Genomic DNA, 42,917 nt, shown 5'->3' with positions numbered 1-42,917 from the left:
CTGGAAGTGCATCGCGACGCGGTTACGCCTGCGTTGCCATCAAGTGTCTCACCCCCAATTATCCTCGCCGCGACCATTACTCGGTGGCCACGGTAGGTTCCTTCTCATGCGGGTTCATCTCTTCATGACCACGCGCGGATCGGGTGGCCGCGTTCGCCCCAGAACACGTACCACCGGCCTGCGGCGCGAACGATCGCGAGTTGCTTGTCGAGCGGCAATGGCTCCCGCGCCGGCCGTGCCAGTCCGAGGCGGGCAAGAAGTCCGCGCTTCGGCGGTTGCCGGACCGGACCATGCCCGGCCGCCGCGGCATCGGCGGCCTCCAGCAGGGCCTTGCCGTAACCGATCGCCGCGTCCGGCAGCTTGTGGTCCCAGGCGCCATCGATCAGGTCCTTGGCAAGGACGTCGCCGCACAGGCGCAGGAATTCGCCCCGGAAACTGGTTTCGTTCAATTCGTCATTGAGCGCGGCGTTGCTGTACGTGGGCAAGCCGTCCGACGTCAGCAGGTCGAGGACATGGTATCCGTGAAATTCGCGCAGGACGGCCGCAACCTCTTCCGGGGTGCGCGCGTTCTTCTCGGCGACGATCCAGTCGTCCGCTGCGGTGTCATGGCCGACGCGGGGGGCGCCAAGCCGCTCGTAGGGAGGAATGCTGATCTCGGCAAACCGCTCGATCTCCGCCTCGTTCAACCGATCGCCCCTGAACGCGCGATCGACCATCCGCCGCCATTCGGCCTCATGCCCGTCCCTGGCACAGCCCTCGACCACAAGATCCAGACCCACGGCAGATTCTCCTCTCGCTCCGCGTGCAGTATAACCAGCGGCGCATCTGCGGAGTCCAGCCGTGTCGTGACCGCAAACGGGCCCCGTGCGCGACGACGGCGCCGCGCGAGGGGGCGGGGCGCACCGGGGAACCGACGCTGCGACATATAAGCCCTGCCGGGCCAATAGACTGGAGTCGCTCGCCGGCTTGGGCAATGATCATGTCGTCAGACTTCCGCCGCAGCCGTCCGGGACGAGCCCGAACGTTGCCGGAAACCGGTGCATCTACAGTGTGCGCTGCAGCATGACGCAAGACAAACCTGCCCCTTTACTTAAGATGTGGACCGATGACATGGCGCGTAACATCCTGATCCTCGGAGCTTCCTACGGATCTCTGCTGGGCACCAAATTGCTGATGGCAGGTCACAACGTGACGCTCGTCTGCCGGCAGAAGACCGCGGATCTCATCAACAGCTCCGGAACCGAGGTCCGGATCAAGTTGCGCGACGAGGCCGAACACCGTTCGATCTTCTCGCGCGACCTGCCGGGCAAGCTCGACGCCGCGGCGCCGGAGGACATCGACGTCTCGCGCTACGATCTGGTCGGGCTGGCGATGCAGGAGCCGCAATACGCCAATCACACGATCCGGGTTCTGCTGATCAAGATCGCCGAGGCGAAGCTGCCCTGCGTGTCGATCATGAACATGCCGCCGCTGCCCTATCTGCGCCGCATCCCGGCGTTGAAGGACATGGCGCTCGACGAGGCCTATACCAATGCACAGGTGTGGGAGCGGTTCGAGCCCGGCCTGATGTCGCTGTGCTCGCCGGATCCGCAGGCCTTCCGCCCCGCCGACGAGCCGGCCAACGTGCTGCATGTCGGCTTGCCGACCAACTTCAAGGCGGCGGTGTTCGCGGACGAGGCGCACAACCGTCTGCTGCGCGAGCTCGAGGCCGACATCGACGCCGTGAAGCTCGACGGCAAGGATGTGCCGGTCAAGCTCAAGGTGTTCGACTCGCTGTTCGTGCCCCTGGCGAAGTGGTCGATGCTCCTGACCGGCAACTATCGCTGCATCACCGCCGGCGAGCCGAAGTCGATCCGCGATGCGGTGTGGGGGGATATCGAGGCCTCGCGCTCGGTCTACGAGCATGTGGACGCCATCGCGCGCCGTCTGGGCGCCGACCCGGAAGACCAGGTGCCCTTCGAGAAATATGCCAAGCAGCCGAAAGCCTGCTGAAGCCCTCGTCGGCGGCGCGCGCGGTGGCGAGCGGGGCCCCGTTCATCGAACGGGTGGACCTGATGGTCAAGCTGGTGGCCCATCAGCTCGGCATGCCCAATGCCGAGATCGACCGCACGGTCCAGACCGTCGACGGCCGGCTGAACGACACGATCCTCAGCGGCGGCTCGTTCGCGGCGTGACCATCCGGACGAGGCGGGTCGGGTCGCGCTCCTGCGTCCGGCCCGCGTCCGGGTTGGTGGACCTGCCTGCGGCGTGACATCCGCGCCGGTTCCAGAATTCGAGCATGTCCGAGCCGGCCAGGTTGTTTCGATCTGGCCGGCTCATGCGTTGAATCCGGTGTACCGGCGCAAGATCATCGGCCCGAAACACCGGCACCCCGGCCGCGCCATGCCGTCCTCCACCTTGGCCGGGACAAAAATCGCCGTTCCAGCGTCACGGCGTGAAACAACAAGCCGCGCCGATTGTTTACCTCCTCGACAGGGAGGTGCGCGTGAAGAAGCTGTTTGTTCTGTTGCTGGTCCTTATCGTGCTGGGCGCCGCCGGCGCCTTCGGCGTCGTCTACCTGTCGCGCCATGAAGCGACGGTGCCGATCGCCGAGACCTACGGACCGAACCCGACGCTGGCCGAGCCGCGTCCCGAATGGGTGCCGTCGGTGAATGTCGCCGAAGCGACGCCGTGGCCCGAAGGCACCATGCCGACGGCCGCCGAAGGCTTCGTCGTCAACGAATTTGCCGCCGGCCTCGATCATCCGCGCTGGCTGCACGTGCTGCCGAACGGCGACATTCTGGTGGCCGAAAGCAACGCGCCGCCCAAGCCGGAAGAAGGCTTCTCGATCCGCGGTTTCTTCATGAGCCTGTTCCAGAGCGAGGCGGGCGCCAGGACTGAAAGCGCCAATCGCATCTCGCTGCTGCGCGACGAGGACGGCGACGGCATCGCGGAAACGAAGACGGCCTTTCTCGCCGGCCTCAATTCGCCCTTCGGCATGGCCTATCTTGATGGCCGGCTCTATGTCGCCAACGCCGACGCCATCGTCGCCTTTCCCTACGAGGAGGGCGTGACCGAGATTTCCGCCGCGCCGCAGAAGATCGTCGACCTGCCCGCCGGCCGCAATCACCACTGGACCAAGGACGTGATTGCCAGCCCCGACGGCACGAAGCTCTACGCCACCGTCGGCTCGAACTCCAACGTCGCCGAAAACGGCATGGAGGAGGAAGAGGGCCGGGCCGCCGTGCACGAGATCGATCTTGCCACCGGCCAGATGCGTCTGTTTGCCTCCGGCCTGCGCAATCCCAACGGCCTCTCGTGGCAGCCGGACAGCGGCGAACTGTGGGTGGTCGTCAACGAGCGCGACGAGATCGGCCCCGACCTCGTGCCCGACTACATGACCTCGGTGCAGGACGGCGGCTTCTACGGCTGGCCCTACAGCTGGTACGGCCAGAATGTGGATGTGCGGGTCGATCCGCAGAATCCCGATCTGGTGGCGCGTGCCATCAAGCCGGACTATGCGCTCGGGCCCCACACCGCCTCGCTCGGCCTGACCTTCAACACCGGCGACCTGTTCGGCGCCGACATGAAGAACGGCGCCTTCGTCGGCCAGCATGGCTCGTGGAACCGGATTCCGCGCAGCGGCTACAAGGTGATCTTCGTGCCGTTCGCCAATGGCGAGCCCGCGGGACCCCCGCGCGACATCCTGACCGGCTTCCTGAGCCAGGACGAGAAGGCCCTGGGCCGCCCCGTGGGCGTGGCGGTCGACCGCAACGGCGCCCTGCTGGTCGCCGACGATGTGGGCAACAGAATCTGGCGCGTGGTGCCCTCGCGGTGACGCGTGCCTGATACATCGCATGAGTTGTGCGACTTTCAATCAAACAAAGGGAGGACCTGCCTCATGAAGACGACCATTGCCACGCTGGCCCTGTGCGCCGCCCTGCTCGCCGGTTGCGGCGAGAGCGACAACGACGACGCGTCGACGCCGACGGCCGGTGACGCGGCGCCCGAGACCACGACCGCTCCGGCGACGGACACGGCCCCGACCCCGCCGGCCGCCGATCCCGCACCGACGATGCCGGCCCCGACCTCGCCCACGCCCGAGACGGGCACCGGCGGCGACCTTCAGGAGAACCCGCCGGCCGGAACGACCCCGTCGCCGAGCACCCCGGCCCCCACCACGCCGTAAGTCGGTCGGGAGCGGTGCCGACAGGCCCGGTCAATCGGTCATGCAAATCATGCCGGCGCTACCCGATCGGGTGGCGCCGGCATTGTTCTGGGATCGGGGCGGGACGGACAAATCGCGGAAGGGGGAGGGTGCTTCTGGTCGTAACGCAGATGAATGGGTGCGCCCGGCCTCGTCCTTCGAGACAGCCCTGCGGGCGTCCTCAGGATGAGGCCTCCGCGATTTCAGCGTTCTGACTGCGGCGCTGCTCTTTGCCCTCATCCTGAGGAAGGCGCCAAGCGCCTGTCTCGAAGGACGAGGGCAAAGCCGCAGCATCTCCAGGTGAACAGGTCCGTGCCCTTCGACGTCAGATCTGGCGGAGGACCCTCACCGCGACGCATACCACGCCGCCGCCGCGGCGATCTCTTCGTCCGACAGCCGGCCGGCGATGGTTTCCATGAGGTGGGCGTAGGCCGTGCCGCCACGCCCGCCCTCATGAAGCTGCTTCAACTGCGCGACGAGGTAGCTCTCCGGCTGGCCGGCGAGGCGGGGAAACAGCGGATTGCGGCCGGTGTCGCCGTGGCAGCTGTCGCAGGCGGGCACACCCTTGGACGAGATCCCCTCGCGGACGATTGTCGCGCCATCGGGCGCGTCCTGCGATGAGGCTGATGCCGAGGGAACTGGCGTCGAAGGCGCGGAGGACGTTGAAGCCGGCACCTGCGCGGCATAATGGGCGGCGAGGCCGCGCAGCACCTCCTCGTCGAGCCCGGCTGTTGCGAACTGCATCGGCCCGCTCTCGCGCTTGCCCTCGGCAAAGGCCTTCAGGCTTGCGGCAAGATAGGCCTCGCTCTGGCCGGCAAGGCGCGGGAAGCGCCGCCGTCATCATCCCCGTTCCGGCCATGGCAGCGGGCGCAGTTGATCAGCGCGGCCTCCACGCTGCCCGCCATCGACAGGTCGGCCGGGATCGGCGCGACGTCGCCGAAGGCGAGCGCCTCGTAGCGCTCCGGCTCCATGCCGGGCAGTGCCTTGAGGAAGGCGACCATCGCCCAGACCTCGTCGTCGCGCGTCTGAGAGATCCACGCCGCATCGCCGTGTACTTGATGCCGTGCTTGACGATCCAGAACAGCGCTTCGTCCGACCAGATCTCGGCGGCCCGGTCGAGCTTGGGCACGGGCGGCGTCATCCGGCTCGGCAGGCGCCGCTCGGGGCGCAGCGGCGAGCCATGGCAGAAGGCGCAGCTTTGCTCGTAGTGGCCGGCGGCCTGGCGGACGAGGGCGGGGTCGTCGAGGTTGACCTGCGGCGGCTCGACGAAGCGCGCGCGCAGTTCCACCGAATTCCCCATCACCCAGTGCAGGGCCCAGTTGGTGATGGCCCAGTGTCCCGAGGAGGCGGCGACGTTGAAGAGGCCGGACCACGCATAGAGGGCGCCGAGAACAAGGAGGCCGGCAAGGCCGATCAGCCCGCGTTTCAGGGTGATCCTCATCGGGCGTCTCCGGTTGTCGTTTCGGGGAGGCGCAGGATGCGCGCCATCAGCACGAGGCCACCGGTCAGGTAGGAGGCGCCGCCGACGAGCAGCATGATGATGCCGCCCGCCTGCTGGTCGGCGAGCACCGTCGCGGGATCGGCGCCGTGGCCCCCATGATCGTAGAGCGACCGTCCGGCGAAGGAGAGCAGGGCGCCGAGCAGGGTCATGTGGATCGAGGTGACGAGCAGACCGATGGTGCCCTGCAGGCTGCGCCCCTCGCGGTCGCGGGCGGCATGGCCGAGGCAGGCGGTCCAGACGAGCAGGCCGGAGGCGAAGAAGGTCGCCTGTTCGGCGGCAAAGGCGGGACCGCCGCCGCGCGCAAGCTCGTGGAGGGCCGGCACGTGCCAGCCCCAGACGACGACGAGTTCGACAAAGGAGGCGAGCAGCGGCCCGAGCAGCACCGGATGGCGCGGCGTCGGATCGAAGCGTGAGCCGGCAATGCCGATGGCGATCAGCGGCGCGGCGACCGCGACGACCCCCATGTGCAGCGTCATGTGCGCGGCGAAGGCGTGGCCCGCATGGCCCGTCAGCGGTCCGGCCCACAGGAAGGCAAGCAGGAGAAAGCCGGCGGCGGGGCAGGCGAGGCGTGCCATCACCGGCAGTCCGCGATGAACAGCGCTGGCAGCGCCACGAAGATCACGCCGATCGCGCTGACGCCGCAGATCAGCAGCGTCGCAAATCCGAGAAAATGCTGGCGGTCCTCGTCGGTCGGTTCGTTGTGGGGCGGCATGTCGTCGCCGAATCCCCAGTGGCGGTGCGCCTGCACCGCAGCGGCGGCGATCAGTCCGAGGGCGACGGCCGTCGCTCCGGCGATGATCCAGCGGACAGAGTCGAGGTCGGCGGTGTTGCCGGTCTTGGCGCAGACCACGGCGGCGAGCACGTAGGCAACCATGAAATGCATCGCCCACACCGTCGGCGGCGTGATCAGGGTCCAGAGATTGGCCGTCTCCCGGCGGAACAGCATGACCGTCTCCTCACGTTGCAAGCGGGAAGAGGGCGATCACCAGCATGGTGACCGCCATGGAGAGTGCGGCGAAGTGCCAGTAGAGCACGACATTCTGCAGGTCGATGTCGTGAACGGCGGTCAGCTTGCGGGCAAGGCTGCGGGCAAGGCAGTAGAGCTGCATGATGACGCCGACGCCGTTGTGCACGGCCACCCAGAGCGCCAGCACCCAGACGGTGGCGTCGTAGACGTCACGCGTCGGCTCCAGTCCCGTCGCCCAGGGCGCGGCGATCGCGGCCGCGCCGCCAGCGGCGGCGAGCATGGTGGAGACCCCGAGCGAGAGACGGGACGCAGAGAGCTTGTCGGCGCTGTTGAACCGGCGTGCGAGCAGCATCAGCAGCCAGGCGACCAGGGTCGCGCCGAGCGCCAGCATGGGCCAGAGCAGCCCGGGACCGGGGGCGTCGGGACGGGGAAAATCGCTCTGGATCGTCCAGTAGAAGAAGTAGCTGAAGATGAGGCTGGCGAAGGCGGTGCTGTCGCCCATCATGGTGATGAACATCGCCCACCAGCCCACCGACTTCGACCCCGAGGCGTAGAGCGGAAGGGTCACGCCCATGCCGGCATCCTTCTCCGGCTTTTCCGGGATCACCGCCGTGCCGGTCCACAGCCAGTAGAGGATCGCGGCAAGGCCCAGCACGCCGGAGACGATCGCCGTGATCCAGAAGTGGAAGGTGGTGGCAATGAAGGCACCGCCGACGAAGATCGCCGCGATCATCGGGACGAAGGAGTTGGATGGCACCCGCAGCACCTGGATCGCGTCGCATCGAGAACGCCGGTCACCAGCGTCTCGCGCTTGCCCTCCTTGGCATCGGGCAGGAAGTAGCGGCCCTCGTCGATGTTCCTGAGGATGTCCTTCTGGTCCCACAGCGGATAGCGGCCGGTGATCGGCGGCACGGAGCGGATGCCCCAGGCTCCTCCGGATCGCCGGCCACCCATTCGAGCGTGCCGGCGTTCCACGGGTTGCGGCCGGCCCGCTCGTGCGCCTTCTTGGGGCGGAAGATGTCGAAGCAGAGCACCAGGACGCCGGCGGCCATGATGTAGGCGCCGATCGTCGAGACGAGATTGAGCCAGTCCCAGCCGAGATTGTCCGGATAGGTGAACACCCGGCGCGGCATGCCGCGCAGGCCTGTAAAGTGCATCGGCAGGAAGGCGATGTTGAAGCCGGAGAACATCAGCCAGAAGGCCCATTTCCCGAGCCGGGCCGACAGCATGTAGCCCCTGACGAAGGGGTAGAAGTAGTAGAGGCCGGCGATCAGCGGGAAGAACATGCCGCCGATCAGCGTGTAGTGGAGATGGGCGACGACGAAATGGCTGTCGTGGACCTGCCAGTCGAAGGGCGCGATCGCCACCATCACCCCGGTGAGGCCGCCGAAGACGAAGATCGCCAGCGCGCCGGTGGCGTAGAGCATCGGCACCGAGAAGATCACCCGGCCGGCGAGCAGGGTGGCGATGAAGACGAAGATCTGCACCCCGGTGGGGATCGCGACCGCCTCGGATGCCGCCGAGAAGAAGCCGAGCGAGATCGCCGGCAGCCCGGTCGTGAACATGTGGTGGGCCCAGAGCCCGAAGGACAGGAAGCCCGTGCCGACCGCGGCGAGCACGATCCAGCCGTAGCCGACGATCGGGCGCTGGGCGAAGGTCGGCACGATCATCGCCAGCAGCGCGATCGCCGGCAGGAACACGATGTAGACCTCGGGATGGCCGAAGATCCAGAACAGGTGCTGCCACAGGATCGGATCACCGCCGCGCGCCGGATCGAAGAACGGCCAGTCGAGCAGGCGTTCCATCTCGAACAGGATGTCGCCGGCGATCAGCGGCGGAAAGGCGAACAGGATCATGCCGGCGACGATCAGCATGTACCAGCAGTAGAGCGGCATCAGGTTGATGCGCATCCCGGGCGGCCGGCATTTCAGCACGCCGACGATCAGTTCCACCGCCGCGGCGATCGAGGCCACCTCGATGAACGACAGGCCGAGCATCCAGATGTCGGCGCCGATGCCGGACAGCTCCGGATCGGTGGTGAGTGGCGGATACATGAACCAGCCGCCGTCGGGCGCGGCATTGAAGAAGATCGAGCCGCCGACGAAGACGCCGCCGATGAGAAAGCACCAGTAGCCGAAGGCGGACAGGCGTGGGAAGGGCAGGTCGCGTGCGCCCAGCATCTGCGGCAGGATCAGGATCGCCACCGCCTCGAAGATCGGCACGGCGAACAGGAACATCATCATCGTGCCGTGCAGCGTGAACAGCTGGTTGTAGAGCCCGGCCGAGACGAAATCGTTGTCGGGAACGGCGAGCTGCGTGCGTACAAGCAGCGCCAGCACCCCGGCAAACAGGAAGAACACGAAGGCGGTGACCGTGTACCAGACGCCGATCTCGGTGTTGTTGACCGCCGACCAGTAGCGCCAGCCGCGCGGGGTTTCCCACGCCTTGCGCAGCCGGTCGGCTTCGGCGTCCATGCGGGCCCGGTCGCGCGGATCGTCCGGCATGTCGGAGGGATTGGTCATTCGAGGCCTCCGAGCCAGGCGGCAAGTGCGGCGAGATCGTCTTCGGGGAGCATCGGGAAGGCCGGCATGCGCGCGCCCGGCTTGATCCTGTCCGTCTCGGCGACAAAGCGGGCGATGGCGTCGGGCTGGTTCGGCAGGATGCCGGCGCCGAGGCTTTCCCGCCCGCCGAGATGGGTGAGATCCGGCCCGATGCGGCCTGCCGCCTCGGTCCCGCGCACGGTGTGGCAGGCGCTGCAGCCGCTGGCCATGAACACCTCGCGGCCACGGGCATTGCCGGACGGAACGGCATCAGCCGCCTCGCGCTCGATCCAGGCCGCGAAGGCCTCCGGCTCCATCACCACGGCCGTCATCGCCATCAGCGAGTGGCTGGAGCCGCAGAACTCTGCGCAGGCACCCCGGTAGATGCCGGGCCGTTCCGGCTTCAGCATCTGCCGGGTCGTGCGGCCCGGGATCATGTCGGTCTTGCCGGCAAGCGCCGGGATCCAGAAGGAGTGGATGACGTCGGCGGTGCCGAGCACCACTTCGACGGTGGCGCCGGCCGGCATGCGCAACTCGTTGGCGGAGGGAACGACGCGCCCGTCGGGCAGGCGGTACTCGACGCGCCACCAGAACTGCTCGCCGGTGACGGCGATGGTGAGGTCGCCGTCGCTCGTCCGCAATTCCGGCATCAGGCGCAGGCCGTAGACGAGAAGGGCCGTGAGCACCACCGTGGGAAACACCACGCCGGCGCCGATGATCAGCCGCAGGGCGGTGCGTTCGCTGACCGGCGTTTTCTTGAGGCGGCTGGCATAGACCGCGAGGCTGATGACGAGACACCAGATCACGGCCGCGCCGATCAGCATCACCCAGAACAGATCGGCGATGCGGGTGGCGGCGATGCCGGCGGGATCGAGCATTGACTGCATGCCGGAGCAGCCGCCGAGAAGGACGGCAAGACACGGCGCGCGCGCGGGGATGCGGCGCGGACGGCGGGCCTCACGGCGGTTGGTTGCAACGGTAGCCCCCGCCATTCCGGCTCCAGGAATTCGTGGTCGGCCATGCAACCATGGCCCTCGACGCGGATCATGTCCGGTGGATGTCCGCCAGCCCGACGGACAGGACGCAAACTCGGCCGAAAGGGAATTGTTCCGGCATCGGCGCTGCCTCGGCAAATACGTCCGCCGGAAACCGTCTGTGGCGGAACAATGGCCGCCCCCGAGGATTGGGAATGCGCGTGGCGGGTTCCCTCCGGACCCGGGGGCAGGGCTTGGGCAAAGCCGAGCGTGCGCCATGGCCGGGTTCGTCCCGCGTCATGCGTTGAGGCGGGCCACCGCTTCCGCCGGTTCTCCCGCCGGCCACGCACAGGGCATCCCGGCCCGCATTCCTGTTCCGGTCGCCCTTTTGAGGCGGCCGACATTTCAGTTCGGAAGGACGACGATGATCATCGCCGCAACATCCCTGCTTCTGGGGCTTCTGGGCCTTGCGCTCGCCGTCGGCGGCGCCTGGTTGATGGTGCTGGGAGGGAGCCTGTTCTACCTCTTCGCCGGCATCATGTTCCTCGCCACCGCCGTGCTGCTGTGGCGGCGCAGTTCGGCCGCCCTGCTGCTCTACGGGGTGTTCGTGAACATCGCGCTGGTCTGGGCGCTCTGGGAGGTGGGGCTCGACTGGTGGCAGCTTGGTCCGCGCGGCGGCCTGATCATCGTCGTGGGCCTGTGGCTGCTGATGCCCTGGATCCGTTCGGGGCTCGAGCGGGAGGAATTCCGGCGGGCCAATCCCTGGCCGCTGGTCATTCCGCTCGTGATCGCGATTGCCGTCGCCGTCGGCTCGATGGTCAACGATCCGCACGACACGGCCGGCGAGCTTCCGACCGATCGCCTTGCCTCCGCCCCGTTCGGCGGCGACGTTCCGGACGGCGAATGGCACCAGTATGGCCGCACGACCTATGGCCAGCGCTTCTCGCCGCTCGATCAGGTGACGCCGGAGAATGTGGCGACCCTCGAGGTCGCCTGGCAGTACCAGACCGGCGACGTGAAGCTGCCGCAGGACGTGACCGAGACCACCTATCAGGTGACGCCGCTCAAGGTCGGCGACTCGCTCTTCATCTGCACCCCGCACAACTGGGCGATCGCGATCGATCCGGCGACCGGCGAGGAGAAATGGAAGTTCGATCCGAACGCCGGCCTCAATCCCGACCGCCAGCACCAGACCTGCCGCGGCGTGACCTACTGGGCCGATCCGGACGCCGAGGCCGGCAGTGCCTGTGCCACCCGCGTCTACCTGCCGACCTCCGACGCGCGGCTGATCGCGCTTGATGCCGCCAGCGGCGAGATCTGCCCGAGCTTTGCCGAGGGCGGCACGCTGCAGCTGGAGCGGGGCATGGAATACAACCCGGCCGGCTACTACTATTCGACGTCGCCGCCGGTCGCGATCGACGGCAAGCTGATCATCGGCGGCGCGGTCAACGACAACTTCTCGGTCCAGTCCCAGTCGGGCGTGATCCGCGCCTTCGACATCCGCACCGGCGAACTGGTGTGGAACTGGGATTCGGGCAATCCGGACGAGACGGCGCCTATCGGTCCGGACGAGACCTACACCACCAACTCGCCCAACAGCTGGTCGGTGTTCAGCGCCGATCCGGCGCTCGGCCTCGTCTACATTCCGCTCGGCAACCAGGTGCCCGACCAGCTCGGCATGGGCCGCAGCGAGGCGGTGGAGCGCTTCTCCTCGTCGATCGTGGCGCTCGATGTCGCGACGGGCGAGGTGCGCTGGGTGCGCCAGACCGTGCACCACGACCTGTGGGACATGGACGTGCCGGCCCAGCCGGTGCTGTTCGACATGACCCGCGAGGACGGCACCGTGGTGCCGGCGCTGGTCGGCCCGACCAAGCAGGGCGACATCTACGTGCTCGACCGGCGCAGCGGCGAGCCGATCATCCCGGTTCGCGAGGAGCCCGCTCCCACCGGCGCGATCCCCGAGGACTTCACGGCGCCGACCCAGCCGGTCTCCGACCTCACCTTCTCGCCGCCGCCGCTGGAAGAAAGCGACATGTGGGGCATCACGCTCATCGACCAGATGATGTGCCGCATCCAGTTCCACCAGCTGCGCTACGAGGGCCGCTACACGCCGCCGTCGCTGGAAGGCACCCTCGTCTATCCCGGCAACTTCGGCACCTTCAACTGGGGCAGCGTCGCGGTCGATCCGGAACGCCAGGTGATGTTCGGCATGCCGACCTATCTCGCCTTCACCTCGCGTCTGGTGCCGCGCGCCGACATCCCGCCGAAGGGCGCGGACGAGACGGCGAGCGAGCAGGGCCTGAACCGCAACGAGGGCGCGCCCTACGGCGTGTTCATGGGCCCGTTCCTCGGCCCGCTCGGCGTGCCCTGCCAGGCCCCGCCGTGGGGCTACGTCGCGGGTGTCGACCTGACGTCCGGCGAGATTGCCTACCGCCACAAGAACGGCACCGTCTACGACATGACGCCGCTGCCGCTGCCCTTCGAGCTCGGCGTGCCGGGCATCGGCGGACCGCTGCTGACCCGCGGCGGCGTCGCCTTCCTCGGTGCGGCGGTGGACAACTACCTGCGCGCCTATGACGTGACCACCGGCGAACAGCTCTGGGAGGCCCGCCTCCCGGCCGGCGGCCAGTCGACGCCGATGACCTACACGCAGGATGGCGAGCAGTATGTGGTGATGGTCGCCGGCGGCCACGGCTCGGTCGGCACCAAGCCGGGCGACTACGTGATCGCTTACAAGGTGCCCTGACCGGGTTGTCCGGCGAAACGTCCGCCGCCTTGCAGGCGGCGGACATGACCGACAGTCCGGACGCCGCAAGGTTGTCATCGGCAACTCAGCCTGTCAGGTTACACCACCATGCGTAGAGCCGGCGCGGCGAGAAGCGTCTCCCCGGCCGTCAGGGAAGGCATTCAAATGGCGACGATCACCATCACCGGGACCGGAACATCGCCGGTCGGATTCACTCAGGACAGGTTCTTCAGCTTCTTCATCAACCCTGAGGACAAGGGCGACATTTCGGCAAGCCCGACGCTGATCGTCGCGGAGCATAGCCCGACGCCCTCGACGCATCCGGCCTCTCCGCAAAGCGCGGAATTCGTAGGCACCGGCATGGACAACGAGGTAACCAGCGTCTGGGGGCGTGGGGTTGACGAGCTGCCGTGGCCGAGTTCCGGCACCGTGACCAGCATCACCGTGAACTTCCTCAACGGCAGCATCGTCTGGGAGGGCAGCTATTCCGGCGCCGGAATTGACCAGCGGGCGGCGGCCTACGAGTTCAACAACGACGACGACCTTGCCGATTTCAAGGCGTTCATGTTCGACGCGACCAACACGTTGATCATCGACGCCAATATCGGCTCCGTGAGCGGATTTGACGGGGACGACACGTTCCTGTTCACCGCGGCTTCGAACAACAGCGTCAATATATTCGGAGGGGCCGGCTACGACACCGCCACCTTCCAGCAGCTCGGGCGCGGCTTCGAAGCCGTCTGGCACAGCACCGGCGTTGAGATGCTGGTCGGATCGTCCCGCGACGACATCCTCTATGCCTTGCCCGAGCGCTTCGACGAGGATCTTTCGGCCTATGTCTTCGTGTCCGGCCAGTCGGCCGTCTACGGCGGCAGCGGCGACGACGTCATCCATGGCAGTCTCGTCGGCGACGAGCTGTTCGGCAGCAAGGGCAACGACATCATCTACGGCGACTCCGATCGCAGTGGCGATACCGCCGGCGAGGGATCGACGGCGGACGACATCCGCGGCGGCAGCGGCGATGACATCATCCACGGCGGCGGCGGCAACGACGACATCCGTGGCGGCAGCGGGGATGACGTGATCGCGGGCGGGCTCGGCGCCGATGGGCTCAATGGCGGCAGCGGTGCGGACCGCTTCGTCTTCCGCACGCTGGCCGACAGCCCGGCGGCCGGACGCGACCGGATCCTCGAGTTCGACATCGACGGCGGCGACGTCATCGATCTCTCGCAGATTGACGCCAACAGCAACCTTGATGGCAACCAGGCCTTCACCTTCCTCGGCACCGGCAGCTACACCGGCGCGGGCGGTGAATTGCGCGTCAGCTACCGCGACACCGGCGATGCCGTCGTCACGGTCGACGTGGACGGCGACGGGTCCGGCGATCTCAACATCCTGCTGCGCGGCATCACCGACGCCAACCAGCTGACGGCCGGCGACTTCGTCCTGTAAGCGGGCGCGGGACACCCCGCGCCCGGGCATCATGCGTTGGCATCATGCCTTACTCTTCCGGCACATAGGCCCGCCAGTCATGCTCCTCGACGAAACCGAGCATGCGGCGGGCCTTCGCGTTCGAGATCGGCGCCTCGCGCGCGCCCATCGGCCGGGTGATCGGGGTGCCGGGCGCCCAACGCTTCAGGAAGTCCTCGGTCGGCTCGCGGGCGGTGATGGTGTCGTTGACCGCGTTGAACACCTGGAAGCCGAGACCGTCGGTTTCCAGCGCGCGGTGGACGATCTGGCCGAGGTCGCGGGCGTCGATGTAGCTCCAGGCATTGCGCTTGCGCGAGAGCGGATCCTTGAAAAACCCCGGAAACATCCCGTATTCGTGCGGCTCGATCACGTTGCCGATCCGCAGCGCATAGATGTCGCGTCTGAAGCGCATGGCAAAGGCGCGCGCGGTCTTCTCGTTGACCACCTTGGAGAGGCCGTAGCTGTCCATCGGGTCGACGTCATAGTCCTCGTCCAGCGGAAACTGGTGGTAGTCCGTATCGCCCTCGGCAAAGCAGACGCCATAGGTGGTCTCGCTGGAGGCGATGATCACCTTGGGAATGCCGAGCTTCATCGCCGCCTCGATCACGTTGTAGGTGCCGAGGGTGTTGACGCGGAAGGTCTCGTTGTCCGGCCGGATCAGGATGCGCGCGATCGCGGCGAAATGGACCACCGCGTCGACCGGCCCGGGCGCCGCGCCGTTCTCGAGGCCGACGAAGTCGAAATGGCTGGTCAGCGCGTTCATCACCTGTCCGCCGTCGGTGACGTCGGTGAGCAGCGTCGGCACGCCCGGGCAGTCGAGCGGGGCGAGGTCGAGGTTGAGAATGCTGTGGCCCTGCGCCTTGAGCCACGGAATCACGTGGCGGCCAGCCTTGCCGGTGCCGCCGGTGAAAGCGATGCGCTTGCCCATGGAGATCTCCTGTCGTCCGGAAGCAGAACCGCCCGCGGCGCGTCGGCCACGGGCGGCGAAAGGTCTAACGCATGATATGGAGCAGGGGGCCGCTCACGCCACGTCGAACTTGACGCCCTGCGCCAGCGGCAGGCTGCGGCCGTAGTTGATGGTGTTGGTGGCGCGGCGCATGTAGGCCTTCCAGGCGTCGGAGCCGCTCTCGCGGCCGCCGCCGGTCTCCTTCTCGCCGCCGAAGGCGCCGCCGATCTCGGCGCCGGACGGGCCGATGTTGACGTTGGCGATGCCGCAGTCGGAGCCGCGGTCGGAGAGGAAGGCCTCGGCCTCGCGGATGTCGTTGGTGAAGATCGACGACGACAGGCCCTGCGGCACGGCGTTGTGCAGCGCGAGCGCCTCGTCGAAATCGGAATAGCGCATCACGTAGAGGATCGGCGCGAAGGTTTCCTCCTCCACCGGGCCGCACTGGGCGGGCATCTCGACCAGCGCCGGGCGCACGTAGAAGGCGTCGGGGGCGTCCGCTTCCAGCGCGCGCTCGCCGCCGGTCACGGTGCCGCCCTGGCTACGTGCCGCGTCGAGGGCGCGCTGCATGCGCTCGAAGGCGGCGCCGTCGATCAGCGGGCCGATCAGCGTGCCGGCCTCGAGCGGGCTGCCGATCGTCACCGACCCGTAGGCTTTTTGCAGGCGCGGCACGAGCGCGTCGTAGACGCTGTCGTGGACGAACAGGCGGCGCAGGCTGGTGCAGCGCTGGCCGGCGGTGCCCATGGCCGAGAAGGCGACGCCGCGCAGGGTCAGGTCGAGATCCGCGCTGGGGGCGACGATGGCGGCATTGTTGCCGCCGAGCTCGAGGATCGCGCGGGCAAAGCGCCCGGCAAGGCGCGGGCCGACGGCGCGGCCCATGGTGGTGGAGCCGGTGGCCGACACCAGCGGCACCTTCGGATGGTCGACCAGCACCTCGCCGAGATCGCGGCCGCCGAGGATGAGTCCGGCGAGACCCGCGGGTGCCGTGCCGCCGCCGGCGGCAAAGCGGGCGAGCGCCTTCTCGAACAGGGCGGTGGTGGCAAGCGCCGTCAGCGGCGTCTTTTCCGACGGCTTCCACACCACGGCATTGCCGCAGACCAGCGCGAGCGCCGCGTTCCACGACCAGACGGCGACGGGGAAGTTGAAGGCCGAGATGATGCCGACGACGCCGAGCGGATGCCAGGTTTCCATCATCCGGTGCTCGGCGCGCTCGGTGGCGATGGTAAGACCGTAGAGCTGGCGCGACAGGCCGACGGCGAAGTCGCAGATGTCGATCATCTCCTGCACCTCGCCGAGGCCCTCGGACACGATCTTGCCGACTTCGAGCGAGACGAGGCGACCGAGCGCGGCCTTGCCGGCGCGCAGTTCCTCGCCGAACAGGCGCACGAGTTCGCCGCGCTGGGGCGCGGGCACCAGCCGCCAGGCAAGGAAGGCCTCATGGGCGGCGGCGATGGTCGCGGCGGTGCCGGCGGCGTCATCCTCGGCGACCCGGCCGATCTCGCTGCCGTCCACCGGCGAGCGCACCTTCAGGGTGCCGCCAGCAAAGCGCGCCTCGGCAACGCCGAGGTCGAGCAGCAGGCCACGGGTTTCGCGGGGGAGGTCGAGGTCGGAAAGGCTCATCGTCGTCATCCGGATCGTGCGGGGGCTGGTCAGGCCTTGGTACGTCACGCCGCGACGCGCGTCGAGCCCCGAGGGTCAGACGGACGCTGGCCGATCCGGAAATATGCATGCACATCTGCCGACAGAATGCGATCCTGCGCGCGTCTTGCCTGTCTCCTGCGCAGGCAGCCACCCTGCCACCGGCGCCGGATGCGACGTCGGCACCGGATGTCCGACGGATCGTGGCGCCCGAAGCCGGCTCAGGCTGTGGCTGCCGCCGCGTCCTTCATCTCGCCGGCGACCCGGCCATAGACCTCGAGCCAGGCATCCTCGATGTCGGTGGTCCAGCCGTCGCCGAGTGCGGCCGCGACCGTGTGGAGCAGGGCGGCGCCGACGAGATCATAATGCTCGTCACGCACTCCGTAGCCGACATGCCGGGCGCCAAGGCTCCGGATCGTCGGCCGCATCAGGTCGAAGTGGTGCAGGTTGTCGACCGCCGCCTCGATCATCTTCATCAACTTGATCTTCTGGCCGGACATGTCGTGCGGAAACAGGGGGCGCAGGGCGGGCGTCATCGAGAAGAGGTGCGCGTAGAACACATTGGCGACGACGCCGACCGACGGCTGGATCTCACGAAAGCTGTCCTGAACAAGCCGGATTTCTTCGGGAGTCATATGCCAACCTTTCGAAGATCGCTGTAGCAGGACGTCCGAAGGGCAGCATGTCAGCCATTTGTTTCAAATTCGTCCTATGTCTCCGGGAAAACTGTTTCGCCGGCCGCAACGAAAGAGGCCGCGCCTTCCATGGGAAGGGCGGCCCCGAAACGTGATCTCGCACCGGACGTGCGGCCGATCAGCCGAAGATCCAGAACAGGATGATGATCGGCAGCGGAATGCCGAGCAGGAGCATGATGATGGTACGCATGGGTGTCTTCCTCGATGAAGAATTTGCCACCGGCACTGGGCTCCGCCCGGCGGGTTGCGGAGTGATCAGACCGAGATGTGGGCGCGAAGCATCCAGATCGCCTTCTCGTGGGCACCGATGCGTTCGGTCAGAAGGTCGTGGGTGACGAAGTCGCGCATCTCCTCGGCGTCCTCGGCGGCGTCGCGGGCGCGGTTGGCACAGGCCTCATGGATGCCGGCCAGAAGTTCGAGCATGTCGTTGGCGGAGGCCTCCGGATCGACCGCCTCACCGGTCGGCGACAGCACGTGGCCCTGCTTCGACGGCACATGGAAGCCGAGGGCAAGAATCCGTTCGGCGATCACGTCGATGGCCCCGAACAGTTCGTTGTACTGCGTCTCCGTCAGCTCGTGGATCGACAGGAAGGCCGCGCTGCGCACGTTCCAGTGCACGATCTGCGTCTTGACCAGCAGGCTGTAGGTGTCCTCCAGCACGGCCGACAGGCTCTCGGCGATCTTTTCGCGATCGGACGGCTCGAGGCCGGTCTTGACGACATCCGTGCGACTGATCGGCGAGATATTGGCTGAACCCGATTTCATGGCGACGTCCTTTCCCGATGGTCGGAGCTGCGTGTCTTCCGGCTTAACGTGCCCGCGCCCGGAGGTTCCGGGGCAAGGGGCGCGAACTGGCGTTGCAGGACGGGGCGTAAGGACGGACAGGGATCGGGGCAAAGACGTCGGACATGTATGACAGCGCAGTGTCCGGCTGCTAGTCTTCCCGGATGCCGGGGCGGGGAGCGCCCGGCGGATCGACGTGGAGCGGCCGTTGGCGAAGGACACGAACGAGCAGGGCGAGCCCGACATCGACATCGGCACGGGCTCCGGCGCGCCGCGGGTCGGCGCCCTGACCCTCGAGCAGGCGATCGGCGCGAAGATCCGCCAGCAGCGCAAGCGGCTCGACATCACCGGCGCGGAGCTGGCCGCGGCGGCCAAGGTCTCGACCGGCATGATGTCGAAGATCGAGAACGGACAGATCTCGCCGTCGCTCTCGACGCTGAATGCCGTCGCCAAGGCCCTCAACGTGCCGCTGTCGGCGCTGTTTGCCGGCTACGAGGAACGGCGCGACTGCTCCTTCGTCAAGGCCGGCAGCGGCGTCAACATCGAGCGGCGCGGCACCAAGGCCGGCCATCACTACCAGATGCTCGGTCACTCGCTCGGCTCCGACATCGTGGTCGAGCCGTTCCTGATCACCCTGACCGAGGAGGCGCGGCCCTACGTCGCCTTCCAGCATGCCGGCGTGGAGATGATCTACATGCTCACCGGCCGCGTGGTCTATCGCCATGCCGACAAGACCTATCTTCTGGAGCCCGGCGACACGCTGTTCTTCGACGCCGCCGCCCCGCACGGGCCGGAGGAACTGCTCGAACTGCCGATGACCTATCTCTCGATCATCATCTACCCGAAGGAATAGGCCTCACTCGGCAGCCGCCGCGCGATCCGTCTCTTCGTCCGGTGGCCGATACGTCAGCACCGGCTGCCGGGCCGCGCGCGTCTCGTCGAGGCGGCGGCGCGGCGCGCGCGCGGGGGCCGCGCGGAAGCTTTCGGCCTCACCACCTTTCGCCCGTGTCACCAGATCGCGCAGCGTGTCGACGAAACGGTCGAGTTCGGCCCTCGATTCCGATTCCGTCGGCTCGATCAGCATGGCGCCGTGGACCACCAGCGGGAAATACATGGTCATCGGGTGATAGCCCTCGTCGATCATCGCCTTGGCAAAATCGAGGGTGCTGACCCCGGTGCCCTCCAGGAAACGGTCATCGAACAGCACCTCGTGCATCGCCGGCCGGTCCGGGAAGGAGAGGCTCATCACGTCCCTGAGGCGCGCCTTCAGGTAGTTGGCGTTGAGCACCGCGTCTTCGGACGCCTGCCGCAGCCCGTCGGCGCCGTGGGACAGCATGTAGGCGAGCGCCCGCACGAACATGCCCATCTGGCCGTGGAAGGCGGTGATGCGCCCGAAGGGCGTGGCGCTGCCGGCGGCCTGCTTGCGGGTCTCGACGAATTCCGCCGTCCCGTCCCCGGCAAAGCGCACGAAGGGCACGGGGGCGAAGGGCGCGAGCCGGTCGGACAGCACGACCGGCCCGGCGCCGGGGCCGCCGCCGCCATGGGGCGTCGAGAAGGTCTTGTGCAGGTTGATGTGCATGGCGTCGACGCCGAGGTCGCCCGGCCGCACCTTGCCGACGACGGCGTTGAAGTTGGCGCCGTCCGCGTAGAGATAGCGCCGGCGCCGTGCACGGCCGCCGCGATCTCGACGATGTCGCGCTCGAACAGGCCGCAGGTGTTGGGGTTGGTCAGCATCAGCGCGGCGACGTCGGGCGAGAGCTTCGCCTTGACGTCGGCGACATCCACCGTCCCGTCGGCGCGGGCCGGGATCGCGACCACCCTGTAGCCGAGGAGGGCGGCAGTCGCCGGATTGGTGCCATGGGCCGAATCCGGCACCAGCACGATCCCGCGTGTCTCGCCGCGGGCGGCCAGCGCCGCCTTGATCGCCATCATGCCGCAGGCTCGCCATGGGCCCCGGCCTTCGGGCTCATCGCCACCGACGCCATGCCGGTCATCTCCAGCAGCCAGCGGCCGCATTCGGCGACAAGGTCGATCGCGCCGGGAACGGTGGCGAGCGGCTGAAGCGGATGCACGTCGCAAAGCCGGGCAGCCGCGCCATCTTCTCGTTCAGCCGCGGATTGTGCTTCATCGTGCAGGAGCCGAGCGGATAGACGCCGAGGTCGATGGCGTAGTTCCGGCGCGACAGACGCACGTAGTGGCGCATCGTCTCCGGCTCCGACAGGCCGGGCAGGTCGAGCGGCGCCTTGCGCCGGTGGCGGCCGAGCCGCGGCGCGACGTCCAGTGGCGCTTCGATGTCGACGCCGGACACCTCGCACCGGCCAACCTCGAAGATCAGCCTTCCTCGATGTCGAGGGCGCGGTTTCCGGTGAAGGTCGCGGGGGCGGGGGCGGAGAGGGCGGCGGACGGGGACGTCGGGCGGCCCTGGGTGTTCATGGTCATGGAAACCTCGATCCTGATGCGGCTGCGGCGGGCACCATCCCTCCCCCTCGTGGGGAGGGTGGCGAGCGGAGCGAGCCGGGAGGGGACGGCCTCTCGATGGAAGGCGGTGGTCATGGTTCGCGCTGCTGACCCCTCCCGACCCGGCCTGCGGCCGGGCCACCCTCCCCACAAGGGGGAGGGATGGTTGCCAGACAGCGCCCGCCATCACCCCAGCACCTCCCGCAAGCCCGCCACGAACGCGTCCCGGTCCTCCTCCGTATTCACCTCGCTGGCCGCGACGACGAGCAGGTCGGAGAGCTGAGCGTGGCGGGGTTCGAGGCGGGAGACGGGGACGCCGGCCAGAATGCCCTTCGCGGCGAGAGCCTCGACGACCGCCGCGGCATTGCCGGGCAGGCGGAGCGTGAACTCGTTGAAGAATGTCTCGTTGAGCAGGGTCACCCCCGGCACCTCGATCAGCATCTCCGCCAGCCGCACGGCATTGGCGTGGTTGACCGCGGCCAGCCGCTCCAGCCCCGCGCCGCCGAGCAAAGTCAGGTGGACCGAGAAGGCGGTCGCGCAGAGGCCGGCGTTGGTGCAGATGTTCGAGGTCGCCTTGTCGCGGCGGATGTGCTGCTCGCGGGTCGAGAGCGTCAGCACGAAGCCGCGCCGGCCGTCGGCGTCCACCGTCTCGCCGCAGATCCGGCCCGGCATCTGCCGCAGGAACTTCTCCCGCGTCGCGAACAGGCCGACATAGGGGCCGCCGAAGGACAGCGGGTTGCCGAGCGACTGGCCTTCGCCGACGACGATGTCGGCGCCCTGCGCCCCCGGCGGCTCGATCGCGCCGAGCGCCACCACCTCGGTGAAGACGGCGATCAGCAGCGCGCCGCAGGCGTGGGCCTTGTCGGCGATCGGGGCGAGATCGACGAGGTGGCCGTAGAAGGACGGCGACTGCACGACCACGCAGGAGGTGGTGTCGTCGATGGCGGCGAGGATGTCTTCCGTGCCGGTTGGATCGGGCGGCAGGTCGGCGACCGTGGCGCCCGCCATGGTCGTCATCGTCCGCGTCACGCCGCGGTAGTGCGGATGAAGACCGCCGGAGACCACGGCCTTCGACCGCCGCGTCAGCCGGTGGGCCATCAGCACCGCCTCGGCCGTCGCGGTCGAGCCGTCATACATCGAGGCGTTGGCGACCTCCATGCCGGTGAGGCGGGCGACCTGGGTCTGGAACTCGAACAGCACCTGCAGCGTGCCCTGGGAGATTTCCGGCTGGTAGGGCGTGTAGGCGGTGAGGAATTCCGAGCGCTGGATCAGGTGATCGACGGTGGCCGGCACATGGTGGCGATGGGCGCCGGCGCCGAGGAAGAAGGGCACGCTGCCGGCGGTCATGTTCCTCGCGGCCATGCGTGACAGGAGCCGCTCGACCTCGATCTCGGATCGTCCGCGCGGCAGGGCGAGATCGCCCGCGAGCAGCTTGCCGGCCGGAACATCGGCGAAGAAGTCGTCGACCGAGGCGGCACCGGCGACCGCCAGCATCTGGCGGCGGTCGGCGTCGGTGAGGGGATGGTAGCGCATGGGCTCTCCGTGTCAGAGCGCGGCGACGAAGGCGTCGTAGGCGGCCCTGTCCATCAGGCCGTCCAGTTCGGACGGGTCGGACAGGGTGATCTTCACGAACCAGCCCTCGCCCTCCGGCGCGGCGTTGACCGTCTCGGGCGCGGTGGCGAGCGCCGCATTCACAGCGGCAACGGTTCCCGACACCGGCGCGAACACCTCGCTGGCGGCCTTGACCGATTCCACCACCGCCGCCTCGTCGCCCTTGGCCAGCGTGCGGCCGACATCGGGCAGTTCGACGAAGACGACGTCGCCGAGCTGGGCCTGGGCATAGTTGGTGATGCCGACGACGGCGGTCTCGCCCTCGACGGAAATCCATTCGTGATCCTCGGTGAAACAGACGGTCATCGCATCGATCCTGAAGACGGGGACGGGAGACGGGAAGGGTCAGGCGGGCCGGCGGACGAAGTTCGCGGGCACGAAGGGGAGGGGGACGATCTCGGCGGCAAGTTCCCGGCCGCGCACCATCAGCACGACCTTCGTGCCGGGGGCCGCGGAGGCGGCCGCGACGTAGCCCATCGCGATCGGCCCGCCGACGGTCGGGCCGAAGCCGCCGGAGGTGACGGTGCCAAGGTGTCGGCCGGAAAGGTCGCGGATTTCCGTGCCCTCGCGGGCGGGCTGGCGCCCCTCCGGCTTCAGGCCGACGCGGCGGCGAGCGGGGCCGTTGGCGATCTCGAACTGGATGCGCTCGGCGCCGGGAAAGCCGCCCTCCAGCCGGCGTCGCGGCTGGATCGACCAGGCAAGCCCGGCCTCGACCGGCGAGGTGGTCTCGTCGAGATCGTGGCCATAGAGGCAGAGCCCGGCTTCCAGACGCAACGAATCGCGGGCGCCGAGGCCGACGGGCAGCACCTCCGGCGCGGCGAGCAGCAGGCTCCAGAGATCGGCCGCGCGGGTGTCGTGGACGGAGATCTCGAAGCCGTCCTCGCCGGTGTAGCCGGAGCGGCTGGCGTGGGCGTCGAGGGTGCCGATCCGGATCGGCCCGGCGGTCATGAAGGTCCAGTCGGCGACGTCGGCGCCGAGGCGCACCAGCACATCCACCGCCTTCGGCCCCTGCAGGGCGAGCAGCGCGCGGTCGCGGGCGATGTCGAGGCGGATGTCGGCCGGCAGATGCCGGCGGATCAGGTCGAAGTCGTGATCCTTGCGGGCCGCGTTGACGACGAGCATCAGCGTGCCGTCGTCGTCCGGGTTGTGCGGCCGGTGGATCATCAGATCGTCCAGTGTGCCGCCGTCGGGCGACAGGAACTGGGAATAGCGCTGCGCGCCGGGGCGAAGGTGGAGAATGTCCGCCGGCACGAGGCTTTCGAGGAAGCGGGCGGTGCTGGCGTGGTCCGGGCCGACGAGAAACGCCTGGCCCATGTGCGAGACATCGAACAGGCCGGCGCTGGCGCGGGTGTGGAGGTGTTCGGCGAGGATGCCGGAATACTGTACCGGCATGTCGTAGCCGGCGAACGGCACCATGCGGGCGCCGAGCGCGCGATGGGCGGCGTTCAGCGGCGTGACGAGCGGCGGGGGAGCGTGGTCTGGAGTGTCGGCCATCATGCGTCCTGACGAAGCGTGATCTGCCCGACCCCGCGGCGGGATCGAGATCGACGCCCCCTCTGTCAGGAACCTGAGAGTTTCCCGGAAAGGCCTTGTGACCGGTCCGGTTACGCCTTCGGTGGGCCTCGCCTTGGACGACGAGGCCGCTTTCCAGAGTCTTGTCTTCGTCGGCGGTCCGTTTGCCTGAGAGTTTCCGGGGCGGTTGCTCCTTCGGCGCCGTCAGCGCGCACCCTTGAAGGGGGCGGCGGACGATCTCTCCCGCACGACGTATGATCGGGATCATCAATGAGATGATTGGTTTTGTCAATGACCGTCGCCGCGACCGCAAGGCGAAAACGGCAACGCCGGCGCCGCGGGAAGGCGGCACCGGCGTTGCGGAGCGTGCAGGATGACAGGGACAGAGACGTCAGGTGGCGCCTTCGTCAAAGCCGACCATGATCTCGATGTTGCCGCTGGTCTTCTCCGCGGGGACGACGATGCCGTCGACCACCTTGGTCCAGAGCGAATTGCCGGCGCCGCCCGACACGCCGGCCGCGACCGGGAATATCTGGGAGAAGAGAACCTCGTTGCCGTTGCGCACGACGGCAACGCGGAGCGGCAGGTTGACCGTGCCGGCGTCGCCCTTCGGGCCGACGATCAGGCGTCCGGCAAGGCCGACCTTGATCGTGGTGGCGCCGCTGGCGTCGGTGCGGCATTCGCGGGCGGTCTTGTTGATGTTCGCCTGGTAGCGCACGCCGGCGGGATCGGCCTCCATGCCGCGGGCGTGGAGCGTGTAGACCTGTGTGCCGTCGCGCACGCCGACCTGCGGGCAGACCGCGGTGGCGGCGAACTTCTGGCGAAGCTCGGCCTCTTCCTCCGGCGTGGGGGCGCCGGGAATGTAATTCTTCGCGCCCGAGCAGGCGGCAAGCCCGGCAAGGCCAAAAATGGCGAGCGTGCGTGAAATATTGGGACAGGACAGGAACATGCGCGTGACTCCTCCACGGCGCCTCTATAGCAGTCCGTCCGTCCGTTGGCGACAGGGCCGGCGGAGCGCAGCGCGGTCCTGCACAGCCGGGGCGCCGGCTCTTGACAGGCCGGCGCCAAACACCCCTATACCGGGCGAGGACAGATGGCCGGTCGAAGCGCGCCGCACTGTCCGCCTTGCGCCGCGCCCGATGCCGGTCGCCGCCGAACACCGAGGCCGACGTGATCACCGAGCCGACGAAGCTGCCGCTCACCGTTCATCTCTGCGCCCCGCGCGGGTTCTGTGCCGGTGTCGACCGCGCGATCCAGATCGTCGAGATCGCGCTCGACCGCTACGGGCCGCCGGTCTACGTGCGCCACGAGATCGTCCACAACCGCTACGTCGTCGAGGAACTGAAGCGCAAGGGCGCGGTCTTCGTCGAGGAACTGGACGAGATCCCGGCCGGCGAGAAGCCCGTGGTGTTTTCCGCGCACGGCGTGCCGAAGTCGGTGCCGGCAGACGCCGCGCGCCGCGAGATGTTCTTCCTCGACGCCACCTGTCCGCTGGTCTCCAAGGTTCACCGCGAGGCCGAGATCCATTTCAAGCGGGGCCGCCACATCCTGCTGGTGGGCCATGCCGGTCATCCGGAGGTGATCGGCACCATGGGCCAGCTGCCCGAGGGCGCCGTGACGCTGGTGGAGACGGAGGCGGACGCCGAGACCGTGCTGCCGCCCGACACGGACAATCTTGCCTGGATCACCCAGACGACCCTCTCGGTCGACGACACCCGCGCGATCGTTGCGGTTCTCACCCGCCGCTTTCCGCGGATCGTCGCCCCGCACAAGGACGACATCTGCTACGCGACCACCAACCGGCAGGACGCGGTGCGGGCCGTGGCGCCGCGGGTCGACGCGATGATCGTGGTCGGGGCGCCGAACTCGTCGAATTCGCAGCGCCTGCGCGAGGTGGCGTCGAGAGCCGGCTGCGAGCGCGCCTTCCTGATCCAGCGCGCCGCCGACATCGACTGGGAGGCGGTGGGCACCGTCTCTGCGGTCGGCATCACCGCCGGGGCCTCGGCGCCGGAAATCCTTGTCGAGGAGGTGATCGACGCCTTCGCCGCGCGCTATGCCGTGACGGTCGAGACCGTGCGCACCGCCGACGAAACCGTGTCCTTCAACCTGCCGCGCGAATTGCGCCTGCCCGCCGCACAGTAAGCCGCGGTCGGGTCCGGACGGATCATCGGGAAGGACGAGGGGACATGGCGGTCTACACCGAGGTGGCGGACGAGGAACTGGCGGCCTTCGTCGCCGGCTACGACATCGGCGGGCTCGTCTCCTTCAAGGGCATCGCGGAGGGCGTGGAGAATTCCAACTTCCTGCTGCGCACCGAGACCGGCAGCTTCATCCTTACGCTCTACGAAAAGCGGGTCCGCGAGAGCGACCTGCCCTTCTTCGTCGGCCTGATGGAGCACCTGGCCGCCGGCGGGCTGAACTGCCCGACGCCGGTGCGCGACCGCAACGGCGAAGCGCTCGGCCGTCTCGCAGGCCGTCCGGCCGCGATCGTGACCTTTCTCGACGGCATGTGGGTACGCCGGCCGAAGGTCGCCCATTGCGCGCAGGTCGGCGAGGCGCTGGCCGACCTGCATGCGGCGGGGGCGGACTTTTCGATCGTCCGCGACAACGCCCTGTCGGTCGGCGGCTGGCGTCCGCTCTTCGAGCTTTCCGCCGCCCGCGCCGACGAGGTGCTTCAGGGCCTCGGCGCCGAGATCGAGGCCGAGCTCGATCATCTCGAGCGGCACTGGCCGGGCGAACTGCCGAAGGGCGTGATCCACGCCGACCTGTTCCCCGACAACGTGTTCTTCCTCGGCGACCGGCTGTCGGGCCTGATCGACTTCTATTTCGCCTGCAACGATCTCTTTGCCTATGACCTCGCCATCTGCATCAACGCCTGGTGCTTCGAGCCGGACCGGCAGTTCAACGTCACCAAGCGCGGGCGATGATCGCCGGCTACCGCCGCCGCCGTGATCTGAGCGAGGCCGAACTTGCCGCCCTGCCGCTGCTCGCCCGCGGCTCGGCGCTGCGTTTCCTGCTGACGCGGCTCCACGACTGGCTGAGCGTGCCGCCCGGCGCGCTGGTGACGCCGAAGGATCCGCTGGAATACCTGCACAAGCTGCGCTTCCACCGCGGGGTGACGAGCGTCGCGGCCTACGCGTCGAAGCGGAGGACGTGCGGTCATGACCGACGAGGCGGAGCCGACGGTCGTGATCTACACGGACGGCGCCTGCTCGGGAAATCCCGGGCCGGGCGGGTGGGGCGCGATCCTCACCTTCGGCGACGTGGTGAAGGAACTCTGCGGCGGCGAGGCCGACACCACCAACAACCGCATGGAACTGATGGCCGCGATCGAGGCGCTGACGGCGCTGAAGCGGCCGTGCCGGGTCGAGATCCACACGGATTCGCAGTATGTGAAGGGCGGCATCTCCACCTGGATCCACAACTGGAAGCGCAACGGCTGGAAGACCGCCGACAAGAAGGCCGTGAAGAACGCCGATCTCTGGCAGCGGCTGGAGGACGCGCGCGGGCGCCATCAGGTCACCTGGCACTGGGTCAAGGGCCATGCCGGCCACGACATGAACGAGCGCGCCGACGAACTCGCCCGCGAGGGCATGCGGCCGTTCCACCGACGTCCGGGCCGCGGAGCCGCCCAATGACCGAGCTTCCCGTCGCCGCCGCCCTCGGACGGCCGGAGACCGTGGCGGCCCAGACCCGCGAGATCCTGATCGTCGCCAACCCGACGGCCGGCGGCTTCCGCGCCCGCCGGCTCAATCGCCTCGCCGCAGACCTGCGCGCCGCCGGTCTCGGCGTCGAGGTGCGGCTGACGACCCGGGCCGGCGACCTTGTCGAGATCGCCCGCACCTTGCCGCCGGAGATCGACACGCTGGTGATCGGCGGCGGCGACGGCTCGATCAACGAGGCGGTGAACGGCCTTGTGTCTCGCCCGCACCGTCCGCCCGCCCTTGCCGTGCTGCCCTTCGGTACCGCCAACGTGCTGGCCCGCGAACTGAACCTGCCGTTCCGGCCGGGGACGATCGCGCGCATGCTGATCCGGCGCCGGCTGGCGCCGCTGCACCTCGGCCAGATCGGCCTGCGCGCCTTCCTGCTGATGGCCTCGGCCGGCTTCGACGGCGCGGTGGTCCACGGCGTCGATCCGGTCCTGAAGCGCAGGATCGGCCCGCTTGCCTATGCGCTCGCCGCCATCCGGCTCGCGCTCGCCGGCACCGGCCGCGACGTGATCGTCAACGCCGACGGCGAGACCAGCGTCTGCCGGATCGCGGTGGTCACCACCGCCCGCTGCTATGGCGGACCGATGTCGATCACCCGTCACACCAGCGTCACCGATCCCGGCCTGCGGCTGGTGACGCTGGCCGATGACCGGCCGATGACGCTGCTGAAGGCGGCGGTGATGCTGGGGCTCGGTCGCCTCGACCGGCTGAAGGGCGTGGTCGACCGGGCGGTCGCCCGCGTGCGGCTCTCGGGCGAGGGCATCCTGATGCAGGTCGACGGCGACGCGATCCCGGTGAGCGAGGCGCCGATCGAGGCCCATCCGCGGGTGCTCAGCGTGATCGTGCCCTGAGGGCAATCAGGTGTTGCTCCACCCGCCATCGATGACGATCGCCTGACCGGTCATGAAGGCCGACTCGTCGCTGGCGAGATAGACGACGAGGTGGGCGATCTCCTCGGCGGTGCCGAGCCGGCCCATCGGCTGGCGGTTGACGAAGGCGGCGCGGGTGGTCTCGTAGTCGCCGAGCGCGCGCATCCGTCCCTCCAGCGAGGGGCTCTCGACCGTGCCCGGACAGACCGCGTTGAACCGCACGCCCCTTGCCACGAAGTCGGTCGCGAGCGCCTTGGTCATGCCGATCACGGCCGCCTTGCTAGCGCCGTAGACGAAGCGGTTCGGCGCGCCGATCACGCTCGAGGCGACCGAGGCCATGTTGATGACCGAGCCGCCGCCGTTGTCCAGCATGCCGGGCAGAAGGGCGCGGATCATCCGGTACATCGACTTGACGTTGAGATCGAAGGAGAAGTCCCAGGCCGCCTCGTCGCAGTCGAGCACGGTGCCGTGGTGGACGAAGCCGGCGCAGTTGAACAGGATGTCCGGCGCCTCGGCCTCGGCGGCAAGGGCGGCGACGGCGGCGCCGTCGGTCACGTCGAGGAGGCGGGTGGTCACGCCCGGCACGTCGGCAAGCGCGGCGAGCCGCTCGGCGTTGACGTCGGTCGCCAGCACGCGGGCGCCTTCGGCGGCGAAGGCCAGCACGGCGGTGCGGCCCATCCCCTGCGCGGCGGCAGTGACGATGGCGGTCTTGCCCTTCAGTCTGTCGGTCATCGCGTGTCCCGTCCGCGCCGGCGCTTCAGGGGGACATCGCGTCGCCCGGCCGGCGTCCTGTCGTGAGGGTGGCGCCGTCCCGCCGCGGGGGAGGGGACGGCGTTCCAGCGATACACGATGGACGGCACGGGACAAAAGAAGTTTTGCTCCCTGAGGAGTTCGGACGGGGGGCCGGTTCAGCCGGCGACGCGGTCGCTCGCCTCGGCCCGCGGCCAGGTCAGCAGCCGGCAGACGCAGTCCTCGTGCGGGGCGAGGCCCTCCAGCGCGATTTCCGCGGCGCGGTGGCCGATCCGGCCTTCCTCGGCCACCATCAGCACCGCGTCGGACTGGCCGACGAGGCCGGCGAGATGCGGTTCGCCGCCGGCGGCCGGACCCTTGATGATCACCGCGGCATAGCGGCCGCGCAGGCTCTCCAGCAGTTCCAGAAGCTCCGGCATTTCCAGCGGTGCGTGCACGGGCAGGCCCGATTCGGCCGAGCCGAACGGCAGCACCGTCAGCGGCCGGCCGGGGATCTCGACCAGCGCCTCGTCGAGGCTGACCACGCCGAGCAGCACGTCGAGCAGGCCGTCCCGCCCGCCGAGCGCGGAGGCCGCATCCGGCTCGGTCTCCAGAAGCACGGTCCGCAGGCCGGCGTCGGCGGCGGCGAAGGCGAGGGCGTCGGCAAGCTCCCGGTGGCCGCTGCGGCGGGTGGCCGCCGCGACAAGGACGACCTGGACCGGCACGTCGAGCGCGTCGGGATTCGCAAGCACGTCGACCCAGGGCTGAACCAGCGCGGCGAGCGGGGCAAGGTCGCCCATCTCGGGGCCGACGTTCGCGTCGGCAACCGGCGCAGGTTCGTCCTGCGGGGCCATGTCGTCCGCCGGCAGCGTGGCCGTCTCGTCGCCAAGGGAGGCGCGCAGGGCGTCGCGGCGCTTGCGGAAGCGCGTCTTCAGGCGCTCGGAGCGATCATTGACGGTGGCGTCCTCGTCGCTCGCCAGCGAGGCGGCAACGGCCGCCGCCGCGGCAGCGGAAATGGTGGTCGCCGCCACCGAGGAGGAGCCGGACGGGGTGATGGTCGGGGCTGGGGTGGCTTCGGCCGTGACCGGGGCCACTGGCGTCGCGGCCACGGGAGCCGGAGCGACGGGCGCGACCTGCGGCCGGCGCGGGGCGGCCTCGCCGGGCGTGCGGACGCGCACCGTGTCCGGTTTCGCGGCGGTCATCGATGCGGCGGCCGGGGCGAGGACGGGCGAGACGACCGGGGTGGCCGCGACGGCGGAGGGGGCGTCGCGAACCGCATCGGGGCCGGCGCATGCGTCTTGTCCGGGGCAGGCGACGTGGGAACACGGCGGCGCATCAGGCCGGCCGCCGACAGCGCCTCGCCGAGCAGCGCCGAGCCGAAGCCGGCGACGATGCCGAGCATGATGCCGGCGATGCCGAGGATGATCGGGCTGATCCGGGTGGACTTCAGCGGCGGGGTCGCCGGGGAGACGATGCGGGCTTCGGACTTCTGCAGCGAGGTCTGCTCGCTGGTCGCCTTGAAGCGGCCGAGGAATTCCTCGTAGAGGCGGCGGTTGGCTTCCGCCTCGCGCTCGAGCGCCCGGACCTTGACCGAGGCCTCGTCGGTGGTCGCGGCCTCCTGCTCCATCTGCTGGAGCCGGCTTTCGAGCGCGACGAGCTGTTCGCGCGCCGCCTTGGCGGAACGGTCGGCCTGGGCGATCTGGCGGTCAACCTCGACGCGGATCTGGGCCTCGTTGCTGGCCATCTGCACCTGCAGCGCCTGTAGCGTCGGGTGACGGTCGCCGTAGACCAGCCGGAGTTCCGCCATCTGGCGCCCGAGTTGCGAGTGCTGGATCCGCAGGTTCGACAGCACCGACGACGTCGCGCCCTCAGGGTTTTCCGACAGCGGGTCGCTGACGCTGATGCGCGACTGCTCGTAGCGGGCGCTCGCCTCCTCGGCCCGCGAGCGGGCCAGCGCCACCTGCTGCACGAGGTCGCCGAGTTCGCGCTCGCGCACGGTGATGTCGTTGCCGGCGTTGACGATGCCGTAGCGCGTGCGCGCCTCGGCCACGGCTGCTTCGGAACTGCGCACGGACTCGGCGAGGGCGGACAGGCGCGTGCGCAGCCAGTCGGCCGCATCCGACGCCGCGTCGACGCGGGTGCCGGACTGCTGGGCGATGAAGGTCTCGGCGATGGCGTTGGCGTAGCGGGCCGCCTTGTCGCGGTCGCGCGACGTGAAGGTGACCTCGACGACATAGGTGATGCCACGGCGCTCGATCTTCATCTGGTTGCGGAAGCGCGACAGCATGCCGAGGCGGGTCGCGCGCCGCCGAAGATCGAGCCGGAGTTGAATTCGGGATCGTCCGCGATGTTCAGCTGATCGAAGATCGGATTGAGGAAGCCGTCGGAGGTCGCGACCTGCACGAGGCTTTCAAGCGCCACGGCATCGTTGCCGATGCCCGGCAGCACGTCCTCGCTGAGGGTGATGCGCGGGGTGCGCGGATCGACGAGGATCAGCGCCGTCGCCGCATAGCGCACCGGCATCACGAAATAGGCCGCGGCGGCCAGCAGCAGGCCGAGAATGGCGAACTTCACCGCGCGGCCCCAGTAGACCGCGAAGAAGCGCAGGATGGCGACGGGGTCGATCAGCCCGACCGACGTCGTCGGTGCGGCGGCGGCGCCCGCGGGCGCTTCCGGCGTCTCCCAGTCGAATCCATCGTGACGGCGGCTCATCGATCGGTCCTTCTGACGACGCGAGGCGGCGCAACGGACTGAGGCGCGGATCGCTCGCGGCATGCGACAGGTCCGGAGAGGGCGACGCCATCCCCGACACGAGGTCAGTCAACCATGGGGACGTTTAAGATTTCGTTAGCCATAACGGGCCACTAGCCCGCCCGGTTACACCGCGTGTTAAACGGCGAGCCTGTAGCCTGCCGCTCTCGCAGGGCAGACCAGGCGCGCCTTCCGGCCGCCCGCCACGCCTGCGACACCCCCGCATCCGGCCCGAAGGCCGCGTGGGCCGCAGGAGGGATCGTGACCGTCGCCAGCACCGCACGGGTCAGTACCGCGCAGGATACCCGGGAAGACGCCGGCCGGACCGGAGGGCAGACCTTCGTCTGGCTCGGCCGCTACGCGGTTCACGGCGTGCTGTCGCTCGCCGTCGCCTTCTTCCTCACCGCGCTGCCGGTGGTCGCCAGCGAGATCCACAAGGGCCTCGCGGTCGGCGCCGCCGTGCTGGCGGCGCTGCTGGTGGCGAATTTCGCGCCGAAGGTGATTCCCGTCGTCATCATCGTCTCGGTGCTGTTCCAGAATCTCTTCGTGGCGCTGGTCTCGCCCTACATCACCAGTTCCGCCGACTTCAACTTCGTGCGCGGCTTCAACTTCCTGACGCTCGTCGTGTTCTTCCTGTTCTTCTGGTTCGAGGTGCTGCTGCGGCGCCACGCCTATTCGACGCCGTTCATGCGCTACTTCTACGCCAGCACCGTGGTTCTGCTGATCGTCGGGCTCTATTTCGCCTATGGATGGTGAAGAGCCCGCAGGGCGCGATCATCTACCTGCGCAACATCGCGTTGCCGCTGATGCTGTTCCAGGTGTGCCTCACGGTGGCCTACGCGCACCGGCCGAACGTGACCACGTCGCTGATCTTTCTCGCCACGCTCGTGATGCTGCTCGGCTATTTCGAGTTCCTGTTCCGCGACGAGTGGTTCCGCCTGACCAATTCCCACGCCTACTGGTGGCTGAACTCCACCGACGCGCGCGAGGCCGGCCTCTATTTCCGCATCGCCCAGATCCACCGGCAGGTGATGACCGACGTGCTCGACGCGTTCCGGGTCACGCTGTTCAACACGGCGCTGCTGAGCGATCTCGATCTCACGGTGCTGCGCGTCAACGGGCCGAACTTCCACTCGATCAGCTTCGCCTATGCGATCAGCTTCCTCGCGCTGTTCCTGTTCTCCTGCCGGCGCTTCGTGCTGTTCGCGCTGATCCTGCCGATCCTGGTCTTCACCAGCGCCAAGGGCGCGCTGATCGTGCTGCTGCTGGCGACATCGATGACGCTGGCGAGCACCGTGTTCCAGGGGCGGATCGTGCTCGCCGGCTTCGTCGGGCTGATGTGCCTCTACATCCCCTTCGTGATCATCAGCGGCCTTCGCGTCGGCGACTATCACGTGCTCGGCCTGATCGGCGGCGTGAAGGGGTTCCTCGCCAATCCGATCGGCCACGGTCTCGGCTCGGGCGGCAATCTTGCCACCAACTTCGGCGAACTCGACTGGGAAAACGCCCAGAAGAGCGGCGAGACCGAGGCGGCGGTGGAAAGCGCGGTCGGCGTGCTGCTCTACCAGATGGGCGTCGCGGCCTTCATCGTCCTCGGCTTCTACTACTGGGTCGGCTTCACGGTCTGGCGGCTGTTCGACCGCCTGCGGCACCCGCAGTTCTGCGTCGCCGCTTACGGACTGTTTGCCATCCTCGTGAACGGTTTGTTTCAGGAGGAGGCACTATTTTCACCTTTGTCGCTGGGGCTGATGCTCGCCTTCGCGGCGCTGGCCATCGGGTCGGCGGCGCGGACGGGGGTGCTCGACCCACCCGCCGTCCCGACCCTCGCCCCGGAGGCAGCCGGACGGTTGCAGCCGCTCGGCGATCCAGGCGGGCGACCATGACGCCCGCATCCGGGCCGGACTTTCAGCGCGACGACACGACAGGGATGTCCGATGAGTGACGACGGCCAGACGATCCGCGGCGATGCCGCCGCCGGCTTCGAGACCGCGCCCACCCGCGAGAGCCTCGTCGCCCGCCTTGTTGCGAAGATCCGCGGCTTCACGGCAAACCGGTCCAATCACGCGATCTTCGGCACCATGCTCCTGAAGGTCGCGAGCGCGGCCTCGTCCTTCCTGCTGTTCTCGCTGGCCGCACGGGCCATGGGCGAGGTCGAGTTCGGGCGATTTGCCATCTGGTTCTCGCTGGTCTCGCTCGCCTCGGTGGTCGCCGTCTTCGGGCAGGAACTGCTGATCGTCCGGGCCTGGAACGAATATCTGGCGCAGAAGGCCGAGGGCCTTGCCAAGGGCGCGCTGGTGTTCGGCTTTGCCGTCACCATCGGCCTGTCCATCCCGGTCGGCCTTGCGATCTTCGGCTACGAGATGTGGGCCGAGGGCGACGTTGCGATGGCGGTCGGGCTCGGGGTCTTCCTGCTTCTCCACACGCTGCTGCTCTACACGACCCATGCCTCGCGGGCGATCGTCAACATCTTCGTCGGCGACGCCCACCGCGAGATCACCTGGCGGCTGGTGGTCGTCGTCGTGCTGATCGCGGCGATGGTGATGTCGGTTGCGGTCACGGCGTCGGACTTCTTCCTCGTCGCCGCCGGCGGCATCGCCCTGTCGGTCACGATCCAGCTTCTGGCGATCCGCCGGCATGTCCCGCAGGCCGTTCGCGCCGCCCGCATCGCCTACGACACGGCCAACTGGGTGCCGCGCTCGTGGAAGATGTGGCTGTCGGCGATCATGGAATCGATCAACCAGTATGCCGAGGTGATCATCATCGGCCTGCTGATCGACCCGGTCGCGGCCGGCGCCTATTTCGTCGCCGCGCGCCTTGCCAACAGCTTCGCCATGGCGGCCGACGGCATCAACACCTTCGGCACGCGCCATATCCCCCGGCTCTACTTCGGGCGCGAGACCGCGGAACTCGGCCGGGTGATGCGCTCGATGGCGCTGTTCACGGCGCTGATCGTGGTGACGGGGCTTGTGGCGGTGCTGATCGGCGGCAAGCTGATGCTCTGGATCTTCGGCGCCGAATACATGGACCAGTATCCGATCCTGCTGATCCTCTCGATCGGCACGGCCGCGGTCGCGGCCGCAGGCCCCGCCCCGTCGATCCTGCTTCTGACCGGCCATGAGGGCCGCTACCTCGGCGTGATCGCGGGCAGCGTCGCCATGCGCTGCGCGGGCTTCTTCCTGCTGATCCCGCTGCTCGGCGTGACCGGCGCGGCGATCTCCACCGCGGTCTCCTTCGTGGCGATGACCATGGTGCTCAATTTCGAATGCCGCCGGCTGACCGGGCTCGACCCGTCCGTGCGGCAACTGTTCAAGGCGGAGGCATCGGCGCAGACCGTGCCGCCCGCAGACGCGGAAAGGTCGCCGACATGACCACATCTGGCAACGAGCGTGCCGTGGCCGGACGGCCGAAGGTGATGCTGGTGCAGACCCAGGCCGAGAATGCCGGGGCGCAGGAGATCGCACGCCTGCTCGGTCTTGGCCTCGAGGCCCGTGGCTACGAGGTCCACCAGCTGTTCTTCTATCGTCGCACCGACGGCTTCGACGACACGCCCAACACCCACTTCTGCTGCTGCCACCGCCCGGGCACGCCGCTCGCCTTCGGCAAGTTCCTCGTCACGCTCTGGCGCGAGATCCGCAAGGTGAAGCCGGACGTGGTGATGACCTTCCAGCATTACGGCAACTTCTTCGGCGTGCCGGCCGCCCATCTTGCCGGCGTGCCGCATGTGATCGCCAACCAGAATTCGGCGCCGGAGATGATGAACCGGCTGCTGCGCGCCGCCGACAGGCTGATGGGGTCGATCGGCCTCTACCACGCCAATGTGGTCAACTCGACCGACACCGAGCGCGAGTTCGCCGGCCATCCGGCCGCCTATCGCCGCCGCCTCGTCCATGTCGACCACGGCTTCCAGAACAAGGCCGCGTCGCTGACGAAGACCGAGGCGCGCAGCCTGTTCGGCCTGCCGCAGGACGTTCCGCTCGCCGGCACGGTGGCGCGGCTCAACCCGATGAAGAATCTCGAGGTGCCGATCCGGGCGCTCGGCCTGATGCCCGGCGTGCATCTGGCGCTGGCCGGGCAGGGGCCGGACCGCGATCGCCTCGAGGCGATCGTGGCCGAGACCTCTGTCGGCGACCGGGTCCATTTCGTCGGCGAACTGCCGTCCGTGAAGGTCGGCGAGTTTCTCGCCGCCCTCGACGTCTTCGCCTTTCCCTCGCTCGCCGAGACCTTCGGCCTCGCCGGCGCGAGGCGGCGCAGGCCGGCGTGCCGGTCGTCGCCAACGGCCTGCCCGTGCTGAGGGAGGTGCTGTCGGTGGACGGCGCGCCCTGCGCGGAATTCGTCGACGCAACCGACGTCGCGGCCTTCGCCGCGGCGATGACCCGCGTGCTGACGGATCCGGCGCTGGCGACGACGCTGTCGGCCACCGGACGGCAGCTCGAGAAGAAATACTCGCTCGACGCCATGGTCGAGGGCTACGTGAAGATCATGCGCGATCTCGACGTTGCATCGCCCGCCGGCTCCGGCGGCATGACCACCGTTCCGGCATGATCGTTCTCCTGCGCTGTCCTGCGCCGCAACTCCGGCGCTGGACCGGGCGCCTCGCCGCGCGCCTTGCCGCGCTGCCCGGCGTTGCGGTCGAACTCGACCCGTCCGGTGCCGCCGCCGGGACGGGACGCAGCACGGCGCTGCTGATCGAGCTGGAGCGCCTGTTGCTGCGCCGCCTGCGTCCCGGCGCCGCCGATCCGATGACGCCCGCCGACCTCGCCCTGCCACCGGCGGGGAGCACCGCCGAGGTCGTCATCGATCTCGCCGCCGACGCGCTGGAGGGCGCGGCGCAACCAGGCACGCTGCGGCTGGCGGTGCTCTATGACGGTGTCGCTGGCGAGGAGGCACTGCTGGCCGCCGTTCTCTCCGGGCGCCTGCCGATCGTCGAGGTCGTGGACGTGGCGACCGGCGATGTCCTCGGCCGGGCCAATCCCTCACCCGAAACCGCCGGTGGCCTCTCCGGCGGCATCGACGCGGTGTCGGCCCGGCTCGTCACGCTTCTGGAAAAGCTCGTCGGGCTGCATCGGCAAGGCCGGCGCCCGACGCCGCTGCCGTCCCTGGCGCCGAGGTCCTTTGCCCCGCGCAGTCCTTATGCCTTCGAGGCCAGGCTGCTGGCGGCGAGCGCCATCCGCGAGATCTACCGCCTCTGCTGCCACGCCCCGCACTGGCGCGTCGGCTGGCGGATGAATGACGGCGACGGCGTGATGGAACGCGGCGATCTCTCCGGCCCGCGCTGGAACGTGCTGCCCGATCCCGGCCACCGCTTCTACGCCGATCCCGTGCCGGTCACCTGGCAGGGGCGCAGCGTGCTGTTCGTCGAGGATCTCGACCACCATGTCGGCAAGGGCATCATCTCGGCGATCGAGATCGGCCCGGACGGACCGGTCGGCGCGATGAGGCCGGTGCTGGAAGATCCCTGGCACCTCTCCTTTCCCTTCCTGATCGCGCACGGCGGCGCGCTCTACATGATCCCGGAGACGGGCGGCAACCGCGACGTCGCACTCTATCGCTGCGTGTCCTTCCCCGACCGCTGGGAGCGCTGTGCGGTGCTGCTCTCGGGGCTGGTCGCAGCCGACGTCACCATCATCCCCCACGAGGGGCGGATGTGGATGTTCGCGGCGACCTACGACGATGGCGGCGGCTGGTCCGACTGCCTGTCGATCTGGCATGCGCCCGATCTGTTCGGCCCGTGGACGCCGCTTGCCGAAAACCCCGTGCTGATCGATCGCGACAGCGCGCGGCCCGCGGGCAACATGGTGATCCGCGACGGGCGGCTCTGGCGGCCGGTCCAGGATTGCAGCGGCGGCTACGGCTCCGCGCTCGGCCTTGCCGAGGTGACCCGGCTGGATCCGGAGGGATTTGCGCAGGAGGTCCGCCACATCGTGCGCCCGGGACCGCGCTGGCCGGGCCGCAAGCTCCACACGCTGAACCGCGCCGGCCGGCTGGAGGTCATCGACGGCACGACCATCCGCCCGAAGCTTCCGGCGCTGGCGAAGCTGGTCGATGCGCGGCGGGAGCCGGGGGCGTAGTCTTTCCGATCCTTCCGCGGCCGATTTCCAACGCAGAAATGACGAAAGCCCCGGCGGTGAAGGTCACCGCCGGGGCTTTGTCGTTGTCGGGTCATGCAGCAAGGCACGGGCAGCGCCGTGCCTGGAGTCCTTACCGCCCGTCGATCCGGTTCGAAAGGCGGCGGCCGGCGTCGATCATCGGCTTTTCCAGGAAGCGCCAGGCAAGGGCGCTGGCCACCAGCACGGCGAGGGTCGTGACGATCGCGAGGCTCAGGGCGAAGAGATCGCTGTGAGCGGCGAGCAGGTCGGCGCCGAACAGCAGCACCAAGCCGGCGGCGACCGTGAACAGCATCGGGAAGTGGATGAGGTAGATGCCGTAGGAGAGATCGCCGAGGATCTTCAGCGGCCGGGTGGTCGCCAGCTTCGGCGCGGCCTCCAGCAGGAGCACGATCAGCGCCATCGACACGGCCATCTCGAAGAGGTTGGTCACCGGGTCGGCGTGGCCGGAGTAGGTGTAGCCGGCCGCATCCATCAGCGCCCGCCCGTTCATCAGCACGAAGAACAGGCCGACCGAGGCAACCAGCGAGACCGACGCGGGGAGGCGGGCAAGCTGCGGGCGCAGCTGCAGGGCGACATGCAGCGCAAGGATGCCGACCGCGAAGTTCACCATGAAGGCCGGCCAGCGGTAGAGGAACAGGTGGGTTTCGGGCAGCAGCGGCATCGCGAAGGAGACGACCAGCAGGCCGGCGGAGAGAACCGCGGCGCGCGTCAGGTCGCGGGCGTAGAGCACGAAGAAGGGCAGCAGCGCCGAGGCGATCAGTTCGACGAAGATCGACCAGGTCGGCGGGTTGGCCTTGTCGATCAGCCCGAGGAAGCTCGCGACGATCTTGAACGGTCCGACCGGCTCGCTGTAGTGGCCGAAGAAGCTCGGCTCGAACAGGGCGCCGTTCACATGCGGATGGATCAGGAAGCATAGCCGAAGCCGAAGGCGGTGGTGGCGATCAGCAGCGGATAGAGCCGGAACAGCCGGCGCACGCCGTAGGCGGCGAAGGCCGGGATCGAGGGGGCAAAGCGCTTCAGCGAGATCGCCAGCACCGCGCCGCTGAGCACGTAGAACAGCGCCACCGCCGCGCCGCCGCCGCTCATGAAACCGAGCGGCAGGAGCGTCGGGCTTGCGACCGCAAGGAGGGCGAGCACATGGCTCCAGACCACCGCCAGCGCGGCGACCCCGCGCACGCCGTGCAGCGGCGCCGAGAACGGCCGGTCGAAGGCGGCCGGGACGGCGGCGGGCACGACGGTCGTCTCCATCGGCTCGGCCGACACATAGTCGCGGGGATTGAAGCGGACGTCCTCGATGGTCATGGCGTCGGGTCCGTGGATCACTTGTGAAGGAGGCGGCGGATCCGGCGATTGAGGTCCGGATGCTGCTCGAGGAACTGGCGGCCGCGGCGGCGGATCTTCGCCTCGAAGGCGAGCAGGAAGCCGCGCAGCGTCAGCGCCTGCTGGTATTCCGACAGTTCAAGGCCGGTGCCGCCGAAGCGGGTCTTGTAGCTGTGGGCGCCGACGCCGATGTCGAACACGTCGAGGCCGGCGTTCTTCCAGTATTCCTGGGTCGCCACCATGTTGCACAGGCCGGGCGAATAGCGCCGGAAGCTGTCGCAACCCATGGCGGTGATGATGCCGTTGAAGCGGCCGCGATGGACGTAGCCGAGGAAGGTCGCGATATACTGGCCGTCGTATTTCGTGGCGGTGACGCTGGTGCGTCCGTCCGCGGCGCCGGCCATGGCGAGTTCCTTGAAGAAGCCGCCGATCGCCGGATGGTCGAGATTGCTGTGCTGGCCGAGTTCGGCGCAGCGGTCATGGCGCTGGGCGATCATCACGTCGATGATCTTCGAGATCTCGTCCGGATCGGTGACGACCTCGAAGGCATAGTCGCCTTCGCGCTTCATCTTGCGGATCTTGCCGGCCGCGTCCTTGTAGGCGCTGGACTTCGTGATGTCCGTGCCCGCCATCGGCACGACGGCGGTGGTGACGCCCATCTCGGCCACCCCCGGCAGCAGGACGAAGGGATTGGGCAACGGGCCGATCTGCGGCGGCATCTTCTTCATCCGCACCACATCCGCGCGGGGCAGGGCGGCCAGGATGCGCTGCCACAGCGCGATCGCGCCGGCCACATCGAACTGGGCGGCGGGACCGAGCAGCGGCGCCGCATAGTCGCAAAGGTCGAGGTCGGCGAGTTCCAGGACCGTCACGCCCTGCCGGCGCAGGCGCACGAAAGGCGCGATCACCTGCGGGCGCCCGTGGGCATCGCAGGCGACCACGACCGCCGGCGTTGCACCGCTGGCGGGCGCAACAACCTTCAGGAACCGCTCCATGAAGAAGCGGCTCTGGAACACCGTCAGATGGCCGTAGGACTCGATCTGGTCCCAGGCGACCCAGAGTTCGGCGTCGTCCGCGCGGTCGAAGACGCGCATGTTGAGCGTCGCCGGGTCCATCGTGCCCGCCGCGGTCGATCGTTCGGTCAGCAGGGTCTCCGTCCAGTCCACGGCCGGACGGGAGTCCGGCATCGCGTCGTTGCTCAGCATGTCGTTCCCCGCTCGTGATACCGGCGGCCGCCCTGCAGTGACGTCCGCCAGATGTGGGCCGCCGCACCCCCTGCGTGCGGCCGATGAGGTGTCGTCCGGGGCAGCGGTCCCCACCGCGTCCCGGACACGTCGGTCACTTGTCCGCGTCCACCGTCTGCGGGATCGAACCCGGATCGAGCAGCGCACGCATGACGAGATCGTCCGGAAGCCCGGTGCCCGGATCGAGCAGGCCGAAGCCGTCGGCATAATCCCAGTGGGTCCAGGCGGCGCAGCCGCGCGCCTCCGCGGCGGTCACCACGGCGGCCAGCCAGCGGGCCCGGTCGTCCGGGGCCGCCTCGAAGCGCAGCACGCCGAATTCGTTGAGGATCACCGCGCGCCGGTTGGTGTCGCTCCAGGTGCGCAGCGCATCGAACAGCCGGTCGGCGGACTGGGCATTCCAGTCGCGCGCCAGCGCGCTGTCGAGCACGGCGGCGCTGCTGGCGCGGCCTTCGGCGCGCAGGTCCACGATCATCTGGCGGATCTTCGGATCGAGCCGGCGGGCCGGGAAGGGAACGCCCTTGAGATGGGTCAGCGGATCGGCGTCGGTCGACCAGGTGAGGCCCTGATGGGTGAAGACCATCGGATCGTAGAAGTGGACCGCGTAGACGATGTTCGGGTCGTCGAACGGCGTCATGCCGAGCAGCACTTCGGGACGCTGCGGCCCATAGGGCTGGGCGATCAGCGTGGTTTCGGGAAGCAGCGCGCGCAGGTGGGCGAGGAAGCGCGGCAGATGCTCCGCCCAGACGTCCTGCGTGGTGACGGGCTCGTTGAGCACCTCGGCGAAGACGCGGTCCTTCGGATAGCCGGCGACGACCGCGGCCATGCGCGTCCAGGCATCCTCCACCGCCAGCGCGCCGGCTTCGGAGTCATCCCGATAGAGTTCGGCGAAGTGACTGCCGGGGTGCAGGTCGACGGAGACGGCGAAGCCCTCGTCGAGCAGCAGGTCCAGCGCCGCGCGCAGATGCGTCAGGTGCCGGGTGATCGTGCCCTCGTCGGAAAATTTCGCCATCACCAGTTCGCCCGTCACCGGCAGGCGGATGTGGGTCATGCCGAGAATGCGCAGATGGCGCAGCACGCTGCGCTCCGGCGGAATGCCGTCGGGCCGGTCGAGCCAGCCGGGAAGATTGAAGCCGCGTGCCAGTGCGCCGAGCCGCTCCGGCGCGACCCCGAGGTCGCGGTCGGTCAGGCAGCCCGGAAACGCGCCCGCCGCCATGCCCGGGGACGTGCCGGCAAGCAGGCCGGCAAGCGCGAGCGCGGCAAGGCGCATCGCGAGGGCAGGGCGTCGGATCGTCGGTACGCGGAAAGCCATCCTCACCTCGAACTTGTCAGCAGCAGCCACAGGGCATGCGGGTTGGTGGTAAGATAGCGCTTGCCCAGCCGCCGCGGCTCCAGGATGGCGCGGTAGAGCCATTCGAGGCCGAGCGACTGCATGATCTTCGGCGCGCGGCTCTTGGCGCCGGAGAGGAAGTCGAACAGCCCGCCCGAGGTCTTGACCAGGCCGACCCCGGTCAGCCGGTCGCGGTTGCGCGAGATGAAGCGCTGCTCCAGCGGCACGCCGAAGCCGATCCAGAGGATGTCCGGCCGGGCGGCATTGATCGCGGCGACGACGGCGTCTTCCTCGTCCTTCTTGAAGTAGCCGTCGCGGGCGCCGACAATCTCGAGGCGCGGATAGAGCGCGCGCATGTTTTCTTCAGCTTTCCTTGCCACCTCGGGCGAGCCGCCGATGAAGTAGAAGCGGGCGCCGGTCAGTTCGGCGAGCCGGGCCACGTCGTGGACGAGGTCCGTGGTGGCCGCGCGTTCCGGGATCGGCTTGGCGCATTTGAAGCGCGAGATCGCGACCATCGGGTTGCCGTCGGCGTGGATCAGGTCGGCCTCGTCGAACAGGGCGCGGATCTCCGGATCGGTGGCGCAGTTGGAGATCACCTGACCGTTGGCGGAGGTCACGTAGATCGGCGGCAGGCCCTTGCCGCGCCGCTCCATGGCCCATTCGATCATCAACGCAGCGGAGCGGGCACGATCGATCACCGCGATCGGGAGCCCGCCGAGCAGGCTCGTCTCGACCAGCTCGGGACCCGTGACGCCAGCGCGCAGGCGCTCGTCCGTGCCGACCGCCGGGGTCAATGACTGGATCGCATATTTGACCGTCATCGTTCTCATCACGCCT

At 68.7% G+C, this 42,917-nt stretch carries 39 protein-coding genes, 4 pseudogenes and 1 riboswitch; of the genes and pseudogenes, 17 read left to right on the top strand and 26 right to left on the bottom strand.

The window, feature by feature from the left end; genetic code table 11:
* Positions 1 to 122: 122 nt before the first annotated feature.
* Positions 123 to 779, bottom strand: a complete 657-nt coding sequence (locus tag A6302_RS05725; protein ID WP_069306239.1) for a hypothetical protein — start codon at positions 777 to 779, stop codon at positions 123 to 125.
* Positions 780 to 1,110: 331 nt separating this feature from the next.
* Between A6302_RS05725 and A6302_RS05720 the strand changes: the two are divergent.
* The 3 genes and pseudogenes from A6302_RS05720 to A6302_RS22735 all read left to right on the top strand — a co-directional run bounded on the left by A6302_RS05720 (position 1,111) and on the right by A6302_RS22735 (position 4,168).
* Positions 1,111 to 2,174, top strand: a pseudogene (locus tag A6302_RS05720) (ketopantoate reductase family protein).
* Between the two features lie 311 nt (positions 2,175 to 2,485).
* The gene (locus A6302_RS05715) at positions 2,486 to 3,817 is read left to right on the top strand and encodes a PQQ-dependent sugar dehydrogenase (RefSeq protein ID WP_069306244.1); all 1,332 of its coding nucleotides are present in this window, start codon (positions 2,486 to 2,488) and stop codon (positions 3,815 to 3,817) included.
* A gap of 63 nt (positions 3,818 to 3,880) precedes the next feature.
* On the top strand, positions 3,881 to 4,168 hold the full coding sequence (locus tag A6302_RS22735; RefSeq protein WP_069306238.1) for a hypothetical protein: 288 nt from the start codon (positions 3,881 to 3,883) through the stop codon (positions 4,166 to 4,168).
* A gap of 363 nt (positions 4,169 to 4,531) precedes the next feature.
* Here A6302_RS22735 and A6302_RS24180 read toward each other — a convergent pair whose 3' ends face one another.
* From A6302_RS24180 to coxB, 6 genes and pseudogenes are all read right to left on the bottom strand, one after another.
* A complete protein-coding gene (locus A6302_RS24180) occupies positions 4,532 to 4,930 on the bottom strand; it encodes a c-type cytochrome (RefSeq protein ID WP_245293934.1) in 399 nt (132 codons plus the stop codon).
* A 133-nt stretch (positions 4,931 to 5,063) separates the two neighbouring features.
* Complete coding sequence (locus A6302_RS24175) at positions 5,064 to 5,627, bottom strand: c-type cytochrome (protein ID WP_245293933.1); 564 nt, start codon at positions 5,625 to 5,627, stop codon at positions 5,064 to 5,066.
* The gene (locus A6302_RS05700) at positions 5,624 to 6,262 is read right to left on the bottom strand and encodes a cytochrome c oxidase assembly protein (protein ID WP_069306237.1); all 639 of its coding nucleotides are present in this window, start codon (positions 6,260 to 6,262) and stop codon (positions 5,624 to 5,626) included. The genes A6302_RS24175 and A6302_RS05700 overlap by 4 nt, the downstream gene beginning before the upstream one ends.
* Positions 6,262 to 6,633, bottom strand: coding sequence for a hypothetical protein (locus A6302_RS05695; RefSeq protein ID WP_069306236.1), 372 nt, complete (start codon positions 6,631 to 6,633; stop codon positions 6,262 to 6,264). The genes A6302_RS05700 and A6302_RS05695 overlap by 1 nt, the downstream gene beginning before the upstream one ends.
* Positions 6,634 to 6,643: 10 nt before the next feature.
* Positions 6,644 to 9,128: pseudogene (gene ctaD / locus A6302_RS05690) on the bottom strand (cytochrome c oxidase subunit I).
* 44 nt (positions 9,129 to 9,172) lie between these two features.
* A complete protein-coding gene (coxB, locus tag A6302_RS05685) occupies positions 9,173 to 10,072 on the bottom strand; it encodes a cytochrome c oxidase subunit II (RefSeq protein WP_342586222.1) in 900 nt (299 codons plus the stop codon).
* A gap of 520 nt (positions 10,073 to 10,592) precedes the next feature.
* On the opposite strand from coxB, the gene A6302_RS05680 reads away from it, so the two are divergent.
* Positions 10,593 to 12,914, top strand: a complete 2,322-nt coding sequence (locus A6302_RS05680; protein WP_069306234.1) for a glucose/quinate/shikimate family membrane-bound PQQ-dependent dehydrogenase — start codon at positions 10,593 to 10,595, stop codon at positions 12,912 to 12,914.
* Between the two features lie 215 nt (positions 12,915 to 13,129).
* Here A6302_RS05680 and A6302_RS22730 read toward each other — a convergent pair whose 3' ends face one another.
* Positions 13,130 to 13,354 (bottom strand): hypothetical protein, encoded by a 225-nt coding sequence (locus A6302_RS22730; protein ID WP_169833507.1) that lies wholly within the window; start codon positions 13,352 to 13,354, stop codon positions 13,130 to 13,132.
* On the opposite strand from A6302_RS22730, the gene A6302_RS05675 reads away from it, so the two are divergent.
* Positions 13,344 to 14,366 carry a calcium-binding protein gene (locus tag A6302_RS05675; RefSeq protein WP_169833506.1) on the top strand — a complete coding sequence of 341 codons (1,023 nt, stop codon included), beginning with the start codon at positions 13,344 to 13,346 and terminating at the stop codon, positions 14,364 to 14,366. The genes A6302_RS22730 and A6302_RS05675 overlap by 11 nt on opposite strands.
* 49 nt (positions 14,367 to 14,415) lie before the next feature.
* Here A6302_RS05675 and A6302_RS05670 read toward each other — a convergent pair whose 3' ends face one another.
* From A6302_RS05670 to A6302_RS05655, 4 genes are all read right to left on the bottom strand, one after another.
* Entirely contained in the window at positions 14,416 to 15,312 is an 897-nt protein-coding gene (locus A6302_RS05670) for an NAD-dependent epimerase/dehydratase family protein (protein ID WP_069306232.1), read from the bottom strand.
* Positions 15,313 to 15,405: 93 nt separating this feature from the next.
* Positions 15,406 to 16,947 (bottom strand): L-piperidine-6-carboxylate dehydrogenase, encoded by a 1,542-nt coding sequence (gene amaB, locus A6302_RS05665; RefSeq protein WP_069306243.1) that lies wholly within the window; start codon positions 16,945 to 16,947, stop codon positions 15,406 to 15,408.
* A gap of 239 nt (positions 16,948 to 17,186) precedes the next feature.
* The gene (locus A6302_RS05660) at positions 17,187 to 17,600 is read right to left on the bottom strand and encodes a globin family protein (RefSeq protein WP_069306231.1); all 414 of its coding nucleotides are present in this window, start codon (positions 17,598 to 17,600) and stop codon (positions 17,187 to 17,189) included.
* A gap of 315 nt (positions 17,601 to 17,915) precedes the next feature.
* Positions 17,916 to 18,425: a Dps family protein gene (locus A6302_RS05655; protein WP_069306230.1), complete on the bottom strand. Its 510-nt coding sequence runs from the start codon at positions 18,423 to 18,425 to the stop codon at positions 17,916 to 17,918.
* A gap of 226 nt (positions 18,426 to 18,651) precedes the next feature.
* Here A6302_RS05655 and A6302_RS05650 point away from each other — a divergent pair, with 226 nt between their 5' ends.
* A complete protein-coding gene (locus A6302_RS05650) occupies positions 18,652 to 19,296 on the top strand; it encodes a helix-turn-helix domain-containing protein (protein WP_245293932.1) in 645 nt (214 codons plus the stop codon).
* A 3-nt stretch (positions 19,297 to 19,299) separates the two neighbouring features.
* Here A6302_RS05650 and gcvPB read toward each other — a convergent pair.
* The 4 genes and pseudogenes from gcvPB to gcvT form a co-directional block, all read right to left on the bottom strand.
* Positions 19,300 to 20,882, bottom strand: a pseudogene (gcvPB, locus tag A6302_RS05645) (aminomethyl-transferring glycine dehydrogenase subunit GcvPB).
* A 204-nt stretch (positions 20,883 to 21,086) separates the two neighbouring features.
* Positions 21,087 to 22,433, bottom strand: coding sequence for an aminomethyl-transferring glycine dehydrogenase subunit GcvPA (gene gcvPA / locus A6302_RS05640; protein WP_069306228.1), 1,347 nt, complete (start codon positions 22,431 to 22,433; stop codon positions 21,087 to 21,089).
* 12 nt (positions 22,434 to 22,445) lie between these two features.
* Positions 22,446 to 22,817, bottom strand: coding sequence for a glycine cleavage system protein GcvH (gene gcvH, locus A6302_RS05635; RefSeq protein ID WP_069306227.1), 372 nt, complete (start codon positions 22,815 to 22,817; stop codon positions 22,446 to 22,448).
* Between the two features lie 39 nt (positions 22,818 to 22,856).
* Entirely contained in the window at positions 22,857 to 24,005 is a 1,149-nt protein-coding gene (gene gcvT, locus A6302_RS05630; RefSeq protein ID WP_069306242.1) for a glycine cleavage system aminomethyltransferase GcvT, read from the bottom strand.
* A 165-nt stretch (positions 24,006 to 24,170) separates the two neighbouring features.
* Positions 24,171 to 24,279, bottom strand: a riboswitch (glycine riboswitch).
* On the opposite strand from gcvT, the gene A6302_RS25190 reads away from it, so the two are divergent.
* Positions 24,278 to 24,400: a hypothetical protein gene (locus tag A6302_RS25190; protein WP_280938863.1), complete on the top strand. Its 123-nt coding sequence runs from the start codon at positions 24,278 to 24,280 to the stop codon at positions 24,398 to 24,400. Its footprint overlaps the riboswitch before it by 2 nt.
* A gap of 14 nt (positions 24,401 to 24,414) precedes the next feature.
* On the opposite strand, the gene A6302_RS05625 is transcribed toward A6302_RS25190, so the two are convergent.
* The gene (locus A6302_RS05625; RefSeq protein ID WP_069306226.1) at positions 24,415 to 24,972 is read right to left on the bottom strand and encodes a hypothetical protein; all 558 of its coding nucleotides are present in this window, start codon (positions 24,970 to 24,972) and stop codon (positions 24,415 to 24,417) included.
* A gap of 221 nt (positions 24,973 to 25,193) precedes the next feature.
* Between A6302_RS05625 and ispH the strand changes: the two genes are divergently transcribed.
* The 4 genes and pseudogenes from ispH to A6302_RS21985 all read left to right on the top strand — a co-directional run bounded on the left by ispH (position 25,194) and on the right by A6302_RS21985 (position 28,584).
* A complete protein-coding gene (gene ispH / locus A6302_RS05620; protein ID WP_141703429.1) occupies positions 25,194 to 26,165 on the top strand; it encodes a 4-hydroxy-3-methylbut-2-enyl diphosphate reductase in 972 nt (323 codons plus the stop codon).
* Between the two features lie 44 nt (positions 26,166 to 26,209).
* Positions 26,210 to 27,159 (top strand): annotated as a pseudogene (locus A6302_RS05615) (homoserine kinase); the annotation flags it as partial.
* Positions 27,160 to 27,184: 25 nt separating this feature from the next.
* Positions 27,185 to 27,661: a ribonuclease HI gene (gene rnhA, locus A6302_RS05610; protein ID WP_069306241.1), complete on the top strand. Its 477-nt coding sequence runs from the start codon at positions 27,185 to 27,187 to the stop codon at positions 27,659 to 27,661.
* Complete coding sequence (locus tag A6302_RS21985; protein ID WP_141703433.1) at positions 27,658 to 28,584, top strand: diacylglycerol/lipid kinase family protein; 927 nt, start codon at positions 27,658 to 27,660, stop codon at positions 28,582 to 28,584. The genes rnhA and A6302_RS21985 overlap by 4 nt, the downstream gene beginning before the upstream one ends.
* Before the next feature lie 6 nt (positions 28,585 to 28,590).
* Here A6302_RS21985 and A6302_RS05605 read toward each other — a convergent pair whose 3' ends face one another.
* From A6302_RS05605 to A6302_RS05590, 4 genes are all read right to left on the bottom strand, one after another.
* Positions 28,591 to 29,334 (bottom strand): SDR family oxidoreductase, encoded by a 744-nt coding sequence (locus A6302_RS05605; protein ID WP_069306224.1) that lies wholly within the window; start codon positions 29,332 to 29,334, stop codon positions 28,591 to 28,593.
* Positions 29,335 to 29,510: 176 nt separating this feature from the next.
* A complete protein-coding gene (locus A6302_RS05600; RefSeq protein ID WP_069306223.1) occupies positions 29,511 to 30,533 on the bottom strand; it encodes a hypothetical protein in 1,023 nt (340 codons plus the stop codon).
* On the bottom strand, positions 30,530 to 31,618 hold the full coding sequence (locus tag A6302_RS05595) for a GumC family protein (RefSeq protein ID WP_069306222.1): 1,089 nt from the start codon (positions 31,616 to 31,618) through the stop codon (positions 30,530 to 30,532). The genes A6302_RS05600 and A6302_RS05595 overlap by 4 nt, the downstream gene beginning before the upstream one ends.
* Positions 31,591 to 32,043: a hypothetical protein gene (locus A6302_RS05590; protein ID WP_069306221.1), complete on the bottom strand. Its 453-nt coding sequence runs from the start codon at positions 32,041 to 32,043 to the stop codon at positions 31,591 to 31,593. Before A6302_RS05590 ends, A6302_RS05595 begins: the two co-directional genes overlap by 28 nt.
* A gap of 300 nt (positions 32,044 to 32,343) precedes the next feature.
* Here A6302_RS05590 and A6302_RS05585 point away from each other — a divergent pair, with 300 nt between their 5' ends.
* From A6302_RS05585 to A6302_RS05565, 6 genes are read left to right on the top strand one after another with little or no spacing between them, the layout of a single operon-like run.
* Complete coding sequence (locus tag A6302_RS05585) at positions 32,344 to 32,838, top strand: hypothetical protein (RefSeq protein ID WP_069306220.1); 495 nt, start codon at positions 32,344 to 32,346, stop codon at positions 32,836 to 32,838.
* Positions 32,832 to 33,965 carry a hypothetical protein gene (locus tag A6302_RS05580; protein ID WP_069306219.1) on the top strand — a complete coding sequence of 378 codons (1,134 nt, stop codon included), beginning with the start codon at positions 32,832 to 32,834 and terminating at the stop codon, positions 33,963 to 33,965. Before A6302_RS05585 ends, A6302_RS05580 begins: the two co-directional genes overlap by 7 nt.
* Before the next feature lie 51 nt (positions 33,966 to 34,016).
* On the top strand, positions 34,017 to 35,450 hold the full coding sequence (locus tag A6302_RS05575; RefSeq protein ID WP_083255551.1) for a lipopolysaccharide biosynthesis protein: 1,434 nt from the start codon (positions 34,017 to 34,019) through the stop codon (positions 35,448 to 35,450).
* Positions 35,447 to 36,373, top strand: a complete 927-nt coding sequence (locus A6302_RS05570) for a glycosyltransferase (RefSeq protein ID WP_245293931.1) — start codon at positions 35,447 to 35,449, stop codon at positions 36,371 to 36,373. The genes A6302_RS05575 and A6302_RS05570 overlap by 4 nt, the downstream gene beginning before the upstream one ends.
* Positions 36,340 to 36,624, top strand: a complete 285-nt coding sequence (locus tag A6302_RS24170) for a glycosyltransferase (RefSeq protein WP_245293930.1) — start codon at positions 36,340 to 36,342, stop codon at positions 36,622 to 36,624. The genes A6302_RS05570 and A6302_RS24170 overlap by 34 nt, the downstream gene beginning before the upstream one ends.
* On the top strand, positions 36,621 to 38,150 hold the full coding sequence (locus A6302_RS05565; protein ID WP_069306218.1) for a glucosamine inositolphosphorylceramide transferase family protein: 1,530 nt from the start codon (positions 36,621 to 36,623) through the stop codon (positions 38,148 to 38,150). Before A6302_RS24170 ends, A6302_RS05565 begins: the two co-directional genes overlap by 4 nt.
* Before the next feature lie 130 nt (positions 38,151 to 38,280).
* On the opposite strand, the gene A6302_RS22725 is transcribed toward A6302_RS05565, so the two are convergent.
* The 5 genes from A6302_RS22725 to A6302_RS05540 form a co-directional block, all read right to left on the bottom strand.
* On the bottom strand, positions 38,281 to 39,081 hold the full coding sequence (locus A6302_RS22725; protein ID WP_069306217.1) for an acyltransferase family protein: 801 nt from the start codon (positions 39,079 to 39,081) through the stop codon (positions 38,281 to 38,283).
* Positions 39,082 to 39,092: 11 nt separating this feature from the next.
* Entirely contained in the window at positions 39,093 to 39,491 is a 399-nt protein-coding gene (locus tag A6302_RS22720; protein ID WP_169833505.1) for an acyltransferase family protein, read from the bottom strand.
* 17 nt (positions 39,492 to 39,508) lie between these two features.
* Positions 39,509 to 40,714, bottom strand: a complete 1,206-nt coding sequence (locus A6302_RS05550; protein WP_069306215.1) for a GNAT family N-acetyltransferase — start codon at positions 40,712 to 40,714, stop codon at positions 39,509 to 39,511.
* Between the two features lie 133 nt (positions 40,715 to 40,847).
* Complete coding sequence (locus A6302_RS05545) at positions 40,848 to 42,062, bottom strand: glycoside hydrolase family 5 protein (RefSeq protein WP_083255549.1); 1,215 nt, start codon at positions 42,060 to 42,062, stop codon at positions 40,848 to 40,850.
* 2 nt (positions 42,063 to 42,064) lie between these two features.
* Positions 42,065 to 42,910 (bottom strand): WecB/TagA/CpsF family glycosyltransferase, encoded by an 846-nt coding sequence (locus A6302_RS05540; protein WP_245293935.1) that lies wholly within the window; start codon positions 42,908 to 42,910, stop codon positions 42,065 to 42,067.
* Positions 42,911 to 42,917: the final 7 nt, after the last annotated feature.

Source organism: Methylobrevis pamukkalensis (assembly GCF_001720135.1).
In the GTDB taxonomy this organism is placed as follows: Bacteria; Pseudomonadota; Alphaproteobacteria; order Rhizobiales; family Pleomorphomonadaceae; genus Methylobrevis; species Methylobrevis pamukkalensis.
The sequence above is the reverse complement of the archived record's forward strand: the minus strand, read 5'-3'. Positions and strand labels throughout refer to the sequence as shown.

Coding starts and splice junctions, on each gene's coding strand:
- A6302_RS22735 (WP_069306238.1), top strand. CDS start 3,881: ATGAAGACGACCATTGCCACGCTGGCCCTGTGCGCCGCCCTGCTCGCC.
- A6302_RS24180 (WP_245293934.1), bottom strand. CDS start 4,930: ATGCAGTTCGCAACAGCCGGGCTCGACGAGGAGGTGCTGCGCGGCCTC.
- A6302_RS24175 (WP_245293933.1), bottom strand. CDS start 5,627: ATGAGGATCACCCTGAAACGCGGGCTGATCGGCCTTGCCGGCCTCCTT.
- A6302_RS05700 (WP_069306237.1), bottom strand. CDS start 6,262: ATGGCACGCCTCGCCTGCCCCGCCGCCGGCTTTCTCCTGCTTGCCTTC.
- A6302_RS05695 (WP_069306236.1), bottom strand. CDS start 6,633: ATGCTGTTCCGCCGGGAGACGGCCAATCTCTGGACCCTGATCACGCCG.
- coxB (WP_342586222.1), bottom strand. CDS start 10,072: ATGCTCGATCCCGCCGGCATCGCCGCCACCCGCATCGCCGATCTGTTC.
- A6302_RS05680 (WP_069306234.1), top strand. CDS start 10,593: ATGATCATCGCCGCAACATCCCTGCTTCTGGGGCTTCTGGGCCTTGCG.
- A6302_RS22730 (WP_169833507.1), bottom strand. CDS start 13,354: ATGCTGGTCACGGTGCCGGAACTCGGCCACGGCAGCTCGTCAACCCCA.
- A6302_RS05670 (WP_069306232.1), bottom strand. CDS start 15,312: ATGGGCAAGCGCATCGCTTTCACCGGCGGCACCGGCAAGGCTGGCCGC.
- amaB (WP_069306243.1), bottom strand. CDS start 16,947: ATGAGCCTTTCCGACCTCGACCTCCCCCGCGAAACCCGTGGCCTGCTG.
- A6302_RS05660 (WP_069306231.1), bottom strand. CDS start 17,600: ATGACTCCCGAAGAAATCCGGCTTGTTCAGGACAGCTTTCGTGAGATC.
- A6302_RS05655 (WP_069306230.1), bottom strand. CDS start 18,425: ATGAAATCGGGTTCAGCCAATATCTCGCCGATCAGTCGCACGGATGTC.
- gcvPA (WP_069306228.1), bottom strand. CDS start 22,433: ATGCGCTACCATCCCCTCACCGACGCCGACCGCCGCCAGATGCTGGCG.
- gcvH (WP_069306227.1), bottom strand. CDS start 22,817: ATGACCGTCTGTTTCACCGAGGATCACGAATGGATTTCCGTCGAGGGC.
- gcvT (WP_069306242.1), bottom strand. CDS start 24,005: ATGGCCGACACTCCAGACCACGCTCCCCCGCCGCTCGTCACGCCGCTG.
- A6302_RS25190 (WP_280938863.1), top strand. CDS start 24,278: ATGATCGGGATCATCAATGAGATGATTGGTTTTGTCAATGACCGTCGC.
- A6302_RS05625 (WP_069306226.1), bottom strand. CDS start 24,972: ATGTTCCTGTCCTGTCCCAATATTTCACGCACGCTCGCCATTTTTGGC.
- rnhA (WP_069306241.1), top strand. CDS start 27,185: ATGACCGACGAGGCGGAGCCGACGGTCGTGATCTACACGGACGGCGCC.
- A6302_RS21985 (WP_141703433.1), top strand. CDS start 27,658: ATGACCGAGCTTCCCGTCGCCGCCGCCCTCGGACGGCCGGAGACCGTG.
- A6302_RS05605 (WP_069306224.1), bottom strand. CDS start 29,334: ATGACCGACAGACTGAAGGGCAAGACCGCCATCGTCACTGCCGCCGCG.
- A6302_RS05600 (WP_069306223.1), bottom strand. CDS start 30,533: ATGACCGCCGCGAAACCGGACACGGTGCGCGTCCGCACGCCCGGCGAG.
- A6302_RS05595 (WP_069306222.1), bottom strand. CDS start 31,618: ATGCTGTCGCGCTTCCGCAACCAGATGAAGATCGAGCGCCGTGGCATC.
- A6302_RS05590 (WP_069306221.1), bottom strand. CDS start 32,043: ATGAGCCGCCGTCACGATGGATTCGACTGGGAGACGCCGGAAGCGCCC.
- A6302_RS05580 (WP_069306219.1), top strand. CDS start 32,832: ATGGTGAAGAGCCCGCAGGGCGCGATCATCTACCTGCGCAACATCGCG.
- A6302_RS05575 (WP_083255551.1), top strand. CDS start 34,017: ATGAGTGACGACGGCCAGACGATCCGCGGCGATGCCGCCGCCGGCTTC.
- A6302_RS05570 (WP_245293931.1), top strand. CDS start 35,447: ATGACCACATCTGGCAACGAGCGTGCCGTGGCCGGACGGCCGAAGGTG.
- A6302_RS05565 (WP_069306218.1), top strand. CDS start 36,621: ATGATCGTTCTCCTGCGCTGTCCTGCGCCGCAACTCCGGCGCTGGACC.
- A6302_RS22720 (WP_169833505.1), bottom strand. CDS start 39,491: ATGACCATCGAGGACGTCCGCTTCAATCCCCGCGACTATGTGTCGGCC.
- A6302_RS05550 (WP_069306215.1), bottom strand. CDS start 40,714: ATGCTGAGCAACGACGCGATGCCGGACTCCCGTCCGGCCGTGGACTGG.
- A6302_RS05545 (WP_083255549.1), bottom strand. CDS start 42,062: ATGGCTTTCCGCGTACCGACGATCCGACGCCCTGCCCTCGCGATGCGC.
- A6302_RS05540 (WP_245293935.1), bottom strand. CDS start 42,910: ATGAGAACGATGACGGTCAAATATGCGATCCAGTCATTGACCCCGGCG.